This is a genomic window from Pseudomonas sp. MWU15-20650 (assembly GCF_023242475.1).
Lineage (GTDB): Bacteria > Pseudomonadota > Gammaproteobacteria > Pseudomonadales > Pseudomonadaceae > Aquipseudomonas.
In genome coordinates, this window is record NZ_JALJFG010000019.1 from 57,672 (window position 1) to 101,336 (window position 43,665).

A 43,665-nucleotide genomic window follows, 5' to 3' on the forward strand; every position below is an offset into this window, starting at 1 on the left:
GTCCGCACGCTGCTGGTCAGCGTGGCATTGGGGTTGGTGTACTCAGTGATGCTTGGCGCGGCTTTCCGCCCGCAAATCGAGGCGCTGTCGCAGGAAATCGTCAAGATCCTGCCGATGGCCCTCGGGGATCTCTACCAGCAATTGTCGGTAGATGAGCGAGCGCGGTTTGCGTCACTGATTGCCCCGGTCCTGACCGGCCTGATTGCGGCATTGTTGCAGGTCGTCAGCGTGCTGAGCCTGATTCTTGGGCGTTATTGGCAGGCGTTGTTGTACAACCCGGGTGGTTTTGGTCGCGAGTTTCGCAGTATCAGAATCCCCGCGGGGCCGGCGATGTTGCTGCTGGCGTGCATGGTTGTCGGGCCGAACTTCGGCCCACAGATGGCCTTGCTGGCGCCGATTTGCAGCGTACCGCTGGTGTTTGCCGGGCTGGCCCTGATTCATGGGCTGGTTGCGCGAAAGCGCCTGGCCAAGTTCTGGCTGGTGGGGTTGTACGTGACGCTGTTGCTGTTCATGCAGCTGATCTATCCGTTACTCGTGGTTTTGGCCATTGTCGACGGCCTGATTGATTTTCGCGGTCGTCTGGCGTCGAAAGACGCCGACAACGCGAACGGTGAAGGTTAAAAGTTAGAGGATTTTCACATGCAACTGATCCTTCTGGAAAAAGTCGCCAACCTGGGCAACCTGGGCGACAAAGTGAACGTTAAGGCCGGCTACGGTCGTAACTACCTGCTGCCATACGGCAAAGCCACCGCTGCAACCGCTGCCAACCTGGCTGCGTTTGAAGAGCGTCGTGCTGAGCTGGAAAAAGCAGCAGCAGACAAAAAAGCTTCGGCCGAAACTCGCGCTGCCCAACTGGCTGAGCTGGAAGTGACTATCACTGCCACCGCTGGTGACGAAGGCAAGCTGTTCGGTTCGATCGGCACCCACGACATCGCTGATGCACTGACCGCCTCCGGCGTTGAAGTGCAGAAGAGCGAAGTTCGTCTGCCGAACGGCACCATCCGCAACGTAGGCGAATTCGACGTAGCCGTGCACCTGCACGCCGAAGTTGAAGCCACCGTACGCGTTGTCGTGGTAGCAGCTTAAGCCGCACCTAACTGACTGGCACCTCGCGTGCCAGGCGGTTAACATCGGGCACGATCCTGTTTACAGGTCGTGCCTTTTGTTTTTCTACACACCCCAAATTCCAAGTGGCCATGAACGATATTTCAGCTCCTGAGCAATACGATCTGCAAACCGCTGCCCTGAAGGTGCCGCCGCATTCCATCGAGGCCGAACAAGCCGTGCTCGGTGGTTTGATGCTGGATAACAACGCCTGGGAACGCGTGCTGGATCAAGTCTCGGACGGTGACTTCTATCGCCATGACCACCGCCTGATCTTCCGTGCCATCGCCAAGCTGGCCGACCAGAACTCACCGATCGACGTGGTGACCCTGGCCGAGCAACTGGACAAGGAAGGCCAGACGTCCCAGGTTGGTGGTCTGGGCTACCTCGGTGAGTTGGCGAAAAACACGCCGTCCGTCGCCAACATCAAGGCGTACGCCCAGATCGTTCGCGAGCGGGCCACCCTGCGCCAGTTGATCGGCATCAGCACTGAAATTGCCGACAGCGCCTTCAACCCCGAAGGTCGCACCGCCGCTGAGATCCTCGACGAAGCCGAGCGCCAGATCTTCCAGATCGCCGAAGCGCGGCCAAAGACGGGCGGCCCGGTCAGCGTCAACGACCTGCTGACCAAGGCCATTGACCGCATCGACACCTTGTTCAACACCGATGCCGCGATTACCGGTATTTCCACCGGCTACACCGACCTCGACGAAAAGACCAGTGGCTTGCAGCCGTCCGACTTGATCATCGTCGCCGGCCGTCCATCCATGGGTAAGACCACCTTTGCGATGAACCTGGTGGAAAATGCCGTATTACGCAGTGACAAGGCCGTGCTGGTGTACTCCCTCGAGATGCCAGGCGAATCGCTGATCATGCGTATGCTCTCGTCGCTGGGGCGTATCGACCAGACCAAAGTGCGTTCCGGCCAACTGGAAGACGATGACTGGCCGCGCCTGACATCGGCGGTCAACCTGCTCAACGACCGCAAGCTGTTCATTGATGACACCGCCGGTATCAGCCCGTCTGAAATGCGGGCACGTACGCGCCGCCTGGTGCGTGAGCACGGCGACATCGCGCTGATCATGATCGACTACCTGCAGTTGATGCAGATTCCAGGTTCCAGCGGCGACAACCGGACCAACGAGATTTCCGAAATCTCCCGGTCCCTGAAAGCCCTGGCCAAGGAATTCAACTGCCCGGTGGTGGCGCTGTCCCAGCTCAACCGTTCCCTGGAACAACGTCCCAACAAGCGCCCGGTAAACTCCGACTTGCGGGAATCCGGAGCGATCGAGCAGGATGCCGACGTGATCATGTTCGTGTACCGCGACGAGGTGTATCACCCCGAAACGGAACACAAGGGCATTGCCGAGATCATCATCGGCAAGCAGCGGAACGGCCCGATCGGCTTTATCCGCCTGGCGTTCATCGGCAAGTACACGCGTTTCGAGAACCTGGCACCGGGCAGCTACAACTTCGACGACGACGAATAACCCTTCTGTTCTATTCCGACCATTACCGTCGGAATTGGTCAAAATTTGTGCTATATTCCGCGCCCGCGATTTTTCATCTCAACACCGGTCACCGTCATGCAAACAGCCAAGCCGTTATTTGACTATCCCAAGTACTGGGCCGAATGTTTCGGTCCTGCGCCATTCCTGCCCATGAGCAGGGAGGAGATGGATCAGCTTGGCTGGGACTCCTGCGACATCATCATCGTCACCGGTGATGCGTATGTGGATCACCCTTCGTTCGGCATGGCCATCATCGGCCGGCTGCTGGAGTCCCAGGGCTTCCGCGTCGGGATCATTGCCCAGCCGAACTGGCAGTCCAAAGACGACTTCATGAAGCTCGGCGAGCCGAACCTGTTCTTCGGCGTCGCGGCCGGCAACATGGACTCGATGATCAACCGCTACACCGCCGATAAGAAAATCCGTTCCGACGACGCCTACACCCCTGGCGGCATGGCCGGCAAACGCCCGGACCGCGCCAGCCTGGTGTACAGCCAGCGTTGCAAGGAAGCCTACAAGAACGTGCCGATCGTGCTCGGCGGCATCGAAGCTTCCCTGCGCCGCATCGCCCACTACGACTACTGGCAGGACCGCGTGCGCAACTCGATCCTGATCGACGCCACTGCCGATATCCTGTTGTACGGCAACGCCGAGCGCGCCATCGTCGAAGTGGCCCAGCGCCTGTCGTGGGGCCACAAGATCGAAGACATCACCGATGTGCGCGGCACGGCGTTCATTCGTCGTGACACGCCGCAGGGCTGGTACGAAGTGGACTCCACCCGTATCGACCGCCCGGGCAAGATCGACAAGATCATCAACCCATACGTGAACACCCAGGACACCCAGGCCTGCGCCATCGAGCAAGAAAAAGGCCCGGCAGATGACCCGGAAGAAGCCAAGGTCGTGCAGATACTCGCCAGCCCGCGCATGACACGCGACAAGACCGTGATCCGCCTGCCATCGGTAGAGAAAGTCCGTGGCGACGCCGTGCTCTACGCCCACGCCAACCGCGTGCTGCACCTGGAAACCAACCCAGGCAACGCCCGCGCGCTGGTGCAGAAGCACGGCGAAGTGGACGTGTGGTTCAACCCGCCACCGATCCCGATGACCACCGAAGAAATGGACTACGTGTTCGGCATGCCTTACGCCCGTGTCCCGCACCCGGCGTACGGCAAGGAGAAGATCCCGGCCTACGACATGATCCGCTTCTCGGTGAACATCATGCGTGGCTGCTTCGGCGGCTGCACCTTCTGCTCGATCACCGAGCACGAAGGCCGGATCATCCAGAACCGTTCCGAAGAGTCGATCATTCGCGAGATCGAAGAGATCCGCGACAAAGTGCCAGGCTTCACCGGCGTGATCTCCGACCTCGGCGGCCCGACCGCGAACATGTATCGCATCGCTTGCAAGAGCCCGGAAATCGAATCCGCGTGCCGTAAGCCATCGTGCGTGTTCCCTGGCATCTGCCCGAACCTGAACACCGACCACTCGTCGCTGATCCAGCTGTACCGCAGCGCCCGTGCGTTGCCGGGTGTGAAGAAGATCCTGATCGCTTCCGGCCTGCGCTACGACCTGGCCGTCGAGTCGCCTGAATATGTGAAAGAGCTGGTCACCCACCACGTCGGCGGTTACCTGAAGATCGCCCCGGAACACACCGAGGAAGGTCCACTCAACCAGATGATGAAACCGGGCATCGGCAGCTATGACAAGTTCAAGCGCATGTTCGAGAAGTACACCAAGGAAGCGGGCAAGGAGCAGTACCTGATCCCGTACTTCATCGCCGCCCACCCAGGCACCACCGATGAAGACATGATGAACCTGGCCTTGTGGCTCAAGGGCAACGGCTTCCGGGCCGACCAGGTGCAGGCGTTCTACCCGTCGCCAATGGCCACCGCCACGGCGATGTATCACTCGGGCAAGAACCCGCTGCGCAAGGTTACTTACAAGAGCGACGCGGTGACCATCGTCAAGAGCGAAGAGCAGCGCCGTCTGCACAAGGCGTTCCTGCGTTACCACGACCCGAAAGGCTGGCCGATGTTGCGTGAAGCATTGACCCGCATGGGCCGCGCCGACCTGATCGGGCCGGGCAAGGACCAGTTGATCCCGCTGCACCAGCCGAGCACTGATAGCTACCAGAGTGCGCGTCGCAAGAACTCGACACCGGCCGGCAGCCACAAGGTCGCCAAGGAAACCACCACCAGGATCCTCACCCAGCACACCGGCTTGCCGCCCCGTGGCAGCGACGGCAGCAACCCGTGGGACAAGCGCGAGCAAGCCAAGGCTGCGGCCCAGGCACGCAACAAGCAGGCGGCCAAGGAGCGCGCGGATGCGGCCAAGGGCAAGGGCGGCAAGCCTGCGCGCAAGCCCGTAGTGCCGCGTTGATCGCCGCCTGAATATGCAAGACGCCAGCCTCGTGCTGGCGTTTTGCTTTCTGGTCGGTGGCGGGGCTGTTTGGTAAGGTGGCGCCCATTAGAGTGCTATCGGGAGCAAGCCCCCTCCCACATTTGAATGAGTCAGCGTGTGGGAGGGGGCTTGCTCCCGATAGCGTCAGTCCAGTTTCCACCCCTTCAAGGAAGAACACCCCATGGGCAACCCCCTGGCAGGCATCGGCATGGACTCCAACCGCTCCCAGTTCATGGCGCGCCAGCGTATTGAAAGCCAGATCAACCTGCCGCGGCTGTTTGCGGCCATCGACGCTGACCCCGGCATTGTCGGCGCGGGTGTCGTGTACATCGACGCCGACTTCAATGTCGTGACGCTGCGCGAATTCAAGCCCATCTGCAGCATCAAGCCCAAGCGCATCATTTTGCGTGAGGCGCAAAAGTACATAGCCCCCGCGCAGTTTGCCGATCAGGTGACCAACAATCCGCGTGAGTCTCGGCTCGTGGGGGAGGCCGTCAATACGACGTTGTCTTGTGCCGGCGCAATTCTGGGTTGGATTGTGGTGTTCAGCGGCACTGTCGCCGTACCGTTCACGGGTGGTGCGAGCCTGGTGGTGGCGGGCCTGGGCGCCACCGCTGCGGCGGCCAGTACCGCGCAGTGCGTGGTGGGAGGCATGAGAACGTTCAACGAACTCAATGACCCGACCGCCAACGACGATATGGACAACGAGGAATGGTATCGCTATGCGATGCCGGTATTGGACGCGGCCTCGCTGTTGGGCGCCGGCGCCTCTACCCTGACGACTGTTCGACTGTTGCAGGCTCGAAAAGCAACGACAGGTAGAAGCTGGTACGAGCTGTCCAAGGGCTTGACCCGCCAGCAACGTAAGGCGCTCACCAAAGAGTTGCTAAGCCTGAAAGACCCACGCCTGAGCAATAAGCTGCTGAAGTTGCGCCAGCGCTCCGGTGAGTTGGTGAAGCGCTATTCGGCGACCGAGATCAATCACGCGACTATTACGCAGATCAGGGACTCCCTCGGTGCCGCCATTGGTTTCACCGGCAGTGCTCTGTCCGGCAACATTCGAACCATCGCAGTGGGGTTGTACGAGGAGCTTGAGTGATGGTGCGCCAAGTCTCGTTAAAAGCTTTTTTGGCTGAGTATTTCCCTGCGTTTATTTGCGCATTTTTCCTTGCCTGCTTTTCCCTTTCTGCTGCCATTTCATTGGTTTCAAGTACCTTTTTCCGCGGTGAACCAGAGCGAGCGCGTTACTCCTTTGTGGCGGCGGTTGTCTTGGGGCTGCTCTTGGCGGTCAGCCACTTCGTCATGATCCGGGGGAGAGCCTGGGGCGTTTGGGCCATCGTCGCCTTCTACGCGGTGTGTTTTTTGATCGTATTACCAACCTATGGCTATCGGCCCCATATGGCTGCCTATGTCATTGGGTTGCTGTTTCCAATGCTGGGACTGCTGTTGCTCAACAGTAAGCGTCATCGGGAAATGCGCCGTCAGCTACGGGAAATCCGTCACCTGCGTGAAGCCATGAGCGCCAGGAGCGGGAAAAGCTGACAAAAGAGCTGCTGAAAATCGCCGACCCACAGATGTCGACCAAGATGCGCAAGCTGCTGCAGTTGCGCGGCGATTTGCCCAAGCGCTTTACCCACACTCAGCTCAAGCACGCCACCGTCGTCCAGCTCGGCGACGCTTTCAGTGCAGGGCTGAGCGTCTGGAGGCTGGTGCGCTCGGACAACCCCAAACAGCTCAAAACCTTGGCGATAGGGTTGTACGAGGAGCTTGAATAATGAATGGCGTCCCGTCATTGAAACCCTTTTTGCTGAAACATTTTCCCTCGTTCATCGGCGTGATTCTCGCCGGTTGCCTGGGTGGCTCCGGCGCAATTTCCCTGGCGGCCGCCACCTATTTTGCCGACGTGCCCATGGCCACCAATGCCACCGTCTCGTGGTTCGTGGTGATCTTCGCGGCCTTGTTCGTGGTCAACAGCAACTTCCTGGTCGTGCGCGGGCACGCCTGGGCGGTGTGGGGCATGGTCGGCTTTTTTGTGGTGTGCTTGCTGGTGGTGCTTCCGACGCTGCAGTTTCACCCTCACTGGTTTATCTACAGTGAAAGCCTGTTCTGGCCATTGCTCGGGTTGTTGCTGATCAACAGCAAGGGCTATCGGACGATGGTCAGGAAATTGGTTGAGGTACGGCGCCTGCGCAACGCGTCCAAGGCTGCTTGACTGGGTAGATTCACCACCCCAACCGCGCGCACACGCCACAAAGATGTGCAGCGTATGCACCATCGCACTGACGACGGCGCTGTTTTGGTGCTGTACTGCACCGGGTCTTACGATAAAGCGCAATGACGGCAGCTCTGGCATAAGTCTTGCGCGCTTTGTGTCTATGCCCTGGCTCGCAGGAGGCCGCCGTGTCGATTCATGTCGCGTTGCACCACGTTACGCATTACCGCTACGACCGCGCTGTCGAACTCGGCCCACAGATCGTGCGCTTGCGCCCGGCCGCCCATAGCCGCACGCGGATCTTGTCTTATGCGCTGAAAGTGCTGCCCGAGCAGCACTTCATCAATTGGCAGCAAGACCCCCAGGGCAATTACCTGGCACGTTTGGTATTTCCGGAAAAGACAGACGAGCTGCGCATCGAAGTCGACCTGGTCGCCGAGATGGCGGTGTTCAACCCGTTCGACTTTTTCCTTGAGCCCTACGCTGAAAAAATCCCCTTCAACTACGCCGCCGATGAACAGCGCGAGTTGGCGCCGTACCTGGAAACCCTGCCGCTGACGCCGAGGTTGGCCGCATACCTGGCCGGTATCGATCGCACGCCGTTGCCGGCGGTAGATTTCCTGGTGGGCCTGAACCAGCGACTGGCCGCCGATATCGGCTACTTGATCCGTATGGAACCGGGTGTGCAAACCCCTGAATTCACCCTGGAACACGCCTGCGGTTCCTGTCGCGATTCGGCTTGGCTGCTGGTGCAATTGCTGCGCAACCTGGGGCTGGCGGCGCGGTTTGTCTCGGGTTACCTGATCCAGCTCACCGCCGACGTCAAAGCCCTCGACGGCCCCTCTGGCACCGAAGTGGACTTCACCGACCTGCACGCCTGGTGCGAAGTGTATTTGCCCGGTGCCGGTTGGATCGGCCTCGACGCGACGTCCGGGCTGTTCGCCGGTGAAGGGCATATCCCGCTGGCCTGTAGCCCCGATCCATCGTCGGCCGCGCCGATCAGTGGCTTGGTGGAACCCTGCGAGTGTGAATTTACCCATGAGATGTCGGTCGAGCGCATCTGGGAAGCGCCCCGGGTGACCAAGCCCTACACCGAGGAACAATGGCTGGCGATCCAGGCCCTGGGCCGGCAGATCGACGGCGACCTGCTTAAGGACGATGTGCGCCTGACCATGGGCGGCGAACCGACCTTCGTCTCCATCGATGACCCCGACGGTGCCGAGTGGAACACTGCCGCGCTTGGGCCAGATAAACGTCGCCTGTCGGCCGAGTTGTTCCAACGGCTGCGCAAACACTATGCACCCAAGGGGTTGGTGCATTTCGGCCAGGGCAAGTGGTACCCGGGTGAGCAACTGCCGCGCTGGTCGCTCAACTGCTACTGGCGCCGCGACGGCGTGCCGATCTGGCACAACAGTGCGCTGATCGCCGACGAGCAAGAGGACTATGGCGCTGACGGCGTGATTGCCGGGCGCTTCCTGGCGAGTGTCGCCGAACGCCTGAAGCTGCCGGCGCGCTTTGTGTTCCCGGCGTTTGAAGACAACTTCTACTACCTGTGGCGCGAAGGCACGTTGCCGCACAACGTTACGGCCCAGGACCCGCGCTTGAGCGACGACCTGGAGCGCGAACGCCTGCGCAAAGTCTTTGGCCAGGGCCTGGATACAGTCATTGGCCAAGTGCTGCCGCTGGCGCGTACGGCAGCCAATGATCGCTGGCAGAGCGGGCGTTGGTATTTGCGCGATAACCACTGCCGCCTGGTGCCGGGGGATTCGCCGCTGGGTTACCGCCTGCCGTTGGCCTCGCAGCCGTGGGTGACGGCGGCGGAATATCCGTTCGTGCACCCGACTGACCCGAATCAGGAGCAGCCGCAGCTGCCTTCCAGTGCACAACTGCAACACCACGGCGAACCGGCCGCGAGCGATGAACGCGTGCCGAACATCGATGAGTCGGCCGACTGGCTGACCCGCACGGCCCTGTGCGCTGAAGCACGGGGCGGGCGCCTGTACCTGTTCATGCCACCGCTGGAGCGCGTCGAGGACTACCTGGAATTGGTCGCCGCCATCGAAGCAACCGCCGAAGAGCTGCATTGCCCGGTATTGCTGGAAGGCTATGAGCCGCCGGCCGACACACGGCTGAGCAACTTGCGGGTCACGCCGGATCCGGGTGTGATCGAGGTCAACGTGCAGCCGTCCGCCACCTGGGACGAGTTGGTGGAACGCACCGAGTTCCTCTACGAAGAGGCGCGGCAAACCCGGCTGACCACCGAGAAATTCATGATTGACGGGCGCCACACCGGCACCGGTGGTGGCAACCACTTTGTGCTGGGCGGCGCGACGCCTAAAGACTCACCGTTTCTGCGGCGCCCAGATTTACTGCGCAGTTTGATCAGCTATTGGCATAACCACCCGTCGTTGTCGTATTTGTTTTCCGGCCTGTTCATCGGCCCGACTTCCCAGGCGCCACGGGTAGACGAAGCGCGTAACGACGCGCTGTATGAGTTGGAAATCGCCTTCGCGCAAATGCCCGCACCCGGTGAAGAATGCCCGCCGTGGTTGGTGGACCGTCTGCTGCGCAACCTGCTGATCGACGTGACCGGTAATACCCACCGCGCCGAGTTCTGCATCGACAAACTCTATTCGCCCGACGGCGCCACCGGCCGCCTGGGCCTGCTGGAATTGCGCGCCTTTGAAATGCCGCCCCATGCGCGCATGAGCCTGACCCAGCAATTGCTGCTGCGGGCCTTGGTCGCGCGCTTCTGGCGTGAGCCCTATGCCCCCGCGAAACTGGCGCGTTGGGGCACCGAGCTGCACGATCGCTTCCTGCTGCCGCATTTTATCGAGCAGGATTTTGCCGACGTAATTGTCGAACTGAATGCTGCCGGCTACCCGCTGCGCGCCGAGTGGTTTGCCGCGCACTTGGCGTTCCGTTTTCCCAAGGTTGGCGACTATGCCGTCAGTGGGATCGAACTGGAGCTGCGCCAGGCCCTGGAACCCTGGCATGTGCTGGGCGAGGAGGGCGCAGTGGGCGGCACGGTGCGTTACGTGGATTCGTCCCTGGAGCGCCTGCAAGTGAAGCTGAGCGGGCTGGCACCGCAACGTTACCTGTTGACCTGCAACGGCATCCCGGTACCGCTGCAACCGACTGGGCGGGTCGGTGAGTTTGTCGCCGGCGTGCGTTATCGCGCCTGGCAACCGGCCAACTGCCTGCAACCGACCATCCCGGTGCATGCGCCGCTGGTGTTCGACCTGTTGGACACTTGGATGCAGCGCTCGCTGGGCGGCTGCCAGTACCATGTTGCGCATCCGGGCGGGCGTAACTACGACAGTTTGCCGGTGAATGCCAATGAGGCTGAGAGCCGGCGGATGGCGCGGTTTTTCCGCTTGGGGCACACTCCGGGCAAGCTTCCCGTGCCGACGGTAGTGGTGAACGATGAACTACCGATGACCTTGGATTTACGCCGCTTCCCCAATAAAAATGACTGAATGCGATCCACCTGTGGGAGGGGGCTTGCCCCCGATTGCAGTGGGTCAGTCAACTCAAGTATCGACTGATTCACCGCAACCGGGAGCAAGCCCCCTCCCACAGAGATTTGCAGTGTTTGTTAGGTTAATCTGAGCCCCCTTGCCCCTGCCGAGCGTTCCATGTCCGACTTGCTCGACCGTTACCCGCTGACCGCGGGCACCTATCATGAACTGCTGGACAACAGCGGCGCGGTGCGTGCCCACTGGCAGCGTTTGCTTGATCACCTGCAACGCAGCACACCCGCGCAACTGGCCCAGCGCCAGGCGCTGCTGACGCGGCAGATCCAGGAAAACGGCGTGACCTACAACGTCTACGCCGACCCCAAGGGCGCCGACCGTCCATGGGAGCTGGATTTGTTGCCCCATGTGCTGGCCGCCGATGAGTGGCGGCACCTGTCGGCCGGGATCGCCCAACGTGCGCGATTGCTCAATGCCGTGCTGGCCGACCTGTATGGCCCGCAGCGCCTGATCAAAGAAGGCTTGCTGCCGGCCGAGCTGGTGTTCGGGCATAACAACTTCCTGTGGCCGTGCCAGGGCATCCAGCCGCCTGACGGTGCGTTCCTGCACTTGTACGCCGTGGACCTGGCGCGTACGCCGGACGGCCGCTGGTGGGTCACCGCCGACCGCACCCAAGCGCCCTCGGGGGCTGGGTATGCGTTGGAAAACCGCACGATCGTGTCCCGCGCCTTTCCGGACTTGTACCGCGATTTGCAGGTGCAGCACCTGACCGGTTTCTTCCGCACACTCCAGGAAACCCTGGCTCGCCAAGCGCCTGGCGATGACCAGCCGCCACTGATCGTGTTGCTCACGCCGGGACGTTTCAACGAAAGCTATTTTGAACATCTCTACCTCGCGCGCCAACTCGGCTACCCGCTGGTGGAAGGCGGCGACCTGACGGTGCGCGACAGCACCGTGTTCCTCAAAACCCTCAGTGGCCTGCGCCGTGTGCACGCGATCATGCGCCGCCTGGACGACGACTTCTGCGACCCACTGGAGCTGCGCACCGACTCGGCCCTGGGCGTACCCGGCCTGCTCGATGCGGTGCGCCAAGGCAATGTGCTGGTGGCCAATGCCCTCGGCAGTGGTGTGCTGGAGTCCCCGGGGTTGCTCGGCTTTCTGCCCAAGATCAACCAGTTCCTGTTCGGCGAGGCATTGATCCTGCCGTCCATCGCCACCTGGTGGTGCGGTGAAGCGCCCGTGCTGGCCGAGGCCCTGGAGAAACTGCCGGAGCTGCTGATCAAACCGGCGTTTCCCTCGCAAAGTTTCGCCCCGGTCTTCGGCCGTGACTTGAACCATGAGCAGCGCCAGGCCCTGGCCGAACGCATGCGTGCACGGCCTTACGCCTATGTTGCCCAAGAGCTGGCGCAACTGTCCCAGGCGCCGGTATGGCACACCGCGCAAGAGCATTTGCAACACCGCGCCATCGGCATGCGCGTGTACGCCGTGGCCAGTGAGGACGGTTATCGCGTGCTGCCTGGCGGCCTGACCCGTGTGGCTGCCGAGGCGGATGCCGAAGTGGTGTCGATGCAGCGCGGCGGGGCAAGCAAGGACACCTGGGTGCTTGGCGAGCGCGCCGGCGCCGGAGAACAATGGCGTGCCCAGCGCCCTATTGGCGCCCACGATCTGGTCCGTCGCGACCCTTATCTGCCTTCGCGGGTGGTGGAAAACCTGTTCTGGTTTGGTCGTTACTGCGAACGTTGTGATGACAGTGCACGCTGGCTGCGTATTGTGCTGGCGCGCTATGTCGATGGCGACGACCCACTGGCGTTGCAGGCGGCGGTCGAGCTGGGTGAGAACCTGCGCCTGCTGCCGGAGGAGGGTGAGCTACCGGAGCGTTTGCTTGCGGCCTTGCTTGGTGATGACTGGCCTTCGAGCCTGCGCGCCAACTTGCAGCGCTTGCAATGGGCGGCGTCCCAGGTACGCGGCAAGTTGTCCCGGGAAAACTGGCAGGCGCTGGTGGAGTTGCAGCGCGAAGCCATGGAGTTGGAAAGCGAAACGCCGGACTTCGGCGAGCTGCTGGATTTTCTCAACCGCCTGGTGATGTCTCTCGCGGCACTTTCCGGGTTTGCCCTGGACGATATGACCCGCGATGAAGGCTGGCGCTTTTTGATGATGGGGCGGCGTATCGAGCGCCTGCAATTTCTCAGCAGCAGTCTCGCGGCATTCCTGCGCGGTGTGGCGGTGTTCGATCAAGCCGGGTTGGAGTGGTTGCTGGAACTGGGTAATAGCAGCATCACCTACCGGTCGCGCTACCTGGCGGTGCCGCAGCTGATTCCGGTGCTCGACCTGTTGCTGCTGGATGAGCAGAACCCCCACGCGGTGCTGTTCCAGCTGAAACTGGTGAGCCGTACCCTGCGCCGTCTTAACGATGACTTTGGCGTCCCACGGGAAACCGGCCTGGCCCCGCTGGTCGATCGCCTGGCGCGTTTTGACCTGGGTTGCCTGGAGAACCCTTTGTTTGGCGAGACCAGCGTGCGTGCCGCGCTGGACGGCCTGGCCGACCTGCTGCAAGCGGTCGCCGATGAGAGTGGGCAAGTGTCGGATCGCCTGGCCTTGCGCCACTTTGCCCATGTGGATGATGTCAGCCAGCAAACGGTGTCGGTGTGATGAGTGCGCGCTACCAGATCTTCCACGATACCCATTACCACTACGATAGCCCGGTATCCCTGGCCCAGCAGCTGGCGCACCTGTGGCCACGACCCTGCGCCTGGCAACGGTGTACCTGGCAACAGCTGGACATCAGCCCACCGCCGTCTTCGCGTCGCGATGAGCTGGACGTGTTCGGCAACCCGATCACCCGGCTGGCATTCGAACGCCCCCATGATGACTTGCTGGTGAATGCCGGGCTGACCGTGGAAGTGCTGGCGCGACCTGCGCTGGATTTCCAGCAATCGCCGGCTTGGGACCAGACCCGCGACAGCCTGACCTACAGCAGCCAGCCCATGGCAGCGGAACTGATCGAAGCGTGCCGTTATCGCTTCGAATCGCCGTACGTGCATTTGAAGAAAACCTTCGTCGAGTTCTCCGAAAGTTGTTTCCCTTCCGGCAGGCCATTGCTGCTGGGCACGCAAGCGCTGATGCAGAAGATTTTCACTGAGTTCACCTTCGATGCCGAAGCCACCCAGGTCGCCACGCCACTGGTGGAAGTGCTGGAGCGTCGTCGCGGGGTGTGCCAGGACTTCGCCCACCTGATGCTCGCCTGCCTGCGCTCGCGGGGCCTGGCGGCGCGTTATATCAGCGGCTACCTGCTCACCCAGCCACCGCCCGGCCAGCCACGACTGATCGGCGCTGACGCGTCCCATGCATGGGTCTCGGTGTTTTGCCCGGTATCGGGCTGGGTGGATTTTGATCCGACGAATAATGTGCAGCCGGCACTGGAGCACATCACCCTGGCCTGGGGCCGGGACTTCTCTGATGTATCGCCGCTGCGGGGGGTGATTCTGGGGGGAGGGAGCCATGACCCGGAGGTGCGGGTGACGGTGATGCCGCTGGAATAGCGCTGGGTTGTGGCGAGCAGGGAGGGCCTGCTCACCCCAACAAAATTTATTCAGCCGGGTCTTTCGGTGTCTCGGTCTCGTCAGTCGCCACTTCACCTTCAGCATCCGGGTTCAGTGCGCCCGCGTCTTCATCAGCAGCGGCTTTCTTGCGTTGCAGCTTTTCCTCTTTCTTCTGCTCCTTGGCCAAGTCTCTCTGACGTTTGGCGAAGGAGTAATTAGGTTTGGCCATGGGCGATCCTCTAGGGTCGAAGGTGAGGGTGGGCGGCGCGCAGCTGCCTTGGGTCGTCATGGTAGCAGCTTCAAGGGGCGCTTGGCCTTCACTTACCGCAGGCGTACGCGGCCAGCAGGCCGTTGAACAGATGATTGAAGTGCATGGTTCGGACTCCAGTGAGTGATGGGCCGATCATAAACAGGCGCGGGTACTTTGGCTGGTAGATTGTGTTGATCAGTCTGATAGCCTAAAGTTGTATACAATCTGTTGATGCAGATCATAAGAATTTCAGCCTGCTTGAGGCACCCTTGTCGCAATACGCGTTTTTTAAACCCTGCCTTGGAGATTCACATGTTTGCCAAACTCGTTGCTGTTTCCCTGCTGACTCTGGCCAGTTCTCAGTTGATGGCTGCTGAAAAGTGCTCGTTCGATATTGACTCCACTGATCAGATGTCTTTTCAGGTAGACCAAAAGCCAGTGACGGAAATCGCCATCGACAAAAGCTGCAAGACCTTCACTGTAAATCTGGCTCACTCCGGCAGCCTGCCGAAAAACGTCATGGGCCATAACTGGGTGCTGTCCACCAAGGCCGACATGACTGGCATTGCCACCGACGGCATGGCGGCAGGCATCGACAAGAACTACCTGAAAGAAGGTGACACCCGCATCATTGCCCACACCAAGATCATTGGCGCTGGTGAGAAAGATTCGGTGACCTTTGATGTGTCCAAGTTGGCAGCGGGCACTGAATACGAGTTCTTCTGCTCGTTCCCAGGCCACAACTCCATGATGAAAGGTGCTGTGGTCCTGAAATAAGACCGCGTTATCGTTCTTCGGGGGCAAACCCCCTCCCACGGTTGACCGAGTTCCAGCATGAGAATGCGGTCGAATGTGGGAGGGGGCTTGCCCCCGATGGCAGTCTGGCAATCAACGCAAAACTAGCTGGCTCACCTCAAGGCGCGAACGGCATCACCCGCTTGTGCTCGGTCTTGCGGTAGGTGTCGCAGATAATCCTGAACGCTTCCTCACGCACCGGCTCACCGTGCAGGAACGCATCGATTTCCGCATAGGTCACGCCATGTGAAGCCTCGTCCGGCTTGCCCGGCGACAAGTCTTCAAGGTCCGCAGTCGGAACCTTCTCCACCAACGACTCCGGTGCACCAAAGTGCCGGGCAATCGCGCGCACCTGATTTTTTACCAAGCCGCTCAACGGTGCCAGATCGCAGGCCCCATCACCGAACTTGGTGAAAAAGCCCATCACCGCTTCTGCCGCATGGTCGGTGCCGATCACCAGGCCACCGGCTGCGCCGGCGATGGTGTACTGCGCCACCATGCGCATGCGCGCTTTGGTGTTGCCCAGGACGAAATCGCGGGACACCGCCGCCTTGCCTTCAAACGCCGCGACTTCATTGGCCAGGGATTTCACCGCCGGGCCGATGTTCACGGTGTGGCGCTCATCCGGCTCGATAAAGTCCACGGACGCCTGGGCGTCGTGTTCGTCGAACTGGGTTTCGTAAGGCAGGCGCACGGCGATAAAGCGATAGGCGTCATCGCCGGTGCGGGTGCGCAGCTCTTGCATCGCGCGTTGGGCCAACAGGCCGGCGGTCAGGGAGTCGACACCGCCACTGATGCCCAGCACCAGTGCCTTGAGCCCGGAATTGCGCAGGCAGTCCTGGATAAAGGTGACGCGGCGGGCAACTTCGGCCTCCAGGGCGGCCTGGTCCTTGAACGGCGCTTGGACCTTGAGCTGCTGCGCAATCTCACGCTGTACGGCTTGCATGATTCACTCCTTGCTGGATAGGGCAGGTACTTTGAAAACATGACGCAAATAGGCGACAAAATTCGGGTCGGTGCAGTGGGTCTTGCCCGCTTCATCGGAAATCTTTGCGACGGGCTGGCCATTGCAGGCGGTCATTTTAAGCACGATGCTCATCGGCTCAACACCTGGAATGTCGCAGGTCAGGTTGGTGCCGATACCAAAGCTCACATTGATCCGACCGCGCAATGCGCGGAATATTTCCAGCGCCTTGGGCAAGGTCAGGCTGTCGGAGAACACCAGTGTCTTGCTCATCGGCTCGATACCGAGCTTGTGATAGTGGGCGATGGCTTTTTCTGCCCACTGCACGGGGTCACCAGAGTCGTGGCGCAGGCCGTCGAAGAGCTTGGCAAAGTACAAGTCGAAGTCGCTGAGGAAGGCGTCGGTGGTGATGCAGTCGGTCAGGGCGATGCCCAGCAGGCCACGGTATTCACGCACCCAGCAATCGAGGGCGGCGGCCTGGCTGTCGATCAGGCGCGGGCCGAGTTGCTGGTGGGCCATGATCCATTCGTGAGCCATGGTGCCCAACGGCTTCATATCGAACTCGCGGGCCAGGTGTACGTTGCTGGTGCCGACAAAGCGGCCAGGGAAGTCGTGCTTGAGTACGCTCACCACCTCTTCCTGCACCCGGTACGAGAAGCGCCGGCGGGTGCCGAAGTCGGCCACTTGCAGCTCCGATAGCTCGTCGCTGCTGGCGTTTGCCGTCAGCCAATCGAACTTGCGGTACAGCTGCTCGCGGGCCTGTTCGAGGACCACGGTCTGGTAGCGATAGCGGTTACGCACTTCGCTGACGATGGCCAGCATCGGTACTTCAAACAGGATCACATGCAGCCACGGCCCACGCAGGCGGATAAACAGCTCGCCGTTCTCGATGCCGGTTTGCACATAGCGCAGGTTGAAGCGGAACAGCCCGAGGAAGCGTAGAAAGTCCGGCTTCATAAAGCTGATACGTTCCAGGAAGCCCAGTTGGTCGGGGCTCAGGCTCAGTTCGGCGAGGCGCTCGATCTGGTAGCGAATTTCCGCCAGGTACGGGCGCAGGTCTTCACTGTTACGGCAACGAAACTCCCATTCAACTTCCACATTGGGGTAGTTGTGCAGCACCGCCTGCATCATGGTCAGCTTGTAGAAGTCGGTGTCGAGCAAGTTCTGCACGATGCGATCGGCAAACACACTCTCGCTCATAACGGGAATCTCCAGACGGGTCGGCAATGGGCGCCGACCTTTACGCACGATTAAGGATGGGGGCTAGTGGCGCATAGACGTGGGTCGGTTTGCCAGTGATTTTTTTGCCAAGGCCACTGGCGCTCTCGGGAGCAAGCCCCCTCCCACACTTGGAATGCATTCCAACCTGTGTGAGGGGGCTTGCTCCCGAGAGTGGTATCCCAGGCACTAAATAACCTGCTCAAGCATCCACTTCACAAACTCTCTTACCTTCGGCACCTCCGCCGAATGCTCCGGATAAGCGAGGTAATACGCATCCTGGCTCGGCATCGCATGTTGCCAGGGAATCACCAGCTTGCCTTCGGCCAATTCCTCTTCCACCAAAAAACGCGGCAACAACGCCACGCCGCAACCGACCTGTGCCGCACGAATACACATATAGAAAGTGTCGAAACGCGGGCCGTGATAGCTGTGCTCGGTATGGAAGCCCTGGCTGGCGAACCAGTCATGCCAGCCTTGGGGCCGCGAGGCGTTTTGCAGCAACACCAGGTCGCTCAATTGCGTGGGATCGGTGAAGGGGTGCGTGGGCAGGCTGTCGGGCGAACACACAGGCACAAGTTCTTCGCTGAACAGTTTCAGGCTCTCGGTACCGGGCCGTGAGCCCTGGCCGAAGTAGAACGCCATGTCGGCCTTGCCCTGCAGCAGTTCGTCCGGCTCCTGCTCGTTGCACAGGTCCAGGTGGATCTGCGGGTGGCGCAAGCGCCAACCCTTGAGGCGTGGCACCAGCCAGCGCGCGCCGAAGGTGTAGGGCGTGGACACGCGCAGCACTTCGGTCTCGCCGCCGTAGGAGCGCAGGTAATGGGTGGACATCTCCACCTGCGTCAGAATCTTGCGCACTTCCACCAGGTACAAGTCGCCCGCCGGGGTCATCTGCAAGCGGCGACGTACCCGACGAAATAGCAGGTGCTGCAGTAACTCTTCCAGTTGCGCCACCTGTTTGCTCACCGCGCTTTGCGTGAGGTTCAGCTCCTCGGCGGCGCGGGTGAAGCTCAGGTGGCGGGTGGCGGCTTCGAAACACTGCAGGGCAGTGATCGAGGGCAAATGTCTTTTGTTCAGCACGGCACGCCTCTTTTTTATTCTTTGCATGAATAAACGGAATGATATCTCGCCTAATCGTCGTTTGTTGGCAAGTGTTGGGCCAGCTACAAATAAGGTCTGGATCGTCGTGCGGGACGCGGCGCGAATTTTTCTGTTTGTGGATTGAAGGAGTGACCCATGGTTGCCGCATTGCTTGACCGTCTCGGGGTAAACCCGGCGTTGTACCAGTCGGGTAAACAGCCTGTGCATTCGCCGATTGATGGCAGCCGTATCGGCAGCGTGCACTGGGAGGGCGCCGCCGAGGTGGAGCAACAGGTCAGTCGCGCCGAGCATGCATTCGAGGCGTGGCGCAAGGTGCCGGCGCCTCGTCGCGGCGAGCTGGTGCGCCAGTTTGGCGATGTGCTGCGCGAATACAAGGCCGACCTGGGCGAACTGGTGTCCTGGGAAGCCGGCAAGATCACCCAGGAAGGGCTGGGTGAAGTGCAGGAAATGATCGACATCTGCGACTTCGCCGTCGGCCTGTCGCGCCAGCTGTACGGCTTGACCATCGCCTCCGAGCGCCCGGGTCACCATATGCGTGAAACCTGGCACCCGCTGGGCGTGGTTGGGGTGATCAGTGCGTTCAACTTCCCGGTGGCTGTGTGGGCCTGGAACACCACCCTGGCGCTGGTGTGCGGTAACGCCGTGATCTGGAAGCCGTCGGAAAAGACTCCGCTCACCGCCCTGGCCTGCCAGGCGCTGTTCGAGCGCGTACTGAAAAAATTCAACGACGCCCCCCAGTACCTGAGCCAAGTGATCATCGGCGGTCGCGATGCCGGCGCGGCACTGGTGGACGACCCGCGCGTCGCGCTGATCAGCGCCACCGGCAGCACCCGCATGGGCCGCGAAGTAGCGCCGAAAGTCGCTGCGCGTTTCGCCCGCAGCATCCTTGAGCTGGGCGGCAACAACGCAATGATCCTCGGCCCAAGCGCCGACCTGGACATGGCCGTTCGCGCCATCCTGTTCAGCGCCGTCGGCACCGCCGGCCAGCGTTGCACCACCTTGCGCCGCCTGATCGCCCACGCGTCGGTCAAGGACGAAATCGTCACCCGTCTCAAGGCCGCCTATTCCAAGGTGCGCATCGGCCACCCGCTGGAAGGCAACCTGATCGGTCCGCTGATCGACAAGCATGGCTTCGACAACATGCAGGACGCCCTTGAGCAAGCCTTGAGCGAAGGCGGCAAGGTATTCGGCGGCAAGCGCCAGCTGGAAGACAAATTCCCCAACGCCTACTACGTGTCGCCGGCGATTGTGGAAATGCCCGAGCAAAGCGACGTGGTGTGCACCGAAACCTTTGCGCCGATCCTGTATGTGGTGGGCTACACCGACTTTGCCGAAGCCTTGCGCCTGAACAACGCCGTGCCACAGGGCCTGTCGTCGTGCATCTTCACCACCGACGTGCGTGAAGCCGAGCAGTTCATGTCGGCGGTGGGCAGCGACTGCGGCATCGCCAACGTCAACATCGGCCCCAGTGGTGCGGAGATTGGTGGCGCGTTTGGCGGCGAAAAAGAGACCGGCGGCGGCCGTGAGTCGGGCTCGGATGCGTGGCGCGGGTATATGCGTCGCCAGACCAATACCGTGAACTATTCGCTGGAACTGCCGTTGGCACAAGGCATCACTTTCGACTGAACCACTGTCGAAACGCGGTTGAAAATGTGGGAGCGAGCAAGCCCGCTCCCACATTTGATCGGATTACCAAGTTGAAACTGAATTGAGTTGTTTGTTAGGTCTCATCGGAGTCTGGCAATGGCACTACGTGAAACATGTTTGTGGGAGCAACTCACCCCAGGCCGGCCGGATCGCGCTGCGCTCAAGGGCGAGGTGAAGGTGGATGTGTGTGTGATCGGCGCCGGCATCACCGGTTTGTCGGCTGCCATCCACTTGCTGGAACAGGGGAAAAGCGTTGCCGTGCTGGAGGCCCATCGCACCGGTCACGGTGGCTCAGGGCGCAATGTCGGGTTGGTCAACGCCGGTATGTGGATTGCTCCGGACGAAATTGAAGCCGGTTTCGGCAAAGCCGTCGGCAGCCAGCTCAACCGCATGTTGGGCGCGGCACCGTCGCTGGTGTTCAGCCTGATCGACAAATACAACATCGATTGCCAATTGCGTCGCGAAGGCACCTTGCACATGGCGCACAACGCCCGGGGCGAGGCAGATTTGCGCAGTCGCGAAGAACAATGGAAGCGCCGTGGCGCGCCGGTTGAGTTACTGACCGGGCAAGCATGCGAGCAAGCCACGGGTACCCAGAAAATTGCCGCCGCGTTGCTGGATCGGCGCGCCGGCACCTTGAATCCCATGGCCTACACCACGGGCTTGGCAAATGCCGCCGCAGGGTTGGGCGGGCAGTTGTTCGACCATTCCCCGGTCACCCAGCTCGAGCGCCAAGGCGCCAGTTGGTCGGTGCAGACCGCACAGGGCTCGGTGCAGGCGGCCCAGGTGGTGATCGCCTCCAATGCCTACACCGAAGGTGAATGGACCGAGCTTCGCCGTAACTTCTTCCCCGGTTATTACTATCAGGTCGCGTCGGCGCCGCTGACGGATGAGGCCGCCCGGCAGATCCTTCCCGGCGGGCAGGGCTCATGGGACACGCGGCAAGTGCTGAGCAGTATCCGCCGCGACGCAGACGGCCGCTTGTTGCTCGGTAGCCTGGGCAACGGTCACCAGAAACCGGCCTGGTTCCTCAAGGCGTGGGCCGATCGGGTGCAGCAGCATTACTTCCCATACCTCAAATCGGTGCAATGGGAATGCACCTGGACCGGTTGCATCGCGTTCACGCCAGACCATCTGATGCGCCTGTTCGAGCCGGCCCCGGGCCTGCTGGCCGTCACCGGTTATAACGGGCGTGGGGTTACCACGGGCAGCGTGGTGGGCAAGGCGTTTGCCGACTACCTGTGTCACCAGAATCCCCAGGCTCTACCGATTCCCTTTGCGCCCATGCAACCGTTGGCCGGGGTGGGCCTGCGCAGTTGCCTGTATGAGGCCGGGTTCTCGCTGTATCACGCCGGGCAATGCTTGCGGATCGTGATCTGATCAACGAAATACCGCTCAGAAGCCTGCATTTTCTTAGCAGGCTACTCATCTGTATTGGTGCAAGTCGTAGCAATCACGCACTGTAAATGTGCAGTTCCGTTACGCACGTTGTTACAGGTGTAGGAAGCGTCGTTTATCCATCTGGTTGCAGGTGCGACCCGTCAGGGTTGTACTTTTTGGCTCCAGTGGTTGCACCTCACGAGGCTAGACGGTTGCACGTCCTGGCAAAAGGAGTCGAAACGCCTGCAATAACAATGACACCGTGTCTTTTTGAAGAATAAAAAAGTAATGGCACGCGGCTTGCTCTGGCCTTTCCCTGAAAGTTTCAGATGAAGGTTTGCAGTTATTTCGTAGTGCCAATAAACAAAAACCTCGGAGCACCACTCATGTCCCAGACGTTTTACAAGAAAGGTTTTCTGGCCCTCGCCGTTGCAGCGGCGCTGGGTGTTTCTACGTTTGTTCAAGCTGATGTGAAGATTGGCGTGGCGGGCCCGATGACGGGCGCCAACGCCGCTTTCGGTGAGCAGTACATGAAGGGTGCCCAGGCGGCAGCCGATGTCGTCAACAAGGCCGGTGGTATCAACGGCGAGAAGATTGTGCTGGTGAAGGGCGACGATGCCTGCGAACCCAAGCAAGCCGTGGCCGTGGCCAACCGCCTGGCGGACCAGGACAAAGTGATCGGTGTGGTCGGGCATTTCTGCTCCTCGAACACCATCCCGGCTTCCGAGGTGTATGACGAGGCCGGCATCATCGCGATCACCCCGGGCTCCACCAACCCACAAGTGACCGAACGTGGCCTGGGCGCGATGTTCCGTATGTGTGGCCGTGACGACCAGCAAGGCATCGTTGCCGGCGACTACATCGTCGACGTGCTCAAGGGCAAGAAGGTCGCTGTGATCAACGACAAGGACACTTACGGCAAGGGCTTGGCTGACGCTACCGCTGCCCAGTTGACCAAGCGCGGCGTCAAGCCGGTGCTGGAAGAGGGCCTGACCCGTGGCGAGAAAGACTTCAGCGCGCTGGTCACCAAGATCCGCTCCCTGGGCGCCGACGTCGTTTACTTCGGCGGCCTGCATCCGGAAGCCGGCCCACTGGTCCGCCAGATCCGTGAAGCGGGCTTGAAAGACGTCAAGTTCATGTCCGATGACGGTGTCGTGACCGACGAATTGGTAGCGACTGCCGGTGGCGCCCAATACGTGGACGGCGTGTACATGACCTTCGGTGCCGACCCGCGCCTGCTGCCAGAGAGCAAGGCCGTCGTTGAAGAGTTCCGCAAAAATGGTACCGAGCCAGAAGGCTACACCCTGTATGCCTACGCCTCGATCCAGGCCCTGGCCGCCGGCTTCAACGGCGCCAAATCCAACAAGGGCGAAGACGCCGCCAAGTGGCTCAAGGCTCACCCTGTTAAAACCGTGATGGGTGAAAAAGCCTGGGACTCCAAGGGTGACCTGAAAGTCTCTGACTATGTGGTTTACCAGTGGGACAAGGACGGCAAATACCACCAGCTGGAAAAGCAGAAGTAAGTACAAGCACCACAGTTCCAATGTGGGAGGGGGCTTGCTCCCGATGACGGTGTGTCAGCCACCAGATGTACAGCTGACACTCCGCAATCGGGAGCAAGCCCCCTCCCACAGGGAGCGGGCTGCGAACAAGATCTGTTTTTTCCTCCAGAAGGACCGCACACCCACAGGTGTGCAGGTTCTCACCGCGTGAGATTGCGTTATGGATGGTATTTTCCTGCAGCAACTGGTCAATGGCCTGACCCTCGGGTCGGTCTATGGCCTGATCGCCATCGGCTACACAATGGTCTATGGCATCATCGGCATGATCAACTTCGCCCACGGCGAGGTTTATATGATTTCCGCTTACCTCGCGGCGATCAGTCTGGCACTGCTGGCTTACTTCGGCATCGAATCCTTCCCGCTGCTCATTCTCGGCACCTTGATCTTCACCGTGGTCGTCACCGGCGTGTACGGTTGGGTCATTGAGCGTGTCGCCTACAAACCGTTGCGCAACTCCACCCGACTGGCACCGCTGATCAGCGCCATCGGCATCTCCCTGATCCTGCAGAACTACGCGCAGATCGCCCAGGGCGCCAAGCAACAAGGCATTCCCACCCTGCTGGCAGGCGCCTGGCGCGTCGACATCGGCAGCGGGTTCGTCCAACTCACCTACACCAAGGTCTTCATCCTGGTCGCCGCCTTCGCCGGCATGGCCTTGCTCACCTACATCATCAAGTACACCAAGCTCGGCCGCATGTGCCGTGCCACCCAGCAAGACCGCAAGATGGCCTCGATCCTGGGCATCAACACCGACCGCGTGATCTCCTACGTGTTTGTCATCGGTGCGGCGATGGCCGCCCTGGCCGGTGTGCTCATCACCCTCAACTACGGCACCTTCGACTTCTATGCCGGTTTCATCATCGGCATCAAGGCATTTACCGCGGCGGTACTCGGCGGCATCGGCTCCCTGCCTGGGGCGATGTTGGGCGGGATCATCCTCGGTATCTCCGAGTCGCTGTTCTCGGGGTTGATCAACTCTGACTACAAAGACGTGTTCAGTTTCTCCCTGCTGGTGGTGATTCTGATTTTCCGTCCTCAGGGCCTGCTTGGTCGTCCGCTTGTGGCGAAGGTGTAAACATGTCTGCTGCCAAATCTATCGATATCAAGAAAAGTGTGGTCGATACGGTCCTCGCCGGGCTGATCTCGCTGATCGTGTTCGGCCCGATCGTCGGTGTGGTCCTCGACGGCTACAGCTTCAACCTGGAACCTGCGCGGGTGGCCATTCTGGTCGCCATTGTGATGGCCGGGCGTTTTGCCTTGAGCCTGTTCCTGCAAACCCCCAAGGGCCTGAAGATTCTGCAAGGGTTCGAGAGCAGCGGCTCCGGCGTGCATGTGCTGCCACCGGGCTACAAGTCGCGGCTGCGCTGGATCATCCCGGCGCTGATTGTGATCGCGATCGTGTTCCCGATCTTTGCCAACAAGTACCTGCTGACGGTGGTCATCCTCGGGTTGATCTACGTGTTGCTCGGCCTGGGCCTGAATATCGTGGTGGGCCTGGCCGGTCTGCTCGACCTCGGTTACGTAGCGTTCTACGCCATCGGTGCCTACGGCCTGGCGCTGGGTTATCAATACCTCGGCCTGGGGTTCTGGACGGTGCTCCCGCTGGCGGCGATCTGTGCGGCGTTGGCGGGGTGCATACTCGGCTTCCCGGTGTTGCGAATGCACGGCGACTACCTGGCCATCGTGACCCTGGGCTTCGGTGAAATCATTCGGCTGGTGCTGAACAACTGGCTGTCGTTCACCGGCGGTCCGAACGGTATGCCGGTGCCTTCCCCAACGTTCCTCGGCCTGGAGTTCGGGCGTAAAGCGAAGGATGGCGGGATTCCGTTCCACGAGTTCTTCGGCATCGATTACAACCCCAATATCAAGTTCATGTTCATCTACATCGTGCTGTTCCTGGTGGTGCTGGCGGTGCTGTACATCAAGCATCGGCTTACGCGCATGCCGGTCGGTCGCGCCTGGGAAGCCTTGCGTGAAGATGAAATCGCCTGCCGTTCCATGGGCCTGAACCACGTGCTGGTCAAGCTTTCGGCGTTCACCATTGGCGCCTCCACGGCCGGTTTGGCCGGGGTGTTCTTTGCCAGCTACCAAGGCTTCGTCAACCCGTCGTCGTTTACCTTCTTCGAGTCGGCGCTGATCCTGGCCATCGTGGTGTTGGGCGGCATGGGCTCGACGGTGGGCGTGGTGATCGCGGCGTTCGTCTTGACCGTCGCGCCGGAACTGCTGCGTAGCTTCTCCGAATACCGTGTGTTGCTGTTTGGCGTATTGATGGTGGTGATGATGATCTGGCGACCACGCGGCTTGATCCGCATCAGCCGTACCGGTGTGACGCCACGTAAAGGAGTGGCGCCATGAGCAAGGAAGTCGTTCTGTCCGTGGAACACCTGATGATGCACTTCGGTGGCATCAAGGCCCTGAGCGACGTGAGCCTCAAGGTCGAACGCAACTCGATCTTCGCCCTGATCGGCCCGAACGGTGCCGGCAAGACCACGGTGTTCAACTGCCTCACCGGCTTCTATAAAGCCAGTGGCGGCAAGATCGAACTCAACGTGCGTGGCAAGCAGACCAACGTGATCCAATTGCTCGGCGAGCGCTTCAAAGCAGTGGACTTCGTGTCGCCCAAGAGCTTTTTCAGCCGCCTGTACTACAAGATGTTCGGTGGCACCCACCTGGTAAACCGCGCAGGTTTGGCGCGCACGTTCCAGAACATTCGCTTGTTCAAGGAAATGTCGGTGCTGGAAAACTTGCTGGTGGCCCAGCACATGTGGGTCAACCGCAACATGCTCGCGGGTATTCTCAACACCAAGGGCTACCGCAAGGCCGAAAGCGACGCCCTCGACCACGCCTTTTACTGGCTGGAAGTGGTCGACCTGGTGGACTGCGCCAACCGCCTGGCGGGCGAGCTTTCCTATGGCCAACAGCGCCGCCTGGAAATCGCCCGCGCCATGTGCACCCGGCCGCAGATCATCTGCCTGGACGAACCGGCCGCGGGCCTCAACCCTCAGGAAACCGAAGCCCTCAGCGCGATGATTCGCCTGCTGCGCGACGAACACGACCTCACGGTGGTGCTGATCGAACACGACATGGGCATGGTGATGAGTATTTCCGACCACATTGTGGTGCTGGACCACGGCAACGTGATCGCCGAAGGCGGCCCGGACGCGATCCGTAACGACCCGAAAGTGATTGCCGCCTACCTGGGCGCAGACGAAGAGGAGTTGGTATGAGTGCACCTATCCTCGAAATGAAGGACCTGGACGTGTTTTACGGCCCGATCCAGGCCCTGAAAAAAGTCTCGCTGCACATCAACGAAGGCGAAACCGTCAGCCTGATCGGCTCCAACGGCGCGGGCAAGTCCACCCTGTTGATGTCGATCTTCGGCCAGCCACGGGCCGAGTCGGGGCAGATCCTCTACAACGGCGTCGACATTACCCACAAGTCGTCCCACTACATCGCGTCCAATGGCATTGCGCAGTCGCCGGAAGGGCGGCGGGTATTCCCCGACATGACTGTCGAGGAGAACCTGCTGATGGGCACCATACCGATTGGCGACAAGCATGCCGCCGAAGACATGCAGCGCATGTTCGAGCTGTTTCCACGGCTCAAGGAGCGGCGTACCCAGCGGGCCATGACCATGTCCGGTGGTGAGCAGCAAATGCTCGCCATCGCCCGTGCACTGATGAGCCGGCCCAAGCTGTTACTACTGGACGAGCCGAGCCTGGGCCTGGCGCCGATCGTGGTGAAGCAGATCTTCGCCACATTGCGCGAATTGGCGGCCACCGGGATGACCATCTTCCTGGTGGAGCAGAACGCCAACCATGCACTGCGCCTGTCGGACCGGGCGTATGTGATGGTCAACGGTGAGATTCGCCTCACAGGCACCGGCAAGGAGCTACTGGTCAACGAGGACGTGCGCAACGCCTACCTCGGCGGTCACTGATCTCAAATTTTGACGCATGACCTCTGTGGGAGGGGGCAAGCCTCCTCCCACATTTGTTTTTGGGTCGCTTTCGAAATTGTGGAAAACAAATCCAGCCTGCCTCCAAGGCGCGACATATAGCCGCCGCAAATCCCTGTTTTGTCACAGTTTTGACTTGTCCCCAACCGCTGTGGAACCGGCTGTGGGTAACGTGGGAGTAGCTGGCTGAACGTCAATAACTACGTGGCTTTCAGCGGGGTGGTTGTTTTTTGATCAGCAGGTTTTCAGTGGCCGACCGAGCACTTTGTCAACCTGTTTAAAGACACAGGTATATGACTGAAATATGTCTCGCCAGCCTGTGGATAAGTCTGTGACTAAACTCTGGAAAGAGTCCCGCAGAGGCCGGAATGATTGGCTTGTAGCCATCGTTCTGGTTTTCCGCTCGTCGAAGGGCCTACATACGCTCCAGCTGGGGTCAAGCAAAAAACTTTATAAAACCGCCTGTAGCCCTTGTGTATAGCGGCCTGAGGCATTTTGCACTTGCCCCCAAAGACTGTGGGCGCAGCTGTGGATAACCTGCGCGCATATAGCTGCAAGCCACGGTTCATAAGGCTTTGCTCGTCATGGTTAAAAAATGACCACTCATAGGCGGGGTTGTGCGCATAGCGGTTGCCGCCATCGCGGCGTAAGGGCATTCTGCTGGCTGTTTTTTTCCCGATGCCCGCAAGGAGAACACCATGTCCGACACGCTGTTTATTACTGGCGCAACCTCCGGTTTCGGCGAAGCCTGCGCCCGTCGTTTTGCCGAGGCCGGCTGGAAACTGGTGCTCACTGGCCGTCGCGCCGACCGCTTGAACGCCCTGGTCGAAGAACTTTCCAAGCAGACCCAAGTGCATGGCCTGGTGGTCGATGTGCGGGACCGCAAGGGCATGGAGGACGCCATCGCCAACCTGCCGCCGTCATTCGCCAAGCTGCGCGGGCTGATCAACAACGCCGGCCTGGCCGTGGGGACTGACCCTGCGCCCAAGTGCAACCTCGACGACTGGGAAACCATGGTCGACACCAATATCAAAGGCTTGCTGACCACCACTAACCTGCTGTTGCCGCGCCTGATCGCCTACGGCCGTGGCGCCGGGATCATCAACCTGGGCTCCATCGCCGGTAACTACCCGTACCCGGGCAGCCATGTGTATGGCGGTTCCAAGGCGTTCGTGAAGCAGTTTTCGCTGAACCTGCGGTGCGACCTGCAAGGCACCGGCGTACGGGTGACCAACATCGAACCGGGCCTGTGCGAGAGCGAGTTCTCGCTGGTGCGCTTCGGCGGTGACCAGGCGCGCTACGACGCCACCTATGCGGGGGCCGAGCCGATCCAGCCGCAGGACATCGCCGACACCATCTTCTGGGTGCTGAACACTCCGGCGCACGTCAACATCAACCGTCTGGAGCTGATGCCCGTAAGCCAGACCTGGGCTGGGTTTGCGATTGAGCGTGGGGCCAAGTAAGGCTTTAGACCGCGTCGCCGCCATCGAGGGCAAGCCCTCTCCCCTATTTGATTGCGTTCACAGGTTTTGATGTGTGAACCCGATCAGATGTGAAGGGGGCTGGCTCCCGATGGCGGCAAATCGGCCAAAACAGGACATAAGGTACACTCCACGCCTGAAAACCCCTCCGCACTCTGCGGTTCAAAGGTTTTGACGGGAGGAAATGTGAGTAACCGAGGTGAGCAGGCACTGCTCAAACAATCGACCATCCTGATGTTCGCTGTCGCGATCGCCGGGATTGTCACGGGTGTGATATCTGGCGCCCAATCGATTTTATTCGACGGCTTTTTCTCGCTGATCGCCACCGCCATCAAGGTGTTGATGCTGATCACGGCCAAGCTGATCGCCAAGAAAAGCAACGAACGCTTCCAGTTTGGCTACTGGCACCTGGAGCCGATGGTGTTGTTGATCGAAGGCAGCTTCCTGCTGCTGATCGCTATCTACGCGTTCCTCAACGGTGTGTTCGGCATTATCAACGGCGGGCGCGAGATTGAGCTGGGCCTGGTGATCATTTATGCGGCGGTGTTTACCGTCGTGGAGTTCGCCTACTTCTTCTATGTGCGCTACCGCAATCGCCAACTGAAGTCATCGCTGATCCAGTTCGACAACATCAGCTGGCTGGTGGACGCCATGCTGTCGGTGGGCTTGCTGATCAGTTTTCTTGCCGCGTTGCTGCTCAAGTCCCAGGGCTATGGCGAGTGGGCGGTGTATGTCGACCCGTTGATCCTGATCCTGTTGGCCCTGAGCATGCTCGCACCGGCGTTCAAGATTCTGCGCCCGGCGTTGCGCGACGTGCTGGGGATTGCCCCGGATCATTTGGACGACAAAGTGCGCGAAGTGATGGACGCGGCCCAGGCCAAGCATGGTTTCGACGACTACATCTCCTATGTGCAAAAGCACGGTCGGGCGCGGTTTATCGAGATTCATGTGGTGTTGCCGGCGGATTACCCGGTGGATAAGGTTGCGACCCTCGACGCCCTGCGCGAAGAGATATCCACAGGGCTTGGCACGCCGGATGCGGCGCGCTGGCTGACGATCAGCTTTACCGGCGATCGCAAGTGGATTGCGTGAGGTCAGTTAGACCGAGGTGAAGCCTTCGCGAGCAAGCCCGCTCCCACATTTAACCGCGTCTTACCTTTGGAATGCGGTCGAATGTGGGAGCGGGCTTGCTCGCGAAGAGGCCCAGCAGGTCAGCCCAGATGCTGGACCAAACCCTGATAGCAAGTCGCTAAATGATAAGGCGTAGTCGAAGGCATATCCCGCCGGCTCACCTTACCCTCGGCATCCAGGCATTCATGCCAACCCTTGGCATGCAAAAAGCGCTGTTGCAGCGCCTGCAACTGACGCTGCAGCACTGCTTCGCTACCTGGCCGCAAGGTCAGCGCCCGCAGGTACTCCGCCTGCGCCCAGATCCGTTGGGTGCCGTCGCGCACCGTGCCATCCAGCGCGAGCATGCCGCTGACCGCACCGCTTAACTTATCCACACCCTTTTGTTCGGCATAGGCAAACGCCCGCGTCAGCGACGCATGCAGCGGGGTGCCGCGCAGTATTTCCGATGACTCCAGCAAAAAGAACCATTCGAACTGGTGCCCCGGCTCAAACCAGTTATCCACAGCACCCAGTGGTTTTTCCATCATCACCCCGTGCTGACGGTCGATGAAGCGTTTTTGCATCGCGGTGGCCAAGTCCAGCAGCGCATCCTGAGTGATGGCGTCGTCACGCACCGCCAGCGTGGCGAGGAAACCTTCGGCGAGGTGCATCAGCGGGTTTTGCAGCGGGCCGGACTTGAGGGAAGACCAGTTGCGTTCCAAGACCGCTTCGTACAGGCCGTCGCCGGTGGCGAAACGTTCGGCGACCACTGCCAGGGCCGCATCGAGCACCGACTCCACCAGAGGCTCACGCACCTTGGCCCAGTAATGGGCACAGGCAAAGATGATGAAGGCGTGGGTGTAGAGGTCTTTGCGCTTGTCCAGCGGCTTGCCGGCCGCGTCGATGCTGTAGAACCAGCCACCGTGCTCGGCATCATGGAAATGCCGTTGCAAGGAACGGAACAGCGCCGCCGCACGTTCTTCGGCGAAGGCCGCACCGGGTGCTCCGATCAGGCTGGCAAACAGGTACAGCTGCCGGGCGCAGGCCATGGCGCGGTAACGTTGTGGGGGCAGTGGCTGGTGATCGGCGTCCAGCGCCTCGTAGGGCAGTGCCAAGTCGGCGTTCCAGCCTGGGCCCTGCCATAGCGGCACGATCAGGTCATGGAAGTGCGTGAGCACGGCATTCAACGAAGGTTGGGGGGCAGAACTTGGAGCGATGGGCATCGGCTGGCGTCGTCACGGCAGGGGTGTAGGCGCGCATGGTAGCAGGCTTGGGAACGGCGGTGTCTGTGCCACCGCTATCGCGGGCAAGCTCACTCCCACATTTTGATCTGTGAACACAGTCAAATGTGGGAGGGGGCTTGCCCCCGGATGGACCCCTCGGCAGCGCCGCCAATCAGCCCGCCAGCAACCAGACCCCAGTCGCCGCCGAAGCGACCCCGGCCACTCGCACCAATGGCGCTGCGGCAACCGGCAGAAAACGCACTACGGCATAGCCGGCGGCATGCAACACAGCGGTCGCAACGACAAACCCGACGGCATACGCCCAAGGATTGGACATGTCCGGCAGCTCCAGGCCGTGGGCCACGCCGTGAAACAGCGCAAACAACGCCGTGGCACCCACCGCCACAAACAACGGTGGACGCACCGCCAGCGCCACCGCCAGGCCCAGGGCCAGCACCGAGGCGGCTATCCCACTCTCCAGCGCCGGCAGTTGCAGCCCCTCAAAACCCAGCACGCCACCTATCAGCATGGTGCCGACAAAGGTGCACGGCAGGGCCCAGCGCGCCGCGCCTTTTTGTTGCGCCGCCCACAGGCCGACCGCAACCATGGCCAGCAAGTGGTCGATCCCGCTCAGCGGGTGGCTGATACCGGCCACCAGGCCATTGTCGCCGTGGCCGGGATGCGCGAAGGCCAGTGCGGGCGCAAGCAGCAGGATGGCGGCGGCGAAGAGTTTTTTGAGACTCATGGACAGACTCCTTATGGGGGATCAGGCAGCGGTCAACAGACCCTGGCGTTCGATAAAGGCGACGATCTCATCCAGGCCGACGCCGGTTTTCTGGTTGCTGAACACAAAGGGTTTGCCATTGCGCATACGCTGGGTGTCGCTGTTCATCAGCTCCAAGGAGGCGCCGACCAGCGGAGCCAGGTCGATCTTGTTGATCACCAGCAGGTCGGATTTGCAAATACCGGGCCCGCCTTTGCGTGGCAGCTTGTCGCCGGCGGATACATCGATCACGTAGAGGGTCAGGTCCGACAGTTCCGGGCTGAAGGTCGCCGACAGGTTGTCGCCGCCGGACTCCACCAGAATCAGGTCCAGGCCGGGAAAACGGCGGTTGAGTTGATCCACCGCTTCCAGGTTGATCGAAGCGTCTTCGCGAATGGCCGTGTGCGGGCAGCCGCCAGTTTCCACGCCGATGATGCGCTCGGGCGCCAGGGCCTGGTTGCGCACCAGGAAGTCGGCGTCCTCACGGGTGTAGATGTCGTTGGTGACCACCGCCAGGTTGTAGCGATCGCGCAGGGCGAGGCACAGGGCCAGGGTCAGGGCGGTCTTGCCGGAGCCCACCGGGCCGCCGATACCGACGCGCAGAGGTTGTGTGTTCATGTGCTTCTCCACAATTTAAGCGCTCCTAGGAACGGAACAGGCGGCTGTACTGGCGTTCATGAGCCATGCACGCCAGGGACAGGCCAAAGGCGGCGCTGCCGATATGTTTGGGGTCGATGCCATCGGCATCCTGCTGGGCTTGTTGCAGCAGCGGCAGCAGTTCGCTGGTCAGGCGCTGCGCGGCTTGCTGGCCCAGGGGCAGGGTTTTCATCAGCACCGCCAATTGGTTTTCCAGCCAACTCCACAGCCAGGCGGCGAGGGCGTCGTCGGGGCTGATGTGCCAGGCGCGGGCGGCCAGGGCCCAGCCCAGAGCCAGATGCGGCTCGGTGTGGCTGGCCAGGAAGTCCCGGGCGGCGGCGTCCAACTCCGGCAAGCCGTTGAGCAGTTGTTGCAGGGAGTAGCCCATCTGCCGGCTCTCCTGATACAGCTCGCGGGTCTCACGACTGGCGCGGTGTTCATCGCACCGTTGCGCCAACGCCGGCCAGTCTTCGTCAGCCGCCGCGCGGCAATGGGCGAGCAGCCGTGGTGCTTCGAAGCGCGACAGGTTGAGCATCAACTGGTCGCTGATCCAGCGCCGGGCACTCGCGGCATCCCTCACGCGGCCATTTTCCACCGCCATCTCCAGGCCCTGGGAATAGCTATAGCCGCCAATCGGCAATTGCGGACTGGCCAGACGCAACAGCGCCCAGGCTGGGTTCATGGGCGCACGCCGAACTGATGCAGCTTGGGCGGGTAATTGAAGTCTTCGTCGCCATGTCGCGAATGATGATGGCCACCGCCATAGGCACCGTGCTCCGGTTGGAAGGGCGCCTCGATAGTCTGTGTATCAGCACCTAGCTGTTCGAGCATGGCCTTGAGCACATAGTCATCCAGCAGGCGCAGCCAGCCGTCGCCGACCTGCAGGGCGACATGGCGATTGCCGAGGTGGTAGGCCGCGCGGGTCAGTTCAAACGCGTTGCGGCAGGTGACGTGCAGCAACTGTTCAGGGCGGGCACAAACGCGTACGACACGTCCGTCTTCTGCTTGTAGGAATTCGCCATCGTACAGCGGTGGTTGGCCACGCTCCAAAAACAGGCCGACGTCTTCGCCGTCGGCACTGAAACAGCGCAGGCGGCTTTTGCTGCGGGCTTCGAAATTCAGCAGCAATTCGGCGGCCCAGAGGGCTTGCGGGGCGATTCGACGGTGGATCACCAGCATCAGAGAGCTTCCAGCTATGAGCGATAAGGGGGCGGCCAGAAGAGCTAGAGCAAGGGGCTTGCCAACCAGGCGTGGCGTGGGAATTACCTGTAGGCAGGCACGGCAATGCTGCTCGGTAGGGCGTCAGCGCTTTTAAAAGTGTTTCAAAATGGTGCGTGATGGAATTTATAGCACTGGAAAGGGGCGGCCTGCGTGGGGGAGAGCGGTGTTCTGCATGAAATTTCTTTCATCTTTTTCGGGCTTGATTTTTTAGGGATTTGTCCTACGTGACTTAAGGACTTGGCGTTCATGACATTGCAGATTGGCGCTTTAAGATCTTGCGCCCGTGTTTAATCACCAGCGATGTTTATCATGTTCAAGTCCTTTACCTGTTGGGTCATTGTCGGCCTGTCTTGTTTTATCTTCCCGGTTTTGGCCACCGTCCAACCCAAGGCGGCATTCGCCTCTTCACTGCAGGGCGCACAAGCGTCTTCGATTATCGATGTGATAGACCGCGCCCATGAGCTGCTGGGAACGCCTTACAAGTTGGGTGGCGTGTCGGTCGAGCAAGGTTTTGATTGCAGCAGTTTCCTGGTCTACCTGTTCAAGACCCAAGCCAACGTCCACCTCCCTCGTACGACAGCGGCGATGCACCGTTCGACGGCGGTGACCATCAAGCGCACCGCGCTCAAGCCAGGCGATGCGGTCTTTTTCAAAGGGAATGGGCGCGGACAGGTCAGCCATGTCGGCCTCTATATAGGCAAGGGTCAATTTATCCATTCACCGCGTACCGGCAAGGCCGTGCGCATCGATTCGCTGAGCAACCGCTACTGGAGTAAGCACTACACCACCGCCAAGCGCTTCCACACGGCGGGCTGATCGGGTTATTCGGTGCTGCCCAGCCCTTGCCAATGCTTGAGGCCGATAAAGATAAAGCGCAGTTGCTGGGTGATTTTCGCCTGGGGCGTGAGGTGGGCCGGCAGGGCCTGGGCCGGTGGGTCGATGATGTCGGGCAGGGTCGCGAACACGCTTTTGACGATCAGGTCGGCCATCACGTGCAAACCCTCGGCATCCAGGTGCTGAAGCTTGGGCATCAGCGTAAGGTCGGCAGCCAAGTCACGGGTGATGTCTTCGCGCAGGGCGCCGATGGCTTGGCGCACGGCCAGGCAACCACCGTACTGTTCGCGGGCCAGGAACAGGAACTGCGAGCGATTGGCCGAGACCACATCGAGAAAGATCCGCACAGACGCATCGATGATTCCGCCCATCACGAATTCGTTATGGCGCACCAGGCGAATAGTGGCGCGGAAGGTCTGGCCGACTTCACTGACCAATACGAGCCCAAGCTGGTCCATGTCGGCAAAATGGCGATAAAAACCGGTGGGCACGATCCCGGCCGTCTTGGCCACTTCGCGCAGGCTCAGGCTGCCAAACCCACGGCCACACTCCATCAGATGGCGGGCTGCGTCCATCAAGGCGAGGCGGGTTTGTTGCTTCTGTTCGGCGCGGGGCAGCATGAGCGGATGGGCTTTGTCGGCGGGTACAGCGACGCACTCTAGCAAAACCGCTTCGCCGGCGTCGAACTTGGCGGGGTGTTGCGTGACGCGGTCTATATAAAAGCAAAAGCCCGATCGGCAGATCGGGCTTTTTTATTGGCCACCACGGGCTTAGCTCTGTGCTTGATGCAGTTCTTGCAGACGGTCGGCACCACCTTCAGCAACGCCGTCGGTGTAAGCGCGTTTGTTGGCTTGTTCAGCGCCGCCTTCTACCAGACCTTTCTCTTGCAGGCGATCATAGCCACCTTCAGCAACGCCCTCGGTGTAGGCACGTTTGTTGGCTTGTTCCGAACCGTTTTCAGTGATGCTGCCATTATAGTCGGTGTTATTTTTGTCTGAAGCACCGCTGCGAGCCAGGGTCTGGCTGGATTGAACGGCTTGTGCTTTGTTCTGTGGGGTGGCCTGTTCGGCGGCTGGCAGGGCAAAAGCGCTGGAAGCCAGGACGGATAACAGGACGGTAGCGAGTACTTGGCGTTTCATGATGGGTTGCTCCTTGGGAGGGCGATAAAGTGGGTACAGGGCTAATGCTACTCTCGATAAGTCGATATAAAAGTTCATAAACACAATGGTAATAATCAACGGAATTGATTGTTCCCGTGAAAGGCTCTAGAACGAGCCTCTCAAGCCCGCGCATTTGCACCGGGGTGGGTATTTTCGACACGAACCTGGGTAACAATGGTGCGTGCTCGATGCACAAATTTGTCTATTCGGTCAGGAAACTGGCTTTTTCCGGCTAAATCAGTGATCCGGTTAAACCCCGGCACGGTTTGCCAGTCGTAGCTTTATGAGCTGTAGTTCAGCTAGTCGTGTTGAGGAGTCCTGTGCAATGACGCGCACTCGTAAAATTGTTGTTTGGAGCTGCGCCAGCTTCGTTCTGTTAATTGCCGTGGTGGTCCTGGTGCTGGTGTTTTTTGACTGGAACCGTATCAAGCCGCCGCTCAATGCCAAGGTCTCTGAAGAACTGCACCGCCCGTTCGCCATAAACGGCAACCTCGCGGTGGTGTGGCAGCGCGAACCCGATGAGGGCGGCTGGCGTGCCTGGGTGCCGTGGCCCCATGTGATTGCCGAAGACCTGACCCTGGGTAACCCCGATTGGTCAAAACAACCGCAGATGGTGACGCTCAAGAAAGTCGAGCTGCGTATTTCGCCCCTCGCGTTGCTGGTGCAGCGCGTGGTGATCCCGCGTATCGACCTCACCGAGCCGAGTGCCGAGCTGCAGCGCCTGGCCGACGGCCGTGCCAACTGGACCTTCAAGTTCGACCCCAAGGACCCCAGCGCCGAACCTTCCAGCTGGGTGGTAGACATCGGCGCCATCGGCTTCGACAAGGGCCACGTCACCCTGGATGATCAAACCCTCAAGACTCAACTCGACGTGATCATCGACCCGCTGGGCAAACCCATCCCGTTTGGTGAAATCGTCGGCGACGCTGATGCCAAGAAGGCCCTGGAAAAAGGCTCGGCCCCTCAGGACTATGCGTTCGGCCTCAAGGTCAAAGGCCAATACCACGGCCAGACGCTCGACGGCACCGGCAAGATCGGCGGCCTGCTGGCTTTGCAGGACGCGGCCAAGCCGTTCCCGTTGCAAGCCCAGGTGAAAATCGCTGATACCAGCATCGCCTTGGCCGGCACCTTGACCGACCCGCTGAACCTCGGCGCCCTGGACCTGCGCCTGAAACTCTCCGGCACCAGCCTGGGCAATCTCTACCCGCTGACCGGCGTGACGCTGCCCGACTCGCCGGCCTATTCCACCGATGGTCACCTGATCGCCAAACTGCATGAGGCCGGGGGGGCGTCCTTCAGCTACGAGAACTTCAACGGCAAGATCGGCAACAGCGACATCCACGGCAACCTGGCTTACGTCGCCAGCCAGCCACGGCCCAAGCTCAGCGGCGCGCTGCTGTCCAACCAACTGCTGATGACTGACCTTGCCCCGTTGATTGGTGCTGACTCCAACGCCAAGCAAAAAGCCCGTGGCGGCGAAAGCAAGCAACCGGCGACCAAAGTGCTGCCGGTTGAAGAGTTTCGCACTGAACGCTGGCGCGATATGGACGCCGACGTGGAGTTCACCGGCAAGCGCATCGTGCACAGTGCCGAATTACCCTTCACCGACCTCTACACGCACCTGGTACTCAACGATGGCCAGCTAAGCCTCGAACCCCTGCGTTTCGGCGTGGCCGGCGGCAAGCTGGATGCGCAGATCCGCTTGAACGGCCGCACCACACCGATGGAAGGCCGCGCGAAGCTGACGGCGCGCAACTTCAAGCTCAAGCAGTTGTTCCCGGCCTTTGAACCGATGAAAACCAGCTTTGGCGAACTCAACGGCGACGCCGATATCACCGGGCGCGGCAATTCCGTGGCAGCGCTGTTGGGCACCTCCAGCGGCGACCTGAAGATGCTGATCAACGACGGCGCCATCAGCCGTGGCCTGATGGAAATCGCCGGGCTCAACGTCGGTAACTACGTGGTAGGGCGTCTGTTCGGCGACAAGGAAGTGAAGATCAACTGCGCGGCCGCAGACTTCGGGATCAAGACGGGCTTGGCGACCACGCGGTTGTTTGTGTTCGATACCGAGAACGCCATCATCTACATCGATGGCACGGCAAACATGGCCACGGAGCAATTGGATCTCACCATCACGCCGGAATCGAAGGGCTTCCGGCTGTTCTCCTTGCGTTCACCGCTCTACGTCAACGGGCCGTTTATCAAGCCTAATGCCGGGGTGAAGGCCGTGCCGTTGATGCTGCGCGGCGCCGGGATGGTGGCGCTGGGTGTAATCGCCGGGCCGGCTGCCGGCCTGCTGGCCTTAGTGGCGCCGAGCGGTGATGCGCCCAACCAATGCGCGCCCCTGCTGCAACAAATGAAGGAAGGCAAGGCGCCGAAGACCGTGAAGTAACTGGCGGAACTGAAAACGAGATGTGGGAGCTTGCTCCCGATTGCAGCGTGTCAGTCACTACATCTGCTACTGAAGCACCGCTATCGGGAGCAAGCCCCCTCCCACATGGGTATGGCTGTGTGGCTGATTACAGGTCTTGCAGAATGTCCGCCGCCAGGATGTCTTCGAAGATTGAACAACAGCAAGGCGCCGAAAACCGTGAAGTAACTGGCGGAACTGGAAACGAAATGTGGGAGGGGGCTTGCTCCCGATTGCAGTGTGAGTCAGTGCATCTGCTACTGAAGCACCGCTATCGGGAGCAAGCCCCCTCCCACATGGGTATGGCTGTGTGGCTGATTACAGGTCTTGCAGAATGTCCGCCGCCAGGATGTCTTCGAAGATTGAACAACGGCAAGGCGCCGAAGACCGTGAAGTAACTGGCGGAACTGGAAACGAAATGTGGGAGGGGGCTTGCTCCCGATTACAGCGTGTCAGTCAGTGCATCTGCTACTGAAGCACCGTTATCGGGAGCAAGCCCCCTCCCACATGGGTATGGCTGTGTGGCTGATTACAGGTCTTGCAGAATGTCCGCCGCCAGGATGTCTTCGAAGATTGAACGAAGGCAAGGCGCCGAAGACCGTGAAGTAACTGGCGGAACTGAAAACGAAATGTGGGAGGGGGCTTGCTCCCGATTGCAGCGTGTCAGTCAGTGCATCTGCTACTGAAGCACCGCTATCGGGAGCAAGCCCTTTCCCACATGGGTATGGCTGTGTGGCTGATTACAGGTCTTGCAGAATGTCCGCCATGTCATCGGCGTGCTCTTCTTCCTGAGCCAGGATGTCTTCGAAGATGCGACGTGTAGTCGGGTCTTTATCGCCGATGTATTGGATGATCTCGCGGTAGCTGTCCACCGCGATCCGCTCTGCCACCAAGTCTTCATAGACCATTTCTTTCAGCGAGTTGCCCGCCACGTATTGCGCGTGGGAGTTCTTCGATAGCAGGTCAGGGTTGAACTCTGGCTCGCCGCCCAGTTGCACGATGCGTTCGGCCAGTTTGTCGGCATGTTCGGCTTCCTGGGTGGCGTGTTCCAGGAACTCATCGGCGGCGACGCTGGCTTTCAGGCCGTTGGCCATGAAGTAATGACGCTTGTAGCGCAACACGCAAACCAACTCAGTGGCCAGCGACGCGTTGAGCAGGCGGATGATTTCCTTGCGGTCGGCATCGTAGCCTTCGGTCACGGCACCGTTTTCGACGTTCTGGCGGGCGCGGCTGCGCAGGGTCGCAACGTCAGTCAAATGTGCTTCAGTCATCTCAACCTCCTGGGGCTAATCCGGTTTTACGCCACGCTCTGCCGGCGTGATCGTTCCAAGTTGTGAGTCTTGGGCGGAGCAAAAAGTTTTATTGGATTTGCCAGCAGGTGTCATCTGTCCGTCGCTGGATTGGGCTAGTCTGCCTTCATCCTGTCTTGATCAAGGGCGTTCGCCCCATGTCGCAGTCGTTAGCCACGCGTTACCCCCTGGTGTTGGTGCCCGGCATGCTGGGTTTCGTTCGCCTGGGCTGGTTTCCTTATTGGTACGGCATCATCCCCGCACTGCGTGCAGGTGGCGCGCGGGTGTTTCCCATTCAGGTGGCGCCGCTCGATTCCAGCGAAGCCCGCGGTGAGCAGTTGCTGGTGCAGATCGAACAGATCCTGCGCGACACCGGAGCGGGCAAGGTCAACCTGATCGGCCATAGCCAGGGCTCGCTGACTGCGCGTTATGCCGCGGCCAGGCGTCCCGAGTGGGTGGCTTCCGTCACCTCGGTGGCCGGGCCCAATCATGGTTCGGAACTGGCGGACCATATCCACACCCATTATCCGGCCGACAGCCTGAAAGGCCGGGTAATGAGCGCGCTGTTTCATCTGGTCGCCTGGGTGATGGGCCTGCTGGAAACCGGCTATCGGGGGCCACGCTTCAAGCCTGACCTTCACGCCTCGCATCACTCCTTGACCTGCGAGGGCGTGGCCCGGTTCAACCGTCAATATCCCCAGGGCTTGCCGCAGGACTGGGGTGGGCAGGGCGACGAAGTGGTCAATGGTGTGCGCTATTACTCATGGTCTGGCACGTTGCAGCGGGGCAAGACCGATCGTGGGCGCAACCTGCTGGACGGCACGAATCGCTGTTGCCGGTTGTTCGCCCGCAGTTTTGTGCGGGAGAAGGGCCAATGCGACGGCATGGTCGGACGCTACAGCTCCCACCTGGGGACGGTGATTGGCGATGACTACGCCCTGGACCACTTCGATATCGTCAACCAGTCCATGGGCCTGGTAGGCAAGGGCGCCGAGCCTATCCGCTTGTTTGTCGAGCATGCGCGGCGCTTGAAGGAGGCCGGGGTTTAAGACTGGCCTCGTACCGGTGTGGTCCAACGCTCCGACAAAATCACCCCAGCCAGTGTCAGCAAACCACCCACCAGGTGATACAGCGCCAGCTCTTCCTTCAACACCACCGCTGCAATCAACGCAGTAATCAGCGGCAGCAGGTTGAAAAACAGCGTGGTCCGGCTTGGCCCCAGGGTCTTCACCGAATGCATCCACGCCAGTGGCGCAAGCATCGAAGCCAACAGGCACGCATACAGCACCAACGGAATATTCGCCCAACCCAACCCAACCCGGCCTTCGTCGAGAACAGGAACAGCGGAAACAGCACCACGACAGCCACCAGCACCTGCAAATACAGCAACACCAACGGCGGCAGGCGCAGCTGCCATTTTTTCAGCAGGGTGCTGTAAATCGCATAGGCCAAGGTGGCGACCAGCATCATGGCGTCGCCCAGGTTGATGCCGTGTTGCAGCAGCGCGCCCAGGCTGCCGGACGACACCACGACCACCACGCCGGCAAACGACAGCACCGCGCCGGTCAGTGCGCCAAAGGTCAGGCGCTGGCCAAGGCTGATGATGGCGGCGGTCAGCGCCATCAATGGCATCAGCGACAGGATGATGCCCATGTTGGTGGCGCTGGTCAGTGAGGCCGCGTAGTAGGCCAGGCTTTGATACACCGCCATGCCCAGCACGCCGAGGATGACGATCTTGCCCAGGTTCGGGCGGATGATCGCCCAATTGGCAAGCACCGGCTTGAGCATGAACGGGGTAAACAGCAGCGCGGCCAGCAACCAGCGGTAAAAGCCGATTTCAGCGGGGAAAATCGAGCCCACGGCGAGTTTGTTGACCACGGTGTTGCCGGCCCAGATAAAAATGGCCAGCAGGGGATACGCGTATTGCATCGAAAGAAACCAAGTGTGTTGATGGGCCGGGATTATCCACTGTCTGGATCGAAGCCTATACTGCAATCCAGACAACCGACCTTTGAATCCAGACAACATGTCCAGACATACCGTCCGCCTGCCCGATTTCGCCCGGCTGCCGAGCCCGGTGTACTTCCGCTATTCCGACTTTGCCCCGGACACTGAGTGCACCCCGCACCAGCATTCATGGGGTTCGCTGGATTATTCGGCCAGTGGCGTGATGCGCATGGAAGTGGCCGGCAACCGATTCATGTCGCCGCCCCAGTACGCGGTATGGGTACCGCCGCGTACCGAGCACAGTTCCTACAATGCCGAGGCGATTGTCTACCACTCAGTGGGCCTGGCTCCGAAGCTGTGTGAGCAACTGCCGCAGCAGCCTTGCACCCTGGCGATCAGTGACATCCTCAAGGCCATCCTCAAGGACTTTGCCCAGCGTGACGTCAATATCCCGCAGAGCGACGCCGATGTGCGCCTGGCCCAAGTACTGGTGGACCAACTCAAACAGGCGCCGATTCACGATTGCTTCCTGCCCTACGCTCGCCACCCTGGGCTGTTGGGTGTACTGGAAGGTATGCAGGCCGAACCGGCTGACAACCGCCCTTTGGCGCAATGGGCCGAGCAAGTGCATGTCAGCGAGCGCACCCTGGCCCGACAGTTTGTGCGGGAGCTGGGCATGAGCTTTGGCGAATGGCGCCAGCGCCTGCGCTACCTCGCGGCCATCGAAGCCCTGGACAGCGAGCGCAGTGTGCAGCATGTCGCCTTCGATTTAGGCTACAGCACCGCCTCGGCGTTTATCGCCATGTTCCAACGTCACGCCGGCTGCACGCCGGAGCAGTATCGTCGGACGAATATTCGCGGGCGCTGAAGATGTAACAGGTTTTGACTACACTGCGGGGGTAAGCCGTGCCCCTTCGGTGCGGTAACAAGGAGAAAACTCCATGAAGATGCTGCGTATCCCGTTGTTGATGGTCGGCCTGCTGTTGTGTTCTCAAAGCTTTGCCGACACCACCCAGCAAAACAAAATGACCACCTGCAATGCCGACGCCACCACCAAGGCCCTCAAAGGCGATGAGCGTAAAGCCTTCATGAGTACCTGCCTCAAGGCAGCTCCTGCCCCGGCGGCCAAGACTTTGACGCCACAGCAGCAAAAGATGAAAGACTGCAATGCATCGGCCAAAACCCAAGCCTTGGCGGGCGATGCGCGCAAGACATTCATGAGCACCTGCCTGAAGAAAAAATAGCCCAGGGCCATAGAAGGCTGCGACACTCGCACGCAGCCCTGCTGTAGGAGCAAGCACGCTTGTTCCTACAGCAACATCCTTTAACGCCGTTCGTTTTGAGGCTGTATGCCAACGTTTTCTCAGCGTCACGTGTTGTTGCTGGTCAGTTGCGTCATCATTTTCGGTGGGTTATTGCTGGTCCTGCCGCTCAAGCTGCTGCCCAGCCTGCTGGCCGGCCTGCTGGTTTACGAGCTGGTCAATATGCTCACCCCGCAGTTGCAGCGGCTGATCGCCGGCCGGCGTGCGCGTTGGCTCGCGGTGGCCCTGCTCGGCACCTTGATCGTCAGCGTGCTGGCCTTGATCTTCGCCGGCGCCATCAGTTTCCTGCTTCACGAAGCGGAAAACCCTGGGGCTTCCCTCGACAAATTCATGGGTGTGGTCGACCGCGCGCGCGGCCAACTGCCGCCGTTCCTCGATGCCTACCTGCCTGCCAGCGCCGCCGAATTTCGCGTGGCCATCGGCGACTGGATGAGCAAACACCTGAGCGAGTTGCAACTGGTGGGCAAAGACGCTGCCCATATGTTCGTCACCTTGCTGATCGGCATGGTGCTGGGGGCAATCATTGCCCTGCAACGCGTGCCCGACCTGACCAAACGCAAACCCCTGGCCGCTGCGCTGTTCGACCGCCTGCACCTGCTGGTCCAGGCCTTTCGCAACATCGTCTTCGCCCAGATCAAGATCGCAGCGCTCAACACCGCGTTTACCGCTGTATTCCTGGCCGTGGTGCTGCCGCTGTGCGGTATCCACCTGCCACTGACCAAGACCCTGATCGTGCTGACCTTCCTGGTGGGCCTGCTGCCGGTCATCGGCAACCTGATCTCCAACACCCTGATCACCATCGTCGCGCTGTCGCTGTCGATCTGGGTGGCGGTGGCGGCGCTGGGGTATTTGATCGTGATCCACAAGGTCGAGTACTTTCTCAACGCGCGGATCGTGGGTGGGCAGATCAGCGCCAAGTCGTGGGAGTTGCTGCTGGCGATGCTGGTGTTTGAAGCCGCATTCGGCTTGCCGGGCGTGGTGGCGGGCCCGATTTACTATGCGTATTTGAAAAGTGAGTTGAAGCTGGCGGGGATGGTTTGACTGGCCTGGCAGGCCGCTAAACCTGATGGGGGTGTACCCAGGCCAAAAAATATGGGAGGGGGCAAGCCCCAATACCAGTCAGTTAAGCGCTAGAACGAGCAACCGGTAACC

General features: G+C 60.5%; 39 protein-coding genes and 1 pseudogene (1 of these 40 cut by a window edge). 27 read left to right on the top strand and 13 right to left on the bottom strand.

The window, feature by feature from the left end; genetic code table 11:
* From M5B43_RS15935 to M5B43_RS15985, 11 genes are all read left to right on the top strand, one after another.
* On the top strand, positions 1 to 621 hold the 3' portion of the coding sequence (locus tag M5B43_RS15935; RefSeq protein ID WP_248750994.1) for a hypothetical protein. 273 nt of this gene lie to the left of the window's left edge; the window shows 621 of its 894 coding nt (coding positions 274–894); its start codon lies off the left edge, out of view; its stop codon occupies positions 619 to 621.
* 18 nt (positions 622 to 639) lie between these two features.
* Positions 640 to 1,086, top strand: a complete 447-nt coding sequence (gene rplI, locus M5B43_RS15940) for a 50S ribosomal protein L9 (RefSeq protein WP_003171376.1) — start codon at positions 640 to 642, stop codon at positions 1,084 to 1,086.
* 110 nt (positions 1,087 to 1,196) lie between these two features.
* Complete coding sequence (gene dnaB / locus M5B43_RS15945; RefSeq protein ID WP_034117452.1) at positions 1,197 to 2,594, top strand: replicative DNA helicase; 1,398 nt, start codon at positions 1,197 to 1,199, stop codon at positions 2,592 to 2,594.
* A gap of 96 nt (positions 2,595 to 2,690) precedes the next feature.
* Positions 2,691 to 4,994: a YgiQ family radical SAM protein gene (locus M5B43_RS15950; RefSeq protein ID WP_248750995.1), complete on the top strand. Its 2,304-nt coding sequence runs from the start codon at positions 2,691 to 2,693 to the stop codon at positions 4,992 to 4,994.
* A gap of 202 nt (positions 4,995 to 5,196) precedes the next feature.
* Positions 5,197 to 6,114 carry an NAD synthetase gene (locus M5B43_RS15955; RefSeq protein WP_248750996.1) on the top strand — a complete coding sequence of 306 codons (918 nt, stop codon included), beginning with the start codon at positions 5,197 to 5,199 and terminating at the stop codon, positions 6,112 to 6,114.
* On the top strand, positions 6,114 to 6,557 hold the full coding sequence (locus tag M5B43_RS15960; RefSeq protein ID WP_248750997.1) for a hypothetical protein: 444 nt from the start codon (positions 6,114 to 6,116) through the stop codon (positions 6,555 to 6,557). Before M5B43_RS15955 ends, M5B43_RS15960 begins: the two co-directional genes overlap by 1 nt.
* Before the next feature lie 32 nt (positions 6,558 to 6,589).
* Positions 6,590 to 6,790 carry a hypothetical protein gene (locus M5B43_RS15965; RefSeq protein WP_248750998.1) on the top strand — a complete coding sequence of 67 codons (201 nt, stop codon included), beginning with the start codon at positions 6,590 to 6,592 and terminating at the stop codon, positions 6,788 to 6,790.
* Entirely contained in the window at positions 6,790 to 7,227 is a 438-nt protein-coding gene (locus M5B43_RS15970; protein WP_248750999.1) for a hypothetical protein, read from the top strand. The genes M5B43_RS15965 and M5B43_RS15970 overlap by 1 nt, the downstream gene beginning before the upstream one ends.
* A gap of 188 nt (positions 7,228 to 7,415) precedes the next feature.
* Positions 7,416 to 10,706 carry a transglutaminase family protein gene (locus tag M5B43_RS15975; protein ID WP_248751000.1) on the top strand — a complete coding sequence of 1,097 codons (3,291 nt, stop codon included), beginning with the start codon at positions 7,416 to 7,418 and terminating at the stop codon, positions 10,704 to 10,706.
* 159 nt (positions 10,707 to 10,865) lie between these two features.
* Entirely contained in the window at positions 10,866 to 13,352 is a 2,487-nt protein-coding gene (locus M5B43_RS15980; RefSeq protein WP_248751001.1) for a circularly permuted type 2 ATP-grasp protein, read from the top strand.
* Positions 13,352 to 14,242: a transglutaminase family protein gene (locus M5B43_RS15985; RefSeq protein ID WP_248751002.1), complete on the top strand. Its 891-nt coding sequence runs from the start codon at positions 13,352 to 13,354 to the stop codon at positions 14,240 to 14,242. The genes M5B43_RS15980 and M5B43_RS15985 overlap by 1 nt, the downstream gene beginning before the upstream one ends.
* A 46-nt stretch (positions 14,243 to 14,288) precedes the next feature.
* Here M5B43_RS15985 and M5B43_RS15990 read toward each other — a convergent pair whose 3' ends face one another.
* On the bottom strand, positions 14,289 to 14,471 hold the full coding sequence (locus tag M5B43_RS15990; protein ID WP_248751003.1) for a hypothetical protein: 183 nt from the start codon (positions 14,469 to 14,471) through the stop codon (positions 14,289 to 14,291).
* A gap of 333 nt (positions 14,472 to 14,804) precedes the next feature.
* Between M5B43_RS15990 and azu the strand changes: the two genes are divergently transcribed.
* Positions 14,805 to 15,269, top strand: coding sequence for an azurin (azu, locus tag M5B43_RS15995; RefSeq protein ID WP_248751004.1), 465 nt, complete (start codon positions 14,805 to 14,807; stop codon positions 15,267 to 15,269).
* 136 nt (positions 15,270 to 15,405) lie between these two features.
* On the opposite strand, the gene nadE is transcribed toward azu, so the two are convergent.
* From nadE to M5B43_RS16010, 3 genes are all read right to left on the bottom strand, one after another.
* Positions 15,406 to 16,233 (bottom strand): ammonia-dependent NAD(+) synthetase, encoded by an 828-nt coding sequence (gene nadE / locus M5B43_RS16000; RefSeq protein WP_248751005.1) that lies wholly within the window; start codon positions 16,231 to 16,233, stop codon positions 15,406 to 15,408.
* A gap of 3 nt (positions 16,234 to 16,236) precedes the next feature.
* Entirely contained in the window at positions 16,237 to 17,451 is a 1,215-nt protein-coding gene (pncB, locus tag M5B43_RS16005; protein ID WP_248751006.1) for a nicotinate phosphoribosyltransferase, read from the bottom strand.
* Positions 17,452 to 17,658: 207 nt separating this feature from the next.
* Positions 17,659 to 18,549, bottom strand: coding sequence for a LysR family transcriptional regulator (locus tag M5B43_RS16010; RefSeq protein WP_248751007.1), 891 nt, complete (start codon positions 18,547 to 18,549; stop codon positions 17,659 to 17,661).
* 156 nt (positions 18,550 to 18,705) lie between these two features.
* On the opposite strand from M5B43_RS16010, the gene M5B43_RS16015 reads away from it, so the two are divergent.
* The 9 genes from M5B43_RS16015 to M5B43_RS16055 all read left to right on the top strand — a co-directional run bounded on the left by M5B43_RS16015 (position 18,706) and on the right by M5B43_RS16055 (position 29,690).
* Complete coding sequence (locus M5B43_RS16015; RefSeq protein ID WP_248751008.1) at positions 18,706 to 20,196, top strand: aldehyde dehydrogenase family protein; 1,491 nt, start codon at positions 18,706 to 18,708, stop codon at positions 20,194 to 20,196.
* Between the two features lie 117 nt (positions 20,197 to 20,313).
* A complete protein-coding gene (locus tag M5B43_RS16020; protein WP_248751009.1) occupies positions 20,314 to 21,597 on the top strand; it encodes an FAD-binding oxidoreductase in 1,284 nt (427 codons plus the stop codon).
* A gap of 386 nt (positions 21,598 to 21,983) precedes the next feature.
* Positions 21,984 to 23,120 carry a branched-chain amino acid ABC transporter substrate-binding protein gene (locus M5B43_RS16025; RefSeq protein WP_248751010.1) on the top strand — a complete coding sequence of 379 codons (1,137 nt, stop codon included), beginning with the start codon at positions 21,984 to 21,986 and terminating at the stop codon, positions 23,118 to 23,120.
* 199 nt (positions 23,121 to 23,319) lie between these two features.
* Positions 23,320 to 24,234, top strand: a complete 915-nt coding sequence (locus tag M5B43_RS16030; protein WP_003236186.1) for a branched-chain amino acid ABC transporter permease — start codon at positions 23,320 to 23,322, stop codon at positions 24,232 to 24,234.
* A 2-nt stretch (positions 24,235 to 24,236) separates the two neighbouring features.
* Positions 24,237 to 25,514, top strand: coding sequence for a high-affinity branched-chain amino acid ABC transporter permease LivM (livM, locus tag M5B43_RS16035; protein WP_248751011.1), 1,278 nt, complete (start codon positions 24,237 to 24,239; stop codon positions 25,512 to 25,514).
* Positions 25,511 to 26,386: an ATP-binding cassette domain-containing protein gene (locus M5B43_RS16040; protein ID WP_248751012.1), complete on the top strand. Its 876-nt coding sequence runs from the start codon at positions 25,511 to 25,513 to the stop codon at positions 26,384 to 26,386. Before livM ends, M5B43_RS16040 begins: the two co-directional genes overlap by 4 nt.
* Positions 26,383 to 27,099 (top strand): ABC transporter ATP-binding protein, encoded by a 717-nt coding sequence (locus M5B43_RS16045; RefSeq protein ID WP_248751013.1) that lies wholly within the window; start codon positions 26,383 to 26,385, stop codon positions 27,097 to 27,099. The genes M5B43_RS16040 and M5B43_RS16045 overlap by 4 nt, the downstream gene beginning before the upstream one ends.
* A 716-nt stretch (positions 27,100 to 27,815) precedes the next feature.
* A complete protein-coding gene (locus M5B43_RS16050) occupies positions 27,816 to 28,580 on the top strand; it encodes an SDR family oxidoreductase (RefSeq protein WP_248751014.1) in 765 nt (254 codons plus the stop codon).
* A gap of 204 nt (positions 28,581 to 28,784) precedes the next feature.
* Positions 28,785 to 29,690 (top strand): cation diffusion facilitator family transporter, encoded by a 906-nt coding sequence (locus M5B43_RS16055; protein ID WP_248751015.1) that lies wholly within the window; start codon positions 28,785 to 28,787, stop codon positions 29,688 to 29,690.
* Between the two features lie 119 nt (positions 29,691 to 29,809).
* Here M5B43_RS16055 and M5B43_RS16060 read toward each other — a convergent pair whose 3' ends face one another.
* From M5B43_RS16060 to ureE, 5 genes are all read right to left on the bottom strand, one after another.
* Positions 29,810 to 30,931 (bottom strand): AGE family epimerase/isomerase, encoded by a 1,122-nt coding sequence (locus M5B43_RS16060; protein WP_248751016.1) that lies wholly within the window; start codon positions 30,929 to 30,931, stop codon positions 29,810 to 29,812.
* 172 nt (positions 30,932 to 31,103) lie between these two features.
* Positions 31,104 to 31,676: a HupE/UreJ family protein gene (locus M5B43_RS16065; protein ID WP_248751017.1), complete on the bottom strand. Its 573-nt coding sequence runs from the start codon at positions 31,674 to 31,676 to the stop codon at positions 31,104 to 31,106.
* 21 nt (positions 31,677 to 31,697) lie between these two features.
* On the bottom strand, positions 31,698 to 32,312 hold the full coding sequence (gene ureG, locus M5B43_RS16070) for an urease accessory protein UreG (RefSeq protein ID WP_083355517.1): 615 nt from the start codon (positions 32,310 to 32,312) through the stop codon (positions 31,698 to 31,700).
* A gap of 25 nt (positions 32,313 to 32,337) precedes the next feature.
* Positions 32,338 to 33,012 carry an urease accessory UreF family protein gene (locus M5B43_RS16075; protein WP_248751018.1) on the bottom strand — a complete coding sequence of 225 codons (675 nt, stop codon included), beginning with the start codon at positions 33,010 to 33,012 and terminating at the stop codon, positions 32,338 to 32,340.
* Positions 33,009 to 33,509 (bottom strand): urease accessory protein UreE, encoded by a 501-nt coding sequence (ureE, locus tag M5B43_RS16080; protein WP_248751019.1) that lies wholly within the window; start codon positions 33,507 to 33,509, stop codon positions 33,009 to 33,011. Before ureE ends, M5B43_RS16075 begins: the two co-directional genes overlap by 4 nt.
* Before the next feature lie 351 nt (positions 33,510 to 33,860).
* On the opposite strand from ureE, the gene M5B43_RS16085 reads away from it, so the two are divergent.
* The gene (locus M5B43_RS16085) at positions 33,861 to 34,367 is read left to right on the top strand and encodes a C40 family peptidase (protein WP_248751020.1); all 507 of its coding nucleotides are present in this window, start codon (positions 33,861 to 33,863) and stop codon (positions 34,365 to 34,367) included.
* Between the two features lie 5 nt (positions 34,368 to 34,372).
* On the opposite strand, the gene M5B43_RS16090 is transcribed toward M5B43_RS16085, so the two are convergent.
* On the bottom strand, positions 34,373 to 35,005 hold the full coding sequence (locus M5B43_RS16090) for a TetR family transcriptional regulator (RefSeq protein ID WP_065900186.1): 633 nt from the start codon (positions 35,003 to 35,005) through the stop codon (positions 34,373 to 34,375).
* A 150-nt stretch (positions 35,006 to 35,155) separates the two neighbouring features.
* The gene (locus M5B43_RS16095; protein WP_248751021.1) at positions 35,156 to 35,524 is read right to left on the bottom strand and encodes a hypothetical protein; all 369 of its coding nucleotides are present in this window, start codon (positions 35,522 to 35,524) and stop codon (positions 35,156 to 35,158) included.
* A 346-nt stretch (positions 35,525 to 35,870) separates the two neighbouring features.
* Here M5B43_RS16095 and M5B43_RS16100 point away from each other — a divergent pair, with 346 nt between their 5' ends.
* A complete protein-coding gene (locus M5B43_RS16100; RefSeq protein ID WP_248751022.1) occupies positions 35,871 to 37,937 on the top strand; it encodes an AsmA family protein in 2,067 nt (688 codons plus the stop codon).
* A gap of 758 nt (positions 37,938 to 38,695) precedes the next feature.
* Here the strand turns inward: M5B43_RS16100 and M5B43_RS16105 are convergent.
* Positions 38,696 to 39,226, bottom strand: coding sequence for a ferritin-like domain-containing protein (locus tag M5B43_RS16105; protein WP_248751023.1), 531 nt, complete (start codon positions 39,224 to 39,226; stop codon positions 38,696 to 38,698).
* A 176-nt stretch (positions 39,227 to 39,402) separates the two neighbouring features.
* Between M5B43_RS16105 and M5B43_RS16110 the strand changes: the two genes are divergently transcribed.
* The gene (locus M5B43_RS16110) at positions 39,403 to 40,293 is read left to right on the top strand and encodes a triacylglycerol lipase (protein WP_248751024.1); all 891 of its coding nucleotides are present in this window, start codon (positions 39,403 to 39,405) and stop codon (positions 40,291 to 40,293) included.
* On the opposite strand, the pseudogene M5B43_RS16115 reads toward M5B43_RS16110, so the two are convergent.
* A pseudogene (locus M5B43_RS16115) lies at positions 40,290 to 41,173 on the bottom strand (DMT family transporter). The gene M5B43_RS16110 and the pseudogene M5B43_RS16115 sit on opposite strands and share 4 nt — an antisense overlap.
* 97 nt (positions 41,174 to 41,270) lie before the next feature.
* Here M5B43_RS16115 and M5B43_RS16120 point away from each other — a divergent pair.
* From M5B43_RS16120 to M5B43_RS16130, 3 genes are all read left to right on the top strand, one after another.
* Positions 41,271 to 42,059, top strand: coding sequence for a helix-turn-helix transcriptional regulator (locus M5B43_RS16120; protein ID WP_248751025.1), 789 nt, complete (start codon positions 41,271 to 41,273; stop codon positions 42,057 to 42,059).
* 73 nt (positions 42,060 to 42,132) lie between these two features.
* Positions 42,133 to 42,435 carry a PsiF family protein gene (locus M5B43_RS16125; RefSeq protein ID WP_248751026.1) on the top strand — a complete coding sequence of 101 codons (303 nt, stop codon included), beginning with the start codon at positions 42,133 to 42,135 and terminating at the stop codon, positions 42,433 to 42,435.
* A gap of 105 nt (positions 42,436 to 42,540) precedes the next feature.
* Positions 42,541 to 43,554 (top strand): hypothetical protein, encoded by a 1,014-nt coding sequence (locus M5B43_RS16130; protein WP_248751027.1) that lies wholly within the window; start codon positions 42,541 to 42,543, stop codon positions 43,552 to 43,554.
* Positions 43,555 to 43,665 lie beyond the last annotated feature (111 nt).

Coding starts and splice junctions, on each gene's coding strand:
- rplI (WP_003171376.1), top strand. CDS start 640: ATGCAACTGATCCTTCTGGAAAAAGTCGCCAACCTGGGCAACCTGGGC.
- dnaB (WP_034117452.1), top strand. CDS start 1,197: ATGAACGATATTTCAGCTCCTGAGCAATACGATCTGCAAACCGCTGCC.
- M5B43_RS15950 (WP_248750995.1), top strand. CDS start 2,691: ATGCAAACAGCCAAGCCGTTATTTGACTATCCCAAGTACTGGGCCGAA.
- M5B43_RS15955 (WP_248750996.1), top strand. CDS start 5,197: ATGGGCAACCCCCTGGCAGGCATCGGCATGGACTCCAACCGCTCCCAG.
- M5B43_RS15960 (WP_248750997.1), top strand. CDS start 6,114: ATGGTGCGCCAAGTCTCGTTAAAAGCTTTTTTGGCTGAGTATTTCCCT.
- M5B43_RS15965 (WP_248750998.1), top strand. CDS start 6,590: ATGTCGACCAAGATGCGCAAGCTGCTGCAGTTGCGCGGCGATTTGCCC.
- M5B43_RS15970 (WP_248750999.1), top strand. CDS start 6,790: ATGAATGGCGTCCCGTCATTGAAACCCTTTTTGCTGAAACATTTTCCC.
- M5B43_RS15980 (WP_248751001.1), top strand. CDS start 10,866: ATGTCCGACTTGCTCGACCGTTACCCGCTGACCGCGGGCACCTATCAT.
- M5B43_RS15985 (WP_248751002.1), top strand. CDS start 13,352: ATGAGTGCGCGCTACCAGATCTTCCACGATACCCATTACCACTACGAT.
- M5B43_RS15990 (WP_248751003.1), bottom strand. CDS start 14,471: ATGGCCAAACCTAATTACTCCTTCGCCAAACGTCAGAGAGACTTGGCC.
- azu (WP_248751004.1), top strand. CDS start 14,805: ATGTTTGCCAAACTCGTTGCTGTTTCCCTGCTGACTCTGGCCAGTTCT.
- nadE (WP_248751005.1), bottom strand. CDS start 16,233: ATGCAAGCCGTACAGCGTGAGATTGCGCAGCAGCTCAAGGTCCAAGCG.
- pncB (WP_248751006.1), bottom strand. CDS start 17,451: ATGAGCGAGAGTGTGTTTGCCGATCGCATCGTGCAGAACTTGCTCGAC.
- M5B43_RS16015 (WP_248751008.1), top strand. CDS start 18,706: ATGGTTGCCGCATTGCTTGACCGTCTCGGGGTAAACCCGGCGTTGTAC.
- M5B43_RS16020 (WP_248751009.1), top strand. CDS start 20,314: ATGGCACTACGTGAAACATGTTTGTGGGAGCAACTCACCCCAGGCCGG.
- M5B43_RS16025 (WP_248751010.1), top strand. CDS start 21,984: ATGTCCCAGACGTTTTACAAGAAAGGTTTTCTGGCCCTCGCCGTTGCA.
- M5B43_RS16030 (WP_003236186.1), top strand. CDS start 23,320: ATGGATGGTATTTTCCTGCAGCAACTGGTCAATGGCCTGACCCTCGGG.
- livM (WP_248751011.1), top strand. CDS start 24,237: ATGTCTGCTGCCAAATCTATCGATATCAAGAAAAGTGTGGTCGATACG.
- M5B43_RS16040 (WP_248751012.1), top strand. CDS start 25,511: ATGAGCAAGGAAGTCGTTCTGTCCGTGGAACACCTGATGATGCACTTC.
- M5B43_RS16045 (WP_248751013.1), top strand. CDS start 26,383: ATGAGTGCACCTATCCTCGAAATGAAGGACCTGGACGTGTTTTACGGC.
- M5B43_RS16050 (WP_248751014.1), top strand. CDS start 27,816: ATGTCCGACACGCTGTTTATTACTGGCGCAACCTCCGGTTTCGGCGAA.
- M5B43_RS16060 (WP_248751016.1), bottom strand. CDS start 30,931: ATGCCCATCGCTCCAAGTTCTGCCCCCCAACCTTCGTTGAATGCCGTG.
- M5B43_RS16065 (WP_248751017.1), bottom strand. CDS start 31,676: ATGAGTCTCAAAAAACTCTTCGCCGCCGCCATCCTGCTGCTTGCGCCC.
- ureG (WP_083355517.1), bottom strand. CDS start 32,312: ATGAACACACAACCTCTGCGCGTCGGTATCGGCGGCCCGGTGGGCTCC.
- M5B43_RS16075 (WP_248751018.1), bottom strand. CDS start 33,012: ATGAACCCAGCCTGGGCGCTGTTGCGTCTGGCCAGTCCGCAATTGCCG.
- ureE (WP_248751019.1), bottom strand. CDS start 33,509: ATGCTGGTGATCCACCGTCGAATCGCCCCGCAAGCCCTCTGGGCCGCC.
- M5B43_RS16085 (WP_248751020.1), top strand. CDS start 33,861: ATGTTCAAGTCCTTTACCTGTTGGGTCATTGTCGGCCTGTCTTGTTTT.
- M5B43_RS16090 (WP_065900186.1), bottom strand. CDS start 35,005: ATGCTGCCCCGCGCCGAACAGAAGCAACAAACCCGCCTCGCCTTGATG.
- M5B43_RS16095 (WP_248751021.1), bottom strand. CDS start 35,524: ATGAAACGCCAAGTACTCGCTACCGTCCTGTTATCCGTCCTGGCTTCC.
- M5B43_RS16100 (WP_248751022.1), top strand. CDS start 35,871: ATGACGCGCACTCGTAAAATTGTTGTTTGGAGCTGCGCCAGCTTCGTT.
- M5B43_RS16105 (WP_248751023.1), bottom strand. CDS start 39,226: ATGACTGAAGCACATTTGACTGACGTTGCGACCCTGCGCAGCCGCGCC.
- M5B43_RS16110 (WP_248751024.1), top strand. CDS start 39,403: ATGTCGCAGTCGTTAGCCACGCGTTACCCCCTGGTGTTGGTGCCCGGC.
- M5B43_RS16120 (WP_248751025.1), top strand. CDS start 41,271: ATGTCCAGACATACCGTCCGCCTGCCCGATTTCGCCCGGCTGCCGAGC.
- M5B43_RS16125 (WP_248751026.1), top strand. CDS start 42,133: ATGAAGATGCTGCGTATCCCGTTGTTGATGGTCGGCCTGCTGTTGTGT.
- M5B43_RS16130 (WP_248751027.1), top strand. CDS start 42,541: ATGCCAACGTTTTCTCAGCGTCACGTGTTGTTGCTGGTCAGTTGCGTC.